Annotated in this window: 47 protein-coding genes and 1 pseudogene (1 of these 48 running past the window's edge); 26 read left to right on the top strand and 22 right to left on the bottom strand. The window is 57.5% G+C overall.

All coding sequences use genetic code 11. From position 1 onward, the window contains the following. A protein-coding gene (locus IPZ49_RS18760; protein WP_046621224.1) for an SDR family oxidoreductase crosses the window boundary here: on the bottom strand, positions 1 to 176 show its beginning. 547 nt of this gene lie to the left of the window's left edge; 176 of the gene's 723 nt are visible here — the first part of the coding sequence; the start codon lies at positions 174 to 176; its stop codon lies off the left edge, out of view. A 98-nt stretch (positions 177 to 274) separates the two neighbouring features. Between IPZ49_RS18760 and IPZ49_RS18755 the strand changes: the two genes are divergently transcribed. From IPZ49_RS18755 to nudI, 6 genes are all read left to right on the top strand, one after another. Further along, the gene (locus IPZ49_RS18755; protein WP_022649106.1) at positions 275 to 1,192 is read left to right on the top strand and encodes a LysR family transcriptional regulator; all 918 of its coding nucleotides are present in this window, start codon (positions 275 to 277) and stop codon (positions 1,190 to 1,192) included. An 894-nt stretch (positions 1,193 to 2,086) separates the two neighbouring features. Beyond that, positions 2,087 to 13,510: a BapA/Bap/LapF family large adhesin gene (locus tag IPZ49_RS18750; RefSeq protein ID WP_063932875.1), complete on the top strand. Its 11,424-nt coding sequence runs from the start codon at positions 2,087 to 2,089 to the stop codon at positions 13,508 to 13,510. An 82-nt stretch (positions 13,511 to 13,592) separates the two neighbouring features. Further along, complete coding sequence (locus IPZ49_RS18745) at positions 13,593 to 14,996, top strand: TolC family outer membrane protein (RefSeq protein ID WP_022649108.1); 1,404 nt, start codon at positions 13,593 to 13,595, stop codon at positions 14,994 to 14,996. Further along, positions 14,993 to 17,185, top strand: coding sequence for a type I secretion system permease/ATPase (locus tag IPZ49_RS18740; protein ID WP_023306789.1), 2,193 nt, complete (start codon positions 14,993 to 14,995; stop codon positions 17,183 to 17,185). The genes IPZ49_RS18745 and IPZ49_RS18740 overlap by 4 nt, the downstream gene beginning before the upstream one ends. Further along, a complete protein-coding gene (locus tag IPZ49_RS18735) occupies positions 17,166 to 18,365 on the top strand; it encodes an HlyD family efflux transporter periplasmic adaptor subunit (protein WP_063146930.1) in 1,200 nt (399 codons plus the stop codon). The genes IPZ49_RS18740 and IPZ49_RS18735 overlap by 20 nt, the downstream gene beginning before the upstream one ends. A 133-nt stretch (positions 18,366 to 18,498) precedes the next feature. Further along, positions 18,499 to 18,924, top strand: a complete 426-nt coding sequence (nudI, locus tag IPZ49_RS18730) for a nucleoside triphosphatase NudI (protein WP_023306790.1) — start codon at positions 18,499 to 18,501, stop codon at positions 18,922 to 18,924. On the opposite strand, the gene IPZ49_RS18725 is transcribed toward nudI, so the two are convergent. After that, positions 18,902 to 19,627, bottom strand: a complete 726-nt coding sequence (locus IPZ49_RS18725; RefSeq protein ID WP_045622887.1) for an AraC family transcriptional regulator — start codon at positions 19,625 to 19,627, stop codon at positions 18,902 to 18,904. The genes nudI and IPZ49_RS18725 overlap by 23 nt on opposite strands. Positions 19,628 to 19,722: 95 nt before the next feature. On the opposite strand from IPZ49_RS18725, the gene IPZ49_RS18720 reads away from it, so the two are divergent. After that, positions 19,723 to 20,142 carry a nuclear transport factor 2 family protein gene (locus tag IPZ49_RS18720; RefSeq protein WP_022649113.1) on the top strand — a complete coding sequence of 140 codons (420 nt, stop codon included), beginning with the start codon at positions 19,723 to 19,725 and terminating at the stop codon, positions 20,140 to 20,142. Between the two features lie 54 nt (positions 20,143 to 20,196). On the opposite strand, the gene IPZ49_RS18715 is transcribed toward IPZ49_RS18720, so the two are convergent. Together IPZ49_RS18715 and IPZ49_RS18710 are read right to left on the bottom strand one after the other, a co-directional pair. After that, entirely contained in the window at positions 20,197 to 21,378 is a 1,182-nt protein-coding gene (locus IPZ49_RS18715) for a PLP-dependent aminotransferase family protein (RefSeq protein WP_022649114.1), read from the bottom strand. A gap of 20 nt (positions 21,379 to 21,398) precedes the next feature. Continuing rightward, on the bottom strand, positions 21,399 to 22,286 hold the full coding sequence (locus IPZ49_RS18710) for a LysR family transcriptional regulator (RefSeq protein ID WP_063146929.1): 888 nt from the start codon (positions 22,284 to 22,286) through the stop codon (positions 21,399 to 21,401). 97 nt (positions 22,287 to 22,383) lie between these two features. Here IPZ49_RS18710 and IPZ49_RS18705 point away from each other — a divergent pair, with 97 nt between their 5' ends. Continuing rightward, complete coding sequence (locus IPZ49_RS18705) at positions 22,384 to 22,986, top strand: short chain dehydrogenase (RefSeq protein ID WP_023298436.1); 603 nt, start codon at positions 22,384 to 22,386, stop codon at positions 22,984 to 22,986. On the opposite strand, the gene IPZ49_RS18700 is transcribed toward IPZ49_RS18705, so the two are convergent. From IPZ49_RS18700 to IPZ49_RS18680, 5 genes are all read right to left on the bottom strand, one after another. Beyond that, positions 22,980 to 23,714 carry a bifunctional 2-polyprenyl-6-hydroxyphenol methylase/3-demethylubiquinol 3-O-methyltransferase UbiG gene (locus IPZ49_RS18700; RefSeq protein WP_063146928.1) on the bottom strand — a complete coding sequence of 245 codons (735 nt, stop codon included), beginning with the start codon at positions 23,712 to 23,714 and terminating at the stop codon, positions 22,980 to 22,982. The two genes, IPZ49_RS18705 and IPZ49_RS18700, sit on opposite strands and share 7 nt — an antisense overlap. A gap of 74 nt (positions 23,715 to 23,788) precedes the next feature. Next, complete coding sequence (locus tag IPZ49_RS18695) at positions 23,789 to 24,787, bottom strand: transketolase family protein (RefSeq protein WP_063146927.1); 999 nt, start codon at positions 24,785 to 24,787, stop codon at positions 23,789 to 23,791. Beyond that, positions 24,787 to 25,632: a transketolase gene (locus IPZ49_RS18690; RefSeq protein ID WP_022651707.1), complete on the bottom strand. Its 846-nt coding sequence runs from the start codon at positions 25,630 to 25,632 to the stop codon at positions 24,787 to 24,789. The genes IPZ49_RS18695 and IPZ49_RS18690 overlap by 1 nt, the downstream gene beginning before the upstream one ends. Before the next feature lie 12 nt (positions 25,633 to 25,644). Next, entirely contained in the window at positions 25,645 to 26,394 is a 750-nt protein-coding gene (locus IPZ49_RS18685) for an SDR family NAD(P)-dependent oxidoreductase (RefSeq protein ID WP_003862216.1), read from the bottom strand. Positions 26,395 to 26,430: 36 nt separating this feature from the next. Then, a complete protein-coding gene (locus IPZ49_RS18680; protein WP_193762862.1) occupies positions 26,431 to 27,762 on the bottom strand; it encodes an MFS transporter in 1,332 nt (443 codons plus the stop codon). Positions 27,763 to 27,977: 215 nt separating this feature from the next. On the opposite strand from IPZ49_RS18680, the gene IPZ49_RS18675 reads away from it, so the two are divergent. Next, positions 27,978 to 28,898 carry a LysR substrate-binding domain-containing protein gene (locus tag IPZ49_RS18675; protein ID WP_023323646.1) on the top strand — a complete coding sequence of 307 codons (921 nt, stop codon included), beginning with the start codon at positions 27,978 to 27,980 and terminating at the stop codon, positions 28,896 to 28,898. Positions 28,899 to 28,916: 18 nt separating this feature from the next. On the opposite strand, the gene IPZ49_RS18670 is transcribed toward IPZ49_RS18675, so the two are convergent. From IPZ49_RS18670 to IPZ49_RS18645, 6 genes are all read right to left on the bottom strand, one after another. Continuing rightward, positions 28,917 to 30,296 carry an amidohydrolase family protein gene (locus IPZ49_RS18670; protein ID WP_063146926.1) on the bottom strand — a complete coding sequence of 460 codons (1,380 nt, stop codon included), beginning with the start codon at positions 30,294 to 30,296 and terminating at the stop codon, positions 28,917 to 28,919. A gap of 1 nt (position 30,297) precedes the next feature. After that, positions 30,298 to 31,254, bottom strand: a complete 957-nt coding sequence (locus IPZ49_RS18665; RefSeq protein ID WP_063146925.1) for a carbamate kinase family protein — start codon at positions 31,252 to 31,254, stop codon at positions 30,298 to 30,300. Then, positions 31,251 to 32,831 carry a hypothetical protein gene (locus IPZ49_RS18660; protein ID WP_023306798.1) on the bottom strand — a complete coding sequence of 527 codons (1,581 nt, stop codon included), beginning with the start codon at positions 32,829 to 32,831 and terminating at the stop codon, positions 31,251 to 31,253. Before IPZ49_RS18660 ends, IPZ49_RS18665 begins: the two co-directional genes overlap by 4 nt. A gap of 11 nt (positions 32,832 to 32,842) precedes the next feature. Continuing rightward, the gene (locus IPZ49_RS18655; protein ID WP_193762861.1) at positions 32,843 to 34,258 is read right to left on the bottom strand and encodes a DUF1116 domain-containing protein; all 1,416 of its coding nucleotides are present in this window, start codon (positions 34,256 to 34,258) and stop codon (positions 32,843 to 32,845) included. Further along, positions 34,258 to 35,799, bottom strand: coding sequence for an acyl-CoA synthetase FdrA (fdrA, locus tag IPZ49_RS18650; RefSeq protein ID WP_063146924.1), 1,542 nt, complete (start codon positions 35,797 to 35,799; stop codon positions 34,258 to 34,260). The genes IPZ49_RS18655 and fdrA overlap by 1 nt, the downstream gene beginning before the upstream one ends. A gap of 108 nt (positions 35,800 to 35,907) precedes the next feature. Then, complete coding sequence (locus IPZ49_RS18645; protein ID WP_032625916.1) at positions 35,908 to 36,513, bottom strand: ankyrin repeat domain-containing protein; 606 nt, start codon at positions 36,511 to 36,513, stop codon at positions 35,908 to 35,910. Between the two features lie 320 nt (positions 36,514 to 36,833). On the opposite strand from IPZ49_RS18645, the gene IPZ49_RS18640 reads away from it, so the two are divergent. Continuing rightward, complete coding sequence (locus IPZ49_RS18640; protein ID WP_032625925.1) at positions 36,834 to 37,763, top strand: LysR substrate-binding domain-containing protein; 930 nt, start codon at positions 36,834 to 36,836, stop codon at positions 37,761 to 37,763. Here IPZ49_RS18640 and IPZ49_RS18635 read toward each other — a convergent pair. Next, a complete protein-coding gene (locus IPZ49_RS18635) occupies positions 37,760 to 37,918 on the bottom strand; it encodes a YqaE/Pmp3 family membrane protein (protein WP_003862203.1) in 159 nt (52 codons plus the stop codon). The two genes, IPZ49_RS18640 and IPZ49_RS18635, sit on opposite strands and share 4 nt — an antisense overlap. A gap of 179 nt (positions 37,919 to 38,097) precedes the next feature. On the opposite strand from IPZ49_RS18635, the gene IPZ49_RS18630 reads away from it, so the two are divergent. Both IPZ49_RS18630 and IPZ49_RS18625 read left to right on the top strand, forming a co-directional pair. Continuing rightward, positions 38,098 to 38,637 carry a rhodanese family protein gene (locus IPZ49_RS18630; RefSeq protein WP_063146923.1) on the top strand — a complete coding sequence of 180 codons (540 nt, stop codon included), beginning with the start codon at positions 38,098 to 38,100 and terminating at the stop codon, positions 38,635 to 38,637. A 60-nt stretch (positions 38,638 to 38,697) separates the two neighbouring features. Beyond that, complete coding sequence (locus tag IPZ49_RS18625) at positions 38,698 to 38,877, top strand: hypothetical protein (RefSeq protein WP_063146922.1); 180 nt, start codon at positions 38,698 to 38,700, stop codon at positions 38,875 to 38,877. Between the two features lie 37 nt (positions 38,878 to 38,914). Here the strand turns inward: IPZ49_RS18625 and stpA are convergent, their stop codons facing one another. Continuing rightward, positions 38,915 to 39,319, bottom strand: a complete 405-nt coding sequence (gene stpA / locus IPZ49_RS18620) for a DNA-binding protein StpA (RefSeq protein ID WP_022649126.1) — start codon at positions 39,317 to 39,319, stop codon at positions 38,915 to 38,917. A 498-nt stretch (positions 39,320 to 39,817) separates the two neighbouring features. Between stpA and alaE the strand changes: the two genes are divergently transcribed. Then, on the top strand, positions 39,818 to 40,267 hold the full coding sequence (alaE, locus tag IPZ49_RS18615) for an L-alanine exporter AlaE (protein WP_063146921.1): 450 nt from the start codon (positions 39,818 to 39,820) through the stop codon (positions 40,265 to 40,267). A 32-nt stretch (positions 40,268 to 40,299) separates the two neighbouring features. Here alaE and IPZ49_RS18610 read toward each other — a convergent pair whose 3' ends face one another. Continuing rightward, positions 40,300 to 40,644, bottom strand: a complete 345-nt coding sequence (locus IPZ49_RS18610; protein ID WP_006811693.1) for a DUF2002 family protein — start codon at positions 40,642 to 40,644, stop codon at positions 40,300 to 40,302. Positions 40,645 to 40,802: 158 nt separating this feature from the next. Between IPZ49_RS18610 and IPZ49_RS18605 the strand changes: the two genes are divergently transcribed. The 13 genes and pseudogenes from IPZ49_RS18605 to IPZ49_RS23225 form a co-directional block, all read left to right on the top strand. Beyond that, positions 40,803 to 41,129, top strand: coding sequence for a DUF883 domain-containing protein (locus IPZ49_RS18605; protein WP_017382769.1), 327 nt, complete (start codon positions 40,803 to 40,805; stop codon positions 41,127 to 41,129). A gap of 243 nt (positions 41,130 to 41,372) precedes the next feature. Further along, complete coding sequence (gene nrdH / locus IPZ49_RS18600; RefSeq protein WP_017382770.1) at positions 41,373 to 41,612, top strand: glutaredoxin-like protein NrdH; 240 nt, start codon at positions 41,373 to 41,375, stop codon at positions 41,610 to 41,612. Then, positions 41,609 to 42,019 carry a class Ib ribonucleoside-diphosphate reductase assembly flavoprotein NrdI gene (gene nrdI / locus IPZ49_RS18595; protein WP_063146920.1) on the top strand — a complete coding sequence of 137 codons (411 nt, stop codon included), beginning with the start codon at positions 41,609 to 41,611 and terminating at the stop codon, positions 42,017 to 42,019. Before nrdH ends, nrdI begins: the two co-directional genes overlap by 4 nt. Continuing rightward, positions 41,992 to 44,136 carry a class 1b ribonucleoside-diphosphate reductase subunit alpha gene (gene nrdE / locus IPZ49_RS18590; protein WP_023306802.1) on the top strand — a complete coding sequence of 715 codons (2,145 nt, stop codon included), beginning with the start codon at positions 41,992 to 41,994 and terminating at the stop codon, positions 44,134 to 44,136. The genes nrdI and nrdE overlap by 28 nt, the downstream gene beginning before the upstream one ends. Positions 44,137 to 44,145: 9 nt before the next feature. Further along, positions 44,146 to 45,105: a class 1b ribonucleoside-diphosphate reductase subunit beta gene (gene nrdF / locus IPZ49_RS18585; protein ID WP_022649130.1), complete on the top strand. Its 960-nt coding sequence runs from the start codon at positions 44,146 to 44,148 to the stop codon at positions 45,103 to 45,105. Between the two features lie 333 nt (positions 45,106 to 45,438). Further along, positions 45,439 to 46,641: a glycine betaine/L-proline ABC transporter ATP-binding protein ProV gene (proV, locus tag IPZ49_RS18580; protein ID WP_022649131.1), complete on the top strand. Its 1,203-nt coding sequence runs from the start codon at positions 45,439 to 45,441 to the stop codon at positions 46,639 to 46,641. After that, positions 46,634 to 47,698: a glycine betaine/L-proline ABC transporter permease ProW gene (gene proW / locus IPZ49_RS18575; RefSeq protein ID WP_063146919.1), complete on the top strand. Its 1,065-nt coding sequence runs from the start codon at positions 46,634 to 46,636 to the stop codon at positions 47,696 to 47,698. Before proV ends, proW begins: the two co-directional genes overlap by 8 nt. Before the next feature lie 9 nt (positions 47,699 to 47,707). After that, positions 47,708 to 48,703, top strand: a complete 996-nt coding sequence (proX, locus tag IPZ49_RS18570) for a glycine betaine/L-proline ABC transporter substrate-binding protein ProX (RefSeq protein ID WP_063146918.1) — start codon at positions 47,708 to 47,710, stop codon at positions 48,701 to 48,703. Positions 48,704 to 48,912: 209 nt separating this feature from the next. Further along, a complete protein-coding gene (locus tag IPZ49_RS18565; RefSeq protein WP_017692795.1) occupies positions 48,913 to 50,097 on the top strand; it encodes an MFS transporter in 1,185 nt (394 codons plus the stop codon). Between the two features lie 314 nt (positions 50,098 to 50,411). After that, entirely contained in the window at positions 50,412 to 50,942 is a 531-nt protein-coding gene (emrR, locus tag IPZ49_RS18560; RefSeq protein ID WP_017694792.1) for a multidrug efflux transporter EmrAB transcriptional repressor EmrR, read from the top strand. Between the two features lie 128 nt (positions 50,943 to 51,070). Further along, entirely contained in the window at positions 51,071 to 52,243 is a 1,173-nt protein-coding gene (gene emrA / locus IPZ49_RS18555; RefSeq protein ID WP_022649133.1) for a multidrug efflux MFS transporter periplasmic adaptor subunit EmrA, read from the top strand. 16 nt (positions 52,244 to 52,259) lie between these two features. Next, complete coding sequence (gene emrB, locus IPZ49_RS18550) at positions 52,260 to 53,807, top strand: multidrug efflux MFS transporter permease subunit EmrB (protein ID WP_022649134.1); 1,548 nt, start codon at positions 52,260 to 52,262, stop codon at positions 53,805 to 53,807. Positions 53,808 to 54,035: 228 nt separating this feature from the next. Next, positions 54,036 to 54,179 (top strand): annotated as a pseudogene (locus tag IPZ49_RS23225) (hypothetical protein); the annotation flags it as partial. 61 nt (positions 54,180 to 54,240) lie between these two features. Here the strand turns inward: IPZ49_RS23225 and luxS are convergent. The 4 genes from luxS to yqaB all read right to left on the bottom strand — a co-directional run bounded on the left by luxS (position 54,241) and on the right by yqaB (position 57,528). Continuing rightward, the gene (gene luxS / locus IPZ49_RS18545; protein WP_017382778.1) at positions 54,241 to 54,756 is read right to left on the bottom strand and encodes an S-ribosylhomocysteine lyase; all 516 of its coding nucleotides are present in this window, start codon (positions 54,754 to 54,756) and stop codon (positions 54,241 to 54,243) included. 152 nt (positions 54,757 to 54,908) lie between these two features. Beyond that, positions 54,909 to 56,453, bottom strand: coding sequence for a glutamate--cysteine ligase (gene gshA / locus IPZ49_RS18540; RefSeq protein ID WP_063146917.1), 1,545 nt, complete (start codon positions 56,451 to 56,453; stop codon positions 54,909 to 54,911). Positions 56,454 to 56,536: 83 nt separating this feature from the next. Then, positions 56,537 to 56,965: a YqaA family protein gene (locus IPZ49_RS18535; protein WP_017692791.1), complete on the bottom strand. Its 429-nt coding sequence runs from the start codon at positions 56,963 to 56,965 to the stop codon at positions 56,537 to 56,539. Then, the gene (gene yqaB / locus IPZ49_RS18530; RefSeq protein WP_022649138.1) at positions 56,962 to 57,528 is read right to left on the bottom strand and encodes a fructose-1-phosphate/6-phosphogluconate phosphatase; all 567 of its coding nucleotides are present in this window, start codon (positions 57,526 to 57,528) and stop codon (positions 56,962 to 56,964) included. The genes IPZ49_RS18535 and yqaB overlap by 4 nt, the downstream gene beginning before the upstream one ends. Positions 57,529 to 57,671 lie beyond the last annotated feature (143 nt).

Below are 57,671 nucleotides of genomic sequence, written 5' to 3'. Positions count from 1 at the left end.
TCTAATACCTGAGCCTCTGCCTCTCCTCCTGCGCTGCGGATTTCATCAGCCAGGGCGTGGATGCGCTCCAGCCTGCGAGCCCCCAAGAAAACTTTTGCGCCTGCCTTTCCCAGCTCTCTGGCAATACCTTCTCCAATACCGCTGGAGGCACCGGTAATTAAGATCACTTTGTTCATGTTTTGCTCCTTCAGTTGAGTTCAAAGCAATCATAGAGTCTCAACATTGTTTCTTGTATCCTGCCTTTACTGGACTCACTGGTTAGCGATGTTAAACAATGAAAATTGATCTTAATTTGTTACCGCTTTTTCTGGCGGTCGCCGAGGAGCGCAGCTTCAGCGCGGCCGCCGGGCGGCTGGGCATCACCCGTTCCGCTGTCAGCCAGGGGATAAGACGTCTCGAAGATGGGTTTCAGACCCTGCTGGTGATGCGCACCACGCGCTCGGTAAGGCTCACCGAAGCGGGTGAACGGTTGCATAAATCGTTGCTGGGGCCCATCGCCAACATTGAGGCGGCCTTTGACGACGTCACCTCGGACAGCATACCGCGCGGACAGCTCAGGATCGCAGTCACCTCAATTGCGGAAGCATTTCTTTCGGGCCCACTGCTCGCCTCGTTTACGGCCGCGCATCCTGCGGTATCGCTTGATGTTTTCGTGTCAGATGAGGAATTCGATATCGTGGCAGCGGGCTATGACGCCGGGGTGAGGCTGGGCGAAGTTATCGAAAAAGACATGATCGCTATTCCCCTTACGGGCCAGCAGCGTGAACGGGTGGTGGCTTCACCTTCCTATCTGGCGACACACTGCGCACCGACGCACCCCCGTGAACTGGTCGCTCATCGGTGTATCGGCTGGCGCCCTTCCCCGGACGTTGCCCCCTATCGCTGGGAGTTTGAGGAAGCAGGCGTCCCTTTCGATGTGGCAATTGAACCACAAATCACCACTAACGATCTGCGTCTTATGCTCAGCCTCGCGCTGGCCGGCGGTGGTATAACCTTTGCCACGGAGGACACCTTCACACCGTACATTGAATCAGGACAGCTGGTTTCCTTACTGGATGCGTTTCTTCCATCTTTTCCTGGTTTTTATCTCTATTTTCCCCAGCGCCACAATATGGCCCCCAAGCTCAGAGCCCTGATCGAGCACATCCGCCAGTGGCGACAGCTCCCCGCCACGCAGCCGACACTGCGTTAAATGGTTCCAACCCTGAATGCAGATTTTCCTCAATCTACTGCATCCCTTTGATGAGCATCAACGACAGCACGTCATTACCATGGAAAATGACAACGGACACGATGGGCAGGACTTCACACAAGGATGGAACCTTAAAAATGTACAGACCAATAGTTGTTATCCTCTTTATTCTTTTGACATTAGCTGCCCTCGTGGAAATCGGCATAATTTCTTTAGGCTAATACCGATAGCCTCTGAAAGGCCACGCTTGCGGCCTTTTATTTATTAAACATGAGAAGAAAATACGTAATTTTTTTGAGTAGCAGAAATTAACCCGCCCGTAAAAATATATTTTATAAATGAGAGAGTTTTAAATATATCATACACCAGATATTTTACCCTAACTTAAACTACAATTAAGCAGCAATTAAACCTAACCAAAATTAGATATTTATCGCATATTATAATTATTAATATCGCCCCACCAGCACCGTTTTAAGGGTTGCACCTTTTACGCCGAAACCCTTTATCCACGCGCCCTCATAGCTAACGAAATATATTCACGCTATCAATTAATCTCCCCTGCAATAGCCGCATTGGGTTTACGAACACTTAATTTGCGTATTCAGACATTTATAGCTATATCATTTTTATAACGAAATAATTTAATACCTGCACAAATAATAAGGCTTATAAATCGCAAACATATAAATAAACAACTATTTCCTGTGTAAATAATTAGCTTTGCCCTGAGGTTGCCACTTTTAATCCTGGCGGGTATCGGTCGCGCTAAACAAAGTAACGGTAAATCCTGTTTATTAAACAGTATTTTCGCCGGGAGCGCGTTCATCCCTTCAGAAACGATGGCTTTGTTTGACACGCCGTAACCAATCACTCTGCTGGAGTAATAACTGTATGAGCCAAATATCTGTTATATCTAAATTAACTGGCGTGGAAACGACCACGGAAGGGACACAGATAACACTCGATCACTCCTCAATCGTTAAGCTTAACGTGGATCGAGCCAACATCGCAGATTACTCCCGCAGCGGAAACGATCTGGTGATTACCCTCAATTCGGGCGAAGTGATTACCCTCAAGAATTTCTACGTTACTGATGCGCAGGGCGTAAGCCAGCTGGTGCTTGAAGAAAGTGACGGAGCGCTGTGGTGGATTGAAGATCCAACCGGTGCCGCGACCTATGAATCCATCGCCTCCACCGATGCATTACTGGCGGCGTCAGGGAGTGATGCCGGCGGCGCCGCTGCGTGGCCCTGGGTGCTGGGTGGCCTGGCCGCCGCAGGTGGGATTGCTATTGCGGCGGGAACCGGCGGTGGAGGTGGCGGAGATGACGATAACAACAACCCGAATCCCGGTAATCCGGGAAATCCTTCCGAACCTGATACTACGCCTCCGAATGCTCCCACTAATCTTCAGGTCTCACCTGACGGCAAAACCGTAACAGGTACGGCTGAACCGGGCAGCACGATTACCCTTAAAGATGCCGATGGCAACACCATTGGAACGGGCAAGGTCGGCAGCGACGGCAAATTTACTATCGATCTCGGTACACCGCTCACCAACGGGGAGCAGATCACCGCCACGGCCACCGACCCGTCCGGCAATACCAGCCAGGGTGGTCAGGTCACAGCACCGGATCTCACCGCGCCGGATGCACCTGCCAATCTGGAGGTTTCGCCTGACGGCAAAACCGTGTCCGGTACGGCTGAGCCGGGCAGCACCGTGACACTGAAAGATGCCGATGGCAACACCATCGGAACGGGCAAGGCTGGCAGCGACGGGAAATTTACTATCGATCTCGGCACGCCGCTCACCAACGGGGAGCAGATCACCGCCACCGCCACCGATCCGTCCGGCAATACCAGCCCGGGCGTTCAGGTCACGGCACCGGATTCAACCGCGCCGGCTGCCCCCGAGATTGTCACCGTCAATGATAACGTGGGCACCGAAGCGGGCCCGCTGAGCAACGGACAACGCACGGACGATGCACGCCCGACGTTCAGCGGCATCAGTGAAGCTGGCACCGTTATTACCTTCTATGACAACGGCAAGCCGATCGGCACCGCCACGGCCGATGCTACCGGGAAATGGAGCTTTACCCCGTCGACCAACCTGTCTGAAGGAAACCACGCCATTACCACCACCGCGACCGATGCGGCAGGCAATACCAGCCCGGCGTCCACGGCGGTGACCTTCGTGGTGGATACGGTCGCACCAGGCGCCCCGGCCATCACCGGCATGACCGACGACGTTGCGCCCAATACCGGCGTGCTCGGAAGCGGAAGCACCACTAACGATCCGCGCCCGCAGCTCACCGGCACGGCGGAAGCGGGCTCTACGGTCACCATCTATGATAACGGCATTGCCATTGGCACAGCGGTTGTAGGCAGCAACGGAAGCTGGAGCTTTACGCCGTCGGTTAACCTGAGCGAAGGCAGCCACCAGCTTACCGTACGCGCCACCGACATCGCCGGTAACACCGGTCCGGCCTCGCCGGCCTTTACCGTAACGGTGGATGTCACCACCCCGCCGGTGCCGACAGGATTTATCGTTAACGATGACACCGGAGGGCTGAAAGGCACGATTACCGCCGGGCAGTTTACCGACGAGTCGCAGCCCCGCCTGACGGGCCGAGGAGAACCAGGCAGCACGATTACGGTTTACGATAACGGCGTTGCGATTGGCAGCACAACGGTTCTGCCGAACGGTACCTGGAGCATCACGCCGACAACGCCGCTGGCAGAGGGTGCACATTCGATTACCCTGCGCGAAACCGATGCGGCAGGCAACCAGAGCGGCCTGTCTCAGCCGATCAACTTTACCGTCGATCTTACGCCGCCAGACATGCCGGAGGCGACGCTCAATTCGACAGGCACGCAAATCACCGGTACTGCCGAGCCGGGCAGTAAAATTGTCATCACCAACAACGCCGGGGTGCAAATCGGGACCGCCACTGCCGACAGCAACGGCAACTACATCGCCAACCTGAACCCTGCACAAGTGAACGGCGAGATCATCTCCGTGGTCGCCTCCGATGCCGCAGGCAACCAGAGTTCCCCGGCGCTGGTTAACGCAGCGGACATCACCGCGCCTGCCGCACCGGGTAACCTGGTGGTGGCGGAAGACGGGGCAAGCGTCAGCGGAACCGCCGAGCCAAACAGCACGATTATTATTAAAGCGCCGGACGGTACGATCATCGGCCAGGCCACCGCCGGTCCGGACGGCACCTTTACCATCCCGATTTCGCCAGCCCAGACCAACGGCGAAGCCCTTGAAGTGACGGCCACCGACGGCAGCGGCAACACCAGTCCGTCCGGCTTTGCCGACGCGCCAGACAGCACGCCACCGCTGGCACCGGAAAACGTGGTTATCTCTGCCGACGGCACCACGGTAACCGGTACAGCCGAGCCGGGCAGCACCGTCACCATTCGTGAAAATGGCGTTAAGGTCGGGGAAGCGGTCGCCGACGATCAGGGTAATTTCAGCGTTGATCTGATCCCGCCGAAAGCCAACGGCGAAGCCCTGACCGCAGATGCCACCGATACCGCCGGAAACACCGGCCCGACCGCGCCGTTTGACGCGCCGGACATCACCGCGGCACAAACCCCGGTCATCACAGGCGTGGAGGATGATGCGCTCGACGTCACCGGTCCTGTCAGCCAGAACGGTCTCACCAACGACAAAACCCCGACCATCAACGGAACGGGCGAGCCCGGCACAACGATCACCCTCTACAGCGGCACCACTGAAATCGGCACCGCAGTGGTTGGGCCTGACGGCCAGTGGTCCATCACGCTGGAAACGGATCTTCCCGACGGCGGGCACGTGCTGACGGCGACGGCGGTTGACGCCAACAATAACCTCAGCGGGACATCGAACACCTGGAGCATCACGGTGGATACCGCCGCGCCGGGCGCTCCAGCCATTACGCAGGTCATTGATGACGTACCGGGCCGCACGGGGCCGCTCGACAACAACCAAATCACCAACGACACGCTCCCGACGCTGAACGGTACCGGCGAGCCGGGCTCCACCGTGACGATCCGCCTGGACGGACAGGATATTGGTACTGCCATTGTGAATAACGGTGGCGCATGGACCTTCACGCCCACTACCGCATTAGGGAACGGGCAGCATACGTTCACCGTCGTCGCGAGCGATGCGGCCGGCAACACCAGCGCATCATCACCCGGCTTTACCTTTACCGTCGATACCACTCCGCCACCGGCGGCCACCCTTGACACCGTCTCCGATAACATCGGCACTGTGCAGGTTCCGCTTAACAGCGGGGATACTACCGATGACACGCTGCCGCAGCTGCAGGGAACCGCACCGGAAGGCACCACCATCACTATCTATGACGGGACCACCCTGCTCGGCACGGCCGTGCTTGACGGCAGCGGCGGCTGGAGCTTTACGCCAACCACGCCGCTGACGGACGGCCCGCATTCGCTGACGGTCCACGCGACGGATGAGGCGGGTAATACCACCATCTCGCCACCGTTTGAGCTGGCGATCGACACGACCGCGCCTGCAACGCCGGATATTCCTGAGATCACCGTGAACCCGGACGGCGCCACACCGGGGACGGCTCTGAATCCTGGGGAGACCACCCGCGATACCACACCAACCCTGAGCGGCTCGGGCACGCCGGGAGATACCGTAAGCATTTACGATGGCGCAACCAAAATAGGTGAAGCCGAGATCGATGGCGACGGTAACTGGAGCTGGACACCGGAAGATCCGCTCCCTGACGGCACCTACGATCTCTCCCTGACGGTGACCAATCAGGACAGCGCCGGGAACGAAAGCGCACCGTCCACGCCAGTGACCATTACCATTGATACCGACGCGCCGGGCCAGCCGGGGATCCCGACGGTGACAGACAGCGTAAGCCAGATCACCGGGCCAGTGGACAACGGCGGAACCACCAACGATCCGCGCCCGGTACTGAGCGGCACCGGTACGCCGAATGACGTCATTACCATCTATGACCAGGTGGGTACAGGCGAGCCGCAGGCCGTGGGCAGCGTCACGGTGGACGGTAGCGGTAACTGGAGCTGGCGTCCTGAGAGCAACATTGGCGAAGGGACGCACCAATACACGGCGACCGCCACCGATGAAGCCGGCAATGAATCTCTGCCATCAACCGGTATCACGATAACGGTCGACACCCTCGCCCCGGATACCCCGCTCATCGGTTCCATTGGCGGCGCTCAGAATGGAGGCTCAACCAACGATAACACACCTGTCATTGGCGGAGGCGGCACGACCGGCGAAACGGTGATTATCTACAACAACGGCGTGGAAGTGGATCGCGTTGAGATCGCCAATGGCGAGTGGTCATACACCCTGCCGACACAAACCGATGGTCCGCTGAATATCACCGTCGCCGCGGTGGACGACGCGGGTAACCTGAGCCCGCTCAGCCCGGTCTTTAGCGTGACGGTCGATACGCAGGCACCGACCGTGCCGCAAATTGACGCCGTCTCTGACAGCCAACTGACTAACAGCGTGCTTTACACCCGCGACGGTACCCCAACCCTCACCGGGATTGGCGAGCCGGGTTCGAGCGTAACCGTTTCTGTTGATGGCACGCCGTCTCCGGTGGTCGTGGTGGTTCAGCCGAACGGGACATGGTCCTGGACAGCCGACCCCGCGCTTGCGGAAGGGCCGCACACCTTCTCGGTTGCCGCAAGTGACGCGGCGGGGAATACCTCCGCCAGCTCCGGCGATCTCAGCGTGACGGTGGATACGCTGCTTCCTGCAACGCCAACCAATATCACCATTGCCGCAGAGGGCACGCCGCTGACCGGTACGGCAGATGACGGAACCACGGTGACGGTGCGTGACGCCGGCGGCAATATCATCGGGACCGGGGTCGCGACGGGAGGCATCTTCTCCATCGCCCTCTCCCCGGCCCAACTGGATCCCGCGACGCTGACGCTGTTCGCCACGGACGCCGCAGGTAATGCAAGCCCGACAACCACCTTTGACGTACCGGACTCCCCGCTTATTCTGCCAGCGGTGCCGGTGATTACGGCAATCAACGATGATGCCGATCCCGTCACTGGCGATGTGAAAGACAAAACCACCAATGACACCACGCCTACCCTTACCGGCACCGCCGATCCGGGTAGCGTCATCACCATTTATCTGGATGGGGCGCTGGTTCCGCTGACCGAAATTGTTGCGGATACAGACGGCAACTGGAGCTATACGCCTCTACTGCCGCTCGCCGAAGGCCCACACACCTTCGCCGTCACCGCCACGAATACCGGCACCGGCGCGACCAGCGGGCAGTCGCCGATCGCGACCGTCACCGTCGACCTCACCGATCCGACCGCACCAGCCATCGGTGCGGTGACCGATGACGTAGGCCCGGTCACCGGCCCAATCGCTGACGGGCAGAGCACCAACGACAACCGTCCTACCCTGACCGGAACAGGCACGGCCGGGGACACCATTACGGTGTACGATGACGGCGACCCGCTGGGCACCGTTGTTGTCGGTCCGACCGGCACCTGGAGCTACACGCCGCCTGCGCTGGACGACGGCAGCCACACCCTGACCGTGACCACCACCGACCCGGCAGGCAATGAGAGCGCCTCGTCGGCCGGGATCACCATTGTGGTCGACACCGTTTCCACCACGCCGGTAATTACCAGCGTGACGGATAACGCAGGGAATGCGGCAACGCCTGTCCCAAGCGGCGATCCAACCAACGACACTACGCCAACCCTGACCGGTAGCGCCGAGCCGAACAGCGTCGTCGCCATTTTTGATGGCGCTACGCAAATTGGTACGGTGGCAGCAGACGGCACCGGTGCCTGGACATTTACTCCTGAAACCGCCCTCGGCGAAGGGACGCATGACTTTACTGTCAGAGCGACGGATCCGCAGGGCAACGTCAGCCAGCCGTCCAACGCCTGGAGCGTCGAAATCGATCTGACTGCGCCACAGGTGCCGACGATCGTTACGGTCAGCGACAATGCCCCGGGAGGCACAACCGGCCCGCTTACCGCCGGGCAGGTGACCAATGATACCACGCCAACCCTCAGCGGCTCCGGCCAGGCGGGTACCATCATTCACGTGCTGAATAACGGCGTGGAGATTGGCACCACCACGGTCGACGGCAGCGGCAACTGGACCTTTACGCCGGATCCGGTACTGACGGACGGGACGTATAACCTGCGCGTTAACACCAGCGATGATGTCGGAAACGTCTCCGCCAACTCGCCAGTGTTCGCCTTTACGGTGGATACCGCCGGGCCTGCGGCCCCGGTGGTTACCACGGTAATAGACGATGTCAGCCCGGGAACGGGAACCCTCGCCAGCGACGGCTCCACGAACGACACCCGTCCAACATTCAACGGTACGGGGGAAGTGGGCGCAACGGTACACGTTATTGTCGATGATGTGGAAATTGGCACGGCGGTCGTCAACGCCCAGGGTAACTGGACCTTCACGCCGACCACTGAACTGGGCGAAGGGCCGCACGTTATTACCTTCAACGCCACCGATGCCGCAGGCAATACCGGGGTCACCTCACCACCGTTCAACCTGACGGTGGATACCTCGGTGCCTGAGGCACCGGTCTTTACCCCGGCCACTGACGATGCTGGTACCGTGCTGGGCCCGGTCGCCTCGGGACAAAGCACAGACGACACCACGCCAACACTGAACGGCACCGCGGCGGCCAACGCGACCATCACCATTTATGAAAGTGGCCGTGAAGTGGGTACCGCCGTGGCGGACGCAAACGGCGTATGGAGCTTTACCACCGGTACGCTGGCAAACGGCAGCCACACCTGGACCGCCACGGCAACCGATGCCGCGGGCAACGTCAGCCCTGCCTCACCAGGCTTTACGCTGGTTGTGGATACGACTGCGCCTGCCGCGCCGGTTATCACCCAGGCGATTGACGACGTTGGCACCATCACCGGGGCAATAGGTTCCGGCCAGACCACCAACGATCCTCTCCCGCGTCTGGTGGGGACCAGCGAGCCGCTGGCCACCGTGAATATTTATGAGGGCACCACGCTGGTGGGTACCGGTACTGCCGATGCCGATGGCAACTGGACCGTCGATATCACCGTGCCGCTGGACAGTGGGTCACACACCTTTACCGCAGAAGCAACGGATCAGGCGGGTAACACCAGCACGTCGTCCGCCGACTTCAGCCTGACCATTGACACCACGCCGCCAGCGCTGCCGGTGCTGACCAGCATCACCGATGATGTCGGTAACGCCGCTGCGCCTGTCGCCAACGGCGGGTTAACCAACGACGCGCGGCCAACGATCACCGGTACGGCAGAAGCCGGCGCAACGGTCACCATCTTTGATAATGGGGTACAGATTGGCACCGCAGTCGCCACCGGCGGCGCGTGGAGCTTTACGCCTTCCACCCCGCTGGCTGACGGGCCGCATAATCTGACCTTCTCCGCCACCGACGCGGTGGGCAACGCCAGCGCGCAGACCGGCGGTTACACCATTAATGTGGATGCCACCGCCCCTGTCGTACCGGCAATCACCTCGATTGAGGATGATGTGGGGACCGTCACCGGACCTGTCTCCGGCACCAACCCAACCAACGACACCCGTCCGACCTTAAACGGTACGGCAGAAGCCAATGCCACCGTACGTATTTACGACGGCACGACGCTGGTGGGGACCGTCACTGCCGATGCCAACGGCAACTGGACGCTGCCGCAAACCAGCACCACGCTGACGGAAGGCGCGCATAACTTCACCGCAACCGCCACCGATGCCGCGGGCAATACCAGCGTGGCTTCACCGATTATCACGATTAACGTTGACCTGACGCCGCCACCAGCCCCAACCGGGCTGGCGGTGATCACCAACGGGACGCAGGTCACCGGTACAGCAGAAGCGGGAAGCACCGTCACCATCACCAGCAGCACCGGAACCGTGCTTGGAACGGCCGTCGCGGACGGTAGCGGAAGCTTCAGCGCCACCATCACCCCTGCACAGACCGCCGGTGAATCCCTGATCGTCTTTGCTACCGATAAGGCCGGTAACGCGGGTATCACCACCTCCGTGATTGCCCCGATCACCACAATCCCGAACGCGCCTGTTATCGCTAATATTGACGATAACGTTGGCACGGTGACGGGCAACCTGACCAACGGGAATACCACCGATGACACCACGCCAACCCTGAGCGGCACGGCACAGCCGAACACGACCATCACCCTCTATAACAACGGGGTGCTGATGGGCACGGTCACCGCGAATGCCAGCGGCAACTGGAGCTTCACCACGCCGGTGCTGAGTGAAGGCCCGCATGCCTTCACCGCCACGGCGAGCAACGGCTCGGGCACCAGCCCGATTTCCACGTCGACCACCGTCATTGTCGATCTCACTGCGCCAACGGCTCCAACCGGGACCTTCAACGCAGACGGCAGCGTATTGACCGGTAGCGCTGAAGCGGGCAGCACCGTCACCATCCGCCTGGCGGATAATTCAACGGTCACCGCCACGGCGGACAGCAACGGTTCCTGGAGCTACACCTTCCTCAATAAACAGACGGAAGGTCAGACGCTGCAAATCACCGCCACCGATGCGGCAGGCAACGTTTCGCTGCCCGGCTCAGCCCTTGCGCCGGTGGTGCCGCTCTCTGCCAGCACCAACGCTGAAGAACTGGCGCTCACGACCACCGCCACGGTGACCAATTCGCAGTACAGCGACTATGGTTTCCTGCTGGTAGGCGCCTTAGGTAACGTGCTGACGCTGCTCGGCAACGACACCGCGCAGGTAGGTTTCACCGTCGGCAACGGCGGCAGTGCGGATATTGCCGTGAACGCCAACGCCACGGGTGCCGTTCTTTCCCTGCTCAATACCCTTGAGCTGGTGGTACAGCGCTTCGACGCCGCCAACAACACCTGGACCACCGTGGTCGATACCGGGCAGCCGCAGTTCGCTGACCTGTTGACCCTCGGCGCGACGGGGGTGTCGCTGAACCTGACCGGGCTGGCGAATGGTCAGTATCGCGTCCTGAGCTACAACACTAACCTGCTGGCAACCGGCTCTTACACCAGCCTCGATGTGGCGGTGAAAGAGACCAGCGCAGGCACCGTGTCCGGCGAGACCAGCGTTGCCGGGAACGTCATCACTGACGTGGATCCAACCGCAGGCAGCGACAACGCCCCGGCGGGCACCACCGTCACTACGGTCACCAACGCCCAGGGCACCACCACCAGCGTTACGGCTGACGGCACGGTGATTCAGGGGCAATACGGCACGCTGACCATCAACCTGGACGGCAGCTATACCTATAACCTGACCAACACCAGCGCCGCCGTCATTGGCCGCACGGAGAACTTTACCTACACCATCACCCATAACGGCACCAGCGCCTCGGCAAATCTGGTTCTGTCGCTGGGCGAAGGCACTACCAGCAGCGGGATCGTGGCCGTGGACGATACCGCCTCGCTGACCTTCGACACCACCGTGGAGGCGATCAACAACGGCACCTCGTCGCAGGGCGGCTTTACCCTGGTGGGGATCAACCTTGGCAATACCCTGGGGCTGAACCTGCTGGACGATCTGGCCAACCCGATCATCTATAACGTGGAAGAAGGCACCACCCGCACCATGACCGTTCAGGCGTCCGTGGGCGGCGTCGCGCTGGCCTCGGTGTTCGACCTCTACATCTATAAGTTCAACAATGCGACGCAGACCTTCGAGCAGATGCGCGTTGAACCCGGCTGGCTGCGCGCGCCGCTGCTGGGCGGCACCTCCCCGCAGCTGACGTTGAACCTGCCCGCTGGCGAGTACCTGTTCCTGCTCAATACGGCGGCGGGGATCACCGCGCTGACGGCCTACACGCTGAACGTCTTGCAGGATCATGTCTACAGCGTGGCAAGCGTGAGCGAGAGCACGACCGGGGATGTGCTGGCGGATGATATTGCGCCAGCAGGTACCGTGGTCTCCGACGTTAACGGCGTGGCGGTGAACAGCAGCGGCCTGACGGAGATCACCGGCGAGTACGGTACGCTGCGGATCAACGCAGCCGGGGAGTACACTTACACCCTGGACAGCGGAGTCGGCGCTGACAGCATCAGCACCCCGGATACCTTCGTCTACACCATCACCGCGCCGAACGGCTCGAAAGACACGGCATCGCTGAACATCACCCCGACCGCGCAGCCAATGGACGCGGTGAACGATGTCAGCACTGCGATGGACGTGAACTCGGTGCACCGCACCGCCGCATACTCGGATACCACCGTCGGGTCGGCGAGCTGGAACGCCGCGCTGCTTGCCTCAACCCAGGGCAGCGGAAGCGGGACCTTCGTGGTGGATCCTAATACTGCACTGCATAACGTGGTTCTGTCGTTTAACGTCGCCTCGCTGCTGACCCTTACCGGGTTAACGGTCGACTGGACACTGACCAACGGCACCACCACCCTCAGATCCGGCTCATTTAACGGCGGGCTGCTGCTGGGCGGCAGGGCGACGATCAACCTGACGGGCCTCGATCTGGAAGCGGGAACCTATACGCTGAACTATACCGGCAGAATGGGACCGCTGGGGGTGGGAAATATCACCGTTACCCCAAGCGTCACCGGGACCAGCTACTCCCTGTCGCAGTTTGACGCCACGGGCACCCACACCGTTGACGGCAATATCTTCGACGGCACCGGCTCCGCGGGCGCGATGGACCAGCTGCACTCGGTCGATACCCGTCTCAGCATTACCGGCTACGACGGCGTAACCACCACGCTGGATCCTTACACCGGCAGCACGCAGGTAAACATCACGGGCCACTACGGCACGCTGGCGATTGCCGCAGACGGCAGTTACACCTACACACTCAACCCGGGGATATCGTTCTCTACCATCACCAGCAAGGAGGTCTTTAACTACACCCTGACCGACGCCAACGGCACCCGGGATACCGCCTCGCTGACCATCAATATGGCACCGAAATTTGTCAGTTCGGAACATAACGATGTGATTAGCGGCACGGCCTACGGCGACACGCTGATTTATCAGGTGTTGAACACTACGGCGGGTAACGCCACCGCAGGTAACAGCACGGGTGACCACTGGACGAACTTCTCCCTGTCGCAGGGAGACAAGATCGACATTGGCGATCTGCTGGTGGGCTGGAACGGTAGCGCGTCGACGCTGGGGAACTATGTCTCTGTTTCACAAAGCGGTAACAATACTGTGATCTCCATCGACCGTGACGGCACGGGAGCCGCCTACACTAAATCTACGCTCGTTACGCTGGACAACGTTCAGACCACCTACGACGAGCTTGTAAACCAGCAACACATCATTACCTGATAGCACCTGCAAGAAATGACCCGGGCGCGCACAGCGCCCGGGCATAAACAAAAAAGCAGTACTTTTTTATTAGGGACAAGACATGGGAAAGAAGATGCCTTACTGGTGGCTCTCGTGCTGCCTGATATCTGTGCCCGCTATCGCGGCAAACCCTGCGGCGATGATTAATACCGGACAATTAAGCGAAACGCAGGAACTCCCCTCTTTAAATGGCCGCGTGGCGCCCGTAGCCAGCAAAGCCGCCCCCGGCACGCTACAGCTGGATGAAGCCGTAAACCGCGCCGTGACCTGGCATCCGGCCATCAGTGAAGCCGTCGGCAAACTTTATCAGCAGAGCGAAAATGTGGACGTCGCCAAATCGAAATATTATCCGCAAATTAACGCCGGCATGGATAACGGCTATAGCCACGACGGCGACGATAATGGCTTTACCCCCTCGCTGGTGCTTTCTCTTTCGCAAATGCTTTACGACTTCGGCAAAGTCGCAAGCCAGGTGCGCGCCGAAAACGCGGGCGTCGCCCAGCAGCAGGCCAACGTGCTGGTGAGCATCGACACTATCGCCCACGATACCGCCATCGCTATGGTGCAGGTGCAGACCTGGCAGCAGATGGTCGAGACCGCTAAAGAACAGCTGGACGCCCTGACCTCCATCGGCACACTGACGAAGCTGCGTAATGACGAAGGCGCCACGTCGCTCTCTGACGTGGTGCAGACCGATGCCCGTATCGAAGGCGCGCGAGCGCAGCTGATGCAGTATCAGGCCAGCCTCGACAGCTCACGCGCCACGCTGATGAGCATGCTGGGCTGGGACGGCCTGAACGCGGTCAGCAATGAATTTCCGCAAAGTCTGGCCCGCAGCTGCGATATTGCCGAGCCGGACGATCGCCTGGTGCCCTCGGTTTTAGCGGCCTGGGCGCAGGCCAACGTCGCGCAGGCCAATCTCGACTATGCCAACGCGCAGATGACCCCTACCGTCTCGCTGGAGCCGGAAGTCCGCCACTATCTTAACGACCGCTACTCAGGCAACGAAACGCGGGACCGCACCCAGTACTCCGCGTGGGTAAAAGTGCAGATGCCGCTCTATCAGGGCGGCGGCCTCACCGCCCGGCGTAACGCCGCCGGACACGCGGTGGAATCGGCCCAGTCCACCATTCAGCGCACCCGTCTTGAGGTGCGGCAAAAACTGCTGGAAGCGCGCAGCCAGGTGATGAGCCTGATGAGCACGCTTCAGATCCAGGGCCGCCAGGAAGCACTCAGCGCCCGTACCCGCGAGCTGTATCAGCAGCAGTATCTCGATCTTGGTTCCCGCCCGCTGCTCGACGTGCTCAACGCCGAGCAGGAGGTGTATCAGGCGCGCTTTACCCAGCAGCAAACCGCCGGACAGCTCCGCCAGCTTCAGCTGAACTGTCTCTACCAAACCGGGCGCATACGTCAGGCGTTCGATCTTGAAAACCGCACCATCCAGACCGTGGAGATCCAGCCATGAAGCAACGCGATATTCCGCAGGGTGAAAACATGACGGATGAGGCGCTGGAGCAGTGGGCGCAGGCGTTTGGCTATGTGGCGACGCGCTATCGCGTTGCCTGCTCGCCAGGCTCGCTGATCGCGGGCGCGCCGTGGCTGAAAGGCAAACCGATGGTGCCCGCGCTGACGCAGCTCGCCCGTGAAGCCGGGCTGACGTTCCAGCTACTGACGGCCGATCAGCACGCCATCAACAGCTGGCGTCTGCCGGTGGTGGTAGAGCTAAACGACGGTAAAATCGGCGTGATCGACAATTTCGACGGCGAGGATACGCTTGAGGTCAGCTTTTTCGACGACAACACGCACACCAACCGCCTGTCGATGAGCGCGATGCTGCCTGCCATCCGCCACGTCATCGCCCTGCGTCCGCTGGCGGCGCTGAAGGACAGCCGCGTGGACGCCTATATCTCAAAATACCGCCCGGACTGGCTCTACCGGCTGGTGATGCGCGACCTTCGCCCTTACAGCTGGGTGATGCTGGCGGCGCTGTTTATCAACGTGCTCTCCCTCTCCGGCATTGTCTTTTCCATGCAGGTGTATGACCGGGTGATCCCCGCCCAGTCCTACCCGACGCTCTACGTACTGACCATTGGGGTACTGATCGCCACGCTGTTTGGTTTTGTGCTGCGCGTGGCGCGCGGGCACATTATGGATCTGCTGGGCAAACGCTCGGATATGCGCGTCTCGGATCGGGTCTTCGGCCACGCGCTGCGGCTTCGCCACAGCGCCATTCCGCGCTCCACCGGCAGCTTTATCTCCCAGTTGCGCGAGCTGGAGCAGATCCGCGAGATGGTCACCTCCTCCACCATTTCCACCATCGTCGATCTGCCGTTCTTTATCCTGTTTGTGATTGTGCTGGCGATCATCGCCCCGCAGCTGGCGTGGATCGCCCCGGTGGCGGCGGTGATCATGGTCCTGCCTGGCCTGCTGCTGCAAAAGAAGCTGGCGGAGCTGGCGAAGCAGTCGGCGCATGAATCTACCCTGCGCAACGCGGTGCTGGTGGAGAGCGTGCAGGGGCTGGAGGACATCAAGCTGATGCAGGCGGAGAACCGCTTTTTGCAGCAGTGGAACAGCTATATCCAGATCACCGCCGAATCCGGCCTGCGCACCCGCGAACTGACGCAGAACCTGATCAGCTGGGGGATGACCATTCAGAGCCTGGTCTATGCCGGGGTGATCGTGGTGGGCGCGCCGATGGTGATCGACGGCACCTTAACCACCGGTTCGGTGGTGGCCGCCTCGATGCTCGCCTCACGGATGATCGCCCCGATGGCGACGCTGTGCGGCGTGCTGGCCCGCTGGCAGCAGGTGAAGGCGGCCAAAGAGGGGCTGGACAGCATTATGCAGCTGCCGACCGAGAACCAGCGCGAAGAGACGCCGATCCGCCAGGACGTGCTGCGCGGCCACTATCTTTTCGAGCAGGCGCAGTTCCGCTATCACCCGGAAGATCCCCGCATGGCGCTGCGCATTAACCGCCTGGAGATCAAAGCGGGCGAAAAAGTGGCGATCCTCGGGCGCAACGGCGCGGGCAAATCAACCCTGTTGCAGGCGATGGCGGGCGGGATGGATCTGGCGGGCGGTGAACTGCGGCTCGACAACCTCAGCCTGCCGCATCTGGACGTGGCTGACGTGCGGAGAAACGTCGGCTTTATGACCCAAAACGCCCGGCTGTTTTACGGCACCCTGCGCGAGAACATCACGCTCGGCATGCCGCGCGCCACCGATGAAGAGATCTTCGAGGTGCTGGAGATGTGCGGCGCGGCCAGCTTTGTGCAGAAGCTGCCAAAGGGGCTGGATTACCCGATTATGGAGAACGGCGTCGGGCTGTCCGGCGGGCAGCGGCAGTCTATTCTGCTGGCGCGGATGCTGCTGCGCGACCCGAATATCGTGCTGATGGATGAACCGACCGCCTCCCTTGATGAACATACCGAGCGGGAATTTATTCAACGTCTCGGGGCGTGGCTCGGCAACCGCACGCTGGTTGTCGCGACCCACCGCGTGCCGGTACTGGAGCTGGTGGAGCGCGTGGTGGTACTCAAAGATGGCATGCTGGTGATGGACGCGCCAAAAGCGCAGGCGCTGAACAACAGCCGTATGCAGCAACAGCAGCAGGCAACCGGACGGGAGTGGAATAATGAAAATCAATCAGCGTGACGTTGCCGCAGTAGAAGATCTGGATAACGCGCTCGACTCCGAGAGCGGTTATACCGGTGCCCGGCGCATCGTTTTCTTCTCCCTGCTGATGTTTGTGGTGCTCGGCGTCTGGGCGTGGCTCGGGGTGCTGGATGAAGTCTCAACCGGCACCGGAAAAGTGATCCCCAGTTCACGCGAGCAGGTATTGCAGTCGCTGGATGGGGGGATCCTCACCGAGCTGAACGTACACGAAGGGGATCAGGTGCAGGCCGGACAGGTGCTGGCGCGGCTGGATCCTACCCGCTCGGAATCTAACGTCGGCGAAAGCGCGGCGCGTTACCGCGCGTCGCTGGCCTCCAGCGTGCGCCTGTACGCCGAGGTGAACGATCTCCCGCTGAAATTCCCGCCTTCCCTGGCGAAATGGACCGACCTGACCGCCGCAGAAACGCGGCTTTACAACTCTCGCCGCGCCCAGCTGGAGGATACGCAGCGTGAACTCCGCTCCGCGTTAGCGCTCGCCAATAAAGAACTGGCGATCACTCAACGGCTGGTGAAAACCGGTGCCGCCAGCCACGTGGAAGTGCTACGCCTGCAACGGCAGAAAAGCGACCTGGAGCTGAAGCTCACCGACGTACGTTCCCAGTATTACGTGCAGGCCCGTGAAGCGCTGTCGAAGGCCAACGCCGAGGTGGATATGGTGTCAGCGATCCTGAAAGGCCGCGAGGATTCCGTTACCCGCCTGACGGTGAAGTCGCCGGTGCGCGGGATCGTGAAAAACATCAAGGTGACCACCATCGGCGGCGTCATACCGCCCAACGGCGAGTTAATGGAAATTGTGCCGGTGGACGATCACCTGCTGATTGAAACTCGCCTCTCGCCCCGGGATATCGCCTTTATCCATCCTAATCAGGAGGCGCTGGTGAAAATCACCGCCTACGATTACGCGATTTACGGCGGGCTGCACGGAGTGGTGGAGACCATTTCGCCGGACACCATTCAGGACGAAGCGAAGCCGGAGGTGTTCTACTACCGTGTATTCATTCGCACCAGCCAGGATTATCTGGTGAACAAGGCGGGCAGGCACTTTTCGATTGTGCCGGGGATGATTGCGACGGTGGATATTAAGACCGGGGAGAAAACGGTGCTGGATTATCTGATTAAGCCGTTTAACCGGGCGAAGGAGGCGCTGAGGGAGCGGTAGTCAAACGCCGGGTGGCGGCTTCGCCTTACCCGGCCTACACCGCTGTTCCGAGTGATGAGGATCCAACACACCTAACATGATCTCCATCACCAATCTGCTATAGTAGCCCAAATTCATTTTTCAGGAAGAAATCATGCGCCAACGAACCATTGTCTGCCCCATCATCCAGAATGACGGAGCCTACCTGCTATGTAAAATGGCCGACGATCGCGGTGTATTCCCCGGTCAGTGGGCACTCTGCGGTGGTGGAATGGAACCAGGCGAAACCATGGAACAGGCGCTGCGCCGTGAAGTCCGTGAGGAGCTGGGCGACGCGCTGGACATTATCGACGTCAAGCCCTGGGCTTTTCGCGATGACATCAGGGTCAAAACTTACGCCGATGGTACCACCGAGGAAATTTATATGATTTATCTGATCTTCGACTGCATCAGCGCCAATCGGGATGTTACGTTTAACGACGAGTTTCAGGAGATCGCCTGGGTTTATCCGGAATCGTTAAGAGAGCTGGATCTCAACGAGGCCACGCGCATTACCTTTACGCAAAAGGGCCTTCTTTAATCGCCCACTGCCCCGGCGTTTTACCGGTCCACGTTCTGAAAACTTCAATAAATGCGCTGACGCTGCTGTATCCGCACGAGAGCGCAATCCACCCCACCGGCTTCCCCGCCGCCAGCCACTCCATCGCCTGCATGACGCGCGCCAGCTGGCGCCAGTTGACGAAGTTCATCCCCGTCTCCGCGCTAAACCGCCGGTTGAATGTACGTACGCTCATCCCGGCACGGCTGGCATGGCTTTCCACCGTCTGATTATCATCGACGGATTGCAGCAGTTTCCTGACCACATTTTTCAGCCGGGGATCGGTCGGTACGGGCAGATAAAAGCGGACCTGAGACGCCAGAGCCAACTCCTCCAGCAGCAGGATGAGCTTTCGGGGATCGTATTCACTCCCGGCAACGCTTAAACGGGAAAACAGTGCATCGGTAAAATCGTCCGACTCGAAAAGCGTGGCCTCTTCCGGAAGCCCTTCACAATGGGCAGGGTCAAGATAGACAGCGCAACCTTCAATCGCACTTTCCGAAAAGGCAGCGTGCTGCTGACCAGGCGGGATCCAGCCGATATGTTTTGCGGGTACCACCGAACGCCCCAGCGGCGTCTCAATCACCAGCAGCCCCGCAGCAATGCGCCAGAGCTGGCCGGCATGATGGCTGTGCCACGGGGTGTGATAGCCGCCGGGATGAACAAGCCTCTCAGTTGTCAGCATGAATTTGACCGAAAATCGTTATTCTTCGACTTATTACAGAAACTACGCCTTATGCTGTCAAGGATAATAGCGGCTCAACATCACGAGGAGCTAAAATGACCATCATTACATCCCTGATAAACCAGCCCGACAACACCGCGCAGCGCGAGCAAATGGCCTGTCTGTTAACCCGCTTATTCAATGGCAATGTAGATCCGGCAGAGGTGTTTACGCCCGATTACCAGCAGGTTACGGACGGTCACATGCTTGATTATCAGGGATTTATGAAACACCTGAACCATGTGCGTGCGCAGATCCGCGAGATTACGTTTACCGTGGAAGCGTTATGTTGCCATAACGAATGTGTGGCAGACCGGCACAGAGTGGCCGTGACATATCCGGATGGTCGCCAGGCAGAATTAGAGGTGTATATGTTTGCCACGCTGCGCGAGGGGAAAATTTGTCGGATCCATGAAGTCACACAGGCGCCAGACGGCGATGCATTTGACCGCACCCTCGCCCACGCCATGCAATAACCTTACCCTACACGGGAACAGCGCATAACGGCATCTGCCATTATGCGCATCCGCTTACAGGGAAATTTTCAGACGTCGAACCGCTTCTTTAAGCTGCTCATCCGTTGGGGTAACGAAAGACATGCGCAGCGTGGTGTGGTCCGGCTCGTTGCAGTAGAAGAACTCACCCGGCACAAACACGACGCCGTTGCTCAACGTTTTTTCCAGCCATTTCGTCGTATTGATGCCGTTATTCATTTTCGCCCACAGGAACATGCCGCCCTTTGGCTTGTGGAACGACATCACATCGCCCAGCTCCGCTTCCAGTTCACTGGCAAAGGTCTGGTATTTCTGGCGATAGGCTTCGCGGATCATTTTAATCTGATTCGCCAGACGACCGGTTTTCAGATATTCGTACGTCATCAGCTGCGACAGCGTGCTGGTGTGCAGATCGGTGGTTTGCTTGAGGTTCACCACCGCACGCTTCAGCCACTCCGGCACCAGCACCCAGCCCACGCGGGTGCCCGGCGCGAGGATTTTAGAGAAGGTGGAGGTGTACACCACGTTATCCTCATTGCCGATATCTTTGGCATGAGCAATCAGCGGGCGGAACGCTTCCTCGGTATAGTTGATTTCGCTGTACGGATCGTCTTCGATAATCACGAAGTCATAGCGCTTCGATAATTCCACCAGCTGTTTACGACGCGCCTCGGAGAGCGTCACGCCGCCCGGGTTACCAAAGGTTGGCACGATATAAACCGCTTTGATGGTTTTGGTTGCCACCAGCGCTTCAAGTTCATCCACTTTCATGCCGTCGCCGTCGGTGCCGACGGATTCAAAATTCGCCTGTGCCAGGCCAAAGACCTGCAACGCGGCGAGGTAGGTCGGACGCTCAACGACGACCGTATCGCCCGGGTTAATTAACGCACGTGCCAGCACGTCAAGCGACTGTTGAGAGCCGGATGTAATGACCACGTCATCGGCTTTACAGGCGATGCCGCGACCTTCACAGATGCGTTGGATCTCTTCGCGCAGCCCCGGGACGCCTTCCGTCAGGCCGTACTGGAACGCTTCGCCAAAATGCTGAGACAGCACGGCATCAGCGGCAATTTTTAAACCTTCATGATCGAACAGATCCGGGTTTGGAATACCGCCCCCCAGCGAAATCACGCCTGCCATTTTGCTATGTTTTAATAATTCACGGATGGCAGAGGATTGCAGGCCCTGCGCGCTGCTGGCGAGTTTGTTTGCAGACATTCTTTACTTACCTTCTTTTTTTATATTGTGCCCAATCTTAGCAGAATATGGGCAATAAATTCCGTTAGCTTAGGCAGCGGACGCAAATCCTGGCGCCACAATAAATGCACCGGCCTCGGCGCGGGCGTAAACGCTTCCAGAACCCGAACCAGCCTGCCGTTTGCCAGCTCTTCAGCCACCAGCACTTCCGGTTGCAGCAATAGTCCTGCCCCGGCTCGCGCCGCCATGCGTAAGCCGTAGCCGTCATTGCATCGTAAGACGGCATCACGCTTCCAGCGCACCTCGCCTTCCACACCGGGCAGCCGCCACTCGTTACGCGCCGTCCATACCGTGTGCGACAGACACAGGTGATCCACCAGATCGGCTGGCGTTTGCGGCGTACCGTGACGCGCCAGATATTCCGGCGCGGCGCAGATCGTCATGTTGTAGGGACACAGGTATTTCGCCACCAGATCCTCATTTCGGATCTCCCCGATGCGAATGGCCAGATCGACCCCTTCCTCCACCAGATCCACCATTCGGTTGGTGAGATCCAGTTCGATGCGCACTTGCGGGTAGCGCTGTAAAAACGTGGCCGTCAGAGGCGCGATAACACAGCCGCCAAACGAGGTGGGTCCCGTCACGCGCAGGGTGCCGGCGGGCGTGGCTCGCAGACGTTCAACTGCGTTTTCAGCAATCGAGACCTGCTCCAGCACGCGCCTGGCCTCTTCGAAATAAACGCGTCCGGCGTCGGTCAGGCTCTGGCGACGGGTGTTGCGTTCCAGTAGCCGCGTGCCGAGCTGCGATTCCAGCAACGCAATATACTTCCCGACCATCACCGCCGACATCTCCAGCCGGGCCGCCGCGCCGGTGAAGCTGCCGCTTTCCACCACCGCGATGAACGTCTCCATCCCGCGAAGCTTATCCATATTCCAAACCTCTGGTTAGTAATCTTCTAACGTTAGCCCAGTTTATCTGAGTTTTTATTTATTAAAGAATGAAGACTCACAACATAAGGAGTCTGCTATGAAAATCGTCATTATTGGTGCCAGCGGTACGGTCGGTCGTGCAGTCACAGAAGAGTTAAGCCAACGCCACGAGACGATCCGCGTGGGTCGCACGCAGGGCGAGCATCAGGTGGATATCACCTCGCAGGCGAGCGTACAGGCGCTGTTCGAAAAGATCGGCCCGGTGGATGCGATTGTCTCCGCTAGCGGTGGGGTACACTTCGGCCCGCTCGCAACCATGACCGACGGCGAGTTCAACCGGGGCTTGCAGGATAAGCTACTGGGGCAGGTTCGTCTGGCGCTGACCGGCCAGCACTTCCTGAACGAAGGCGGCTCGATCACGCTGATAAGCGGGATTGTGGCGCACGAACCGATTGCTCAGGGCGTCAATGCCACCACCGTAAACGCGGCGCTGGAGGGGTTTGTGCGCGCCGCGGCCTGTGAACTGCCGCGCGGGATCCGCATTAACCTGATCAGCCCGACGGTGCTGACGGAATCCGTCGAAGCATATGATGGCTTCTTCCCGGGCTTTGAAAGCGTTCCCGCTGCGACCGTTGCGCAGGCCTACCGCCGCAGCGTGGAAGGGGTGCAGAGCGGGCGGGTATATAAAGTGGGTTACTGAGCCTTACGGGCGGCGATCAGCACCAGCATCGGGCGTTCCGCCTCTTCGGCCAGCGCGGGCCAGGCGTCAACCTGCGCCTGCGTTGGTCCCCACTCATTGACTTCACTTATCGTCAATCCGACCTTGATCAGCGCGTTAAGCGTGGTACCCAGCGTGCGGTGGTATTTGATTACCCCCTCTGCCAGCCAGTTGCTGACGCGCTTGCCTTCGTCCTGATAATGGTTCACGCCCCAGAACCGCTCACCGTTGTCGTCGGTGAGCCAGCCCTGACGGGTGGCGCAGGTATAAATCGGGTGCTCCATCGAGAAAACCAGGCTGCCGCCGGGTTTAAGCGCACGCTGCACCCTGGCGAATAACGCGTCCAGTTCCGGCAGATAGTGCAGCGCCAGCGAGCTGTAGACCAGATCGAGACTGTTTTCGCGAAGCTGAAGAGATTCCAGATCGCTACGCTGATAGTGGATCTGCGTGTCATCCGTCAGTTCTGCCGCGCGGGCGAGCATCTTTTCAGAGATATCGACGCCCGTGACGTCGCAAGCGCCCAGCTCGCGCGCCACGCGGCAGAACCAGCCGTAGCCGCACCCAAGATCGATAACTGATGTGCCGGTTAAATCCGGCAGCATCGCCTTAAGCGCAGGCCACTCCGGCGCGCCGTCCAGCCCCTGCACGGAGCGCGGAAGCTGGGCGTAGCCTTCGAAAAACGCCGGATTGTCGTAGATGTTTTGTGCCATAACGGACTCCTTTATCGCAACAGTGGCGAGGGTAAAGCACCCCTCGCCCGTTGACAACGTATCCGTCTTATAAATCACAGCCTGCGCCGGATTTTCTCCACCATGGCTGTGGTTGAGATCCCGTAGCGGTCATGGAGGGTGGGCAACGCGCCCGCATCAAGGAACGCGTCCGGCAGCGCGACGGTATCGAAATCCACGTTCACGCGGTTGCGCATCAACAGCGACGCGACGGCTTCGCACAACCCGCCTACGTTGCTGTGGTTTTCCGCCACGATGACCAGCCGTCCCGGCTTCGCCGCCTGCGCCAGGATCGTCTCTTCGTCCAGCGGCTTAATGGTGGGCGAGTGCAGCACCGCCACGCTGACGTTATCCTTACGCAGCTGCTTCGCCGCCTCCAGCGCACGCATGGTCATCAGGCCTGAGGCGACGATCAGGACATCGTTCCCCTCTTCCAGCAGCGCAGCTTTGCCAATCTTAAACTGGTAGTTGTACTGGTCCAGCACCACCGGCACCTTGCCGCGCAGCAGGCGCATATAGACAGGGCCATCGTGCGCTGCCATCGCCGGCACCGCCTGTTCGGTGTCGATTGCGTCACAGGGATCGATAATCGTCATGCCCGGAATACCGCGCATAATCGCAATATCTTCCGTCGCCTGGTGGCTCGGCCCGTAACCGGTGGTTAGCCCCGGCAGCGCCGCGCAGATCTTCACGTTCAGGTGCTCTTCAGCAATCACCTGATGGATAAAATCGTAGGCGCGGCGGGTGGCGAAGACGGCATAGGTGGTGGCGAAAGGAATAAAACCCTCTTTCGCCATGCCGCCCGCGGCCCCCATTAACAACTGCTCGGCCATGCCCATCTGAAAGAAGCGTTCCGGGTAGGCCTGAGCGAAAATATGCAGATCGGTGTACTTCGACAGATCCGCAGTCATGCCTACGACCTCCGGTCGCTGTTCCGCCAGCTTCACCAGCGCTTGGCCGAACGGTGCGGCTCGCGTCTCCTGGCCCTCTTCCGCGATAGAGGCAATCATCGCCGACGTGGTTAAACGCGGTTTTTTCTCCGTGGTCTGGCTCATTACAGCACTCCTTCAGGTTTGTTGGCATCCAGCACAGCGAGTGCCTTTTGCCACTCGTCAGCATCCACGCGAATAAAATGGTTCTTGTCACGCTTTTCGAGGAACGGCACGCCCTTGCCCATCAGCGTGTCGCACAAAATGACGCGCGGCTGGTTTTCCGGGTAGCGTTTGGCGTTATCAAACGCCGTTACCAGTGAAGGGACATCGTTGCCGTTGACGCGCTGCACGTACCAGCCGAAGGAGGTCCATTTATCTTCCAGCGGCTCAAAGCCGAGGATCGCGTGCGAGTTGCCATCCGCCTGCTGGCGGTTAATGTCCACCAGCACGATCAGGTTCGACAGGCCGTGATGTGCCGCCGACATCGCAGCTTCCCAGGTTGACCCTTCGTCCAGCTCGCCGTCCGACATGGAGTTAACGACCCATGCCGCGCTCTGCTTGCGCTTCAGCCCCAGCGCCATGCCAACGCCAATGCTTAAGCCCTGCCCCAGCGAACCGCCGGAGATCTCCATGCCCGGCGTGTAGGTTGCCATGCCGGACATCGGCAGGCGGCTGTCGTCCGCGCCGTAGGTCTCCAGCTCCTCTTCAGGAACGATCCCCGCTTCAATCAGGGCGGCGTAACAGGCAATGGCGTAGTGGCCGTGAGAGAGCAAAAAACGGTCACGCCCCTCCCACTCCGGCTCGCCCGGCTTAAGGTTCATCCCGTGGGCAAACGCGGTGGCCAGCACATCGGCATAGCCCAGCGCCTGCCCGATGTAGCCCTGCCCCTGCACTTCGCCCATGCGCAGCGCGTAGCGGCGAATGCGCCAGGCCGCGGCGGCAACCTGTTGAACTGTGGTATCCGTCATCGTCGTATCTCCTTAATGGATCAGCATCCCACCGTTCACGTCGAGCGTGATACCGGTGGAGTAAGAAGAGAGGTCGCTGCCGAGGAACAGCGCGGCGCGGGCAATATCCTGCGCGTCTCCGAGGCGGTTAAGCGGAATGCCCGCCAGAATGGACGTTTTCATCTCATCGCTCAGCTTGCCTGCGGTAATGTCCGTCTGGATAAGACCCGGCGTGATGCAGTTTACGCGCACATTGTCGGGCCCCAGCTCACGCGCCATGGCTTTTGCCAGCCCCAGCACACCCGCTTTTGCAGCGCTGTAGTGTGGGCCGCCAAAGATGCCGCCGCCGCGCTGGGCCGATACCGATGAAATGCAGACGATGCTGCCCGACTTTTGCGCGCGCATAGTGGGAATAACCGCCTGGGACATTAGCAGCGTGCCGCGCAGGCTGACGTCAAGCACCGCATCGTAATTTTCGCGTTTGATATCCATCAGCTTGATCGGCTGAGTTATGCCGGCGTTATTCACCAGAATATCGATGCGCCCGTATTTCCCCAGCACCTGCTCAATGGCGGCATTAACCTGTAATTCATTGCTGACGTTCGCCGCAAGGCCCAGATGTTCGTCGCCCAGGCTCGCGGCGGCAGCCCGGCTGGCTTCAGCGTTTAAATCGATAATCACCACTTTCGCACCCTGTTCAGCATATAATTTCGCCGTAGCGAAACCCAAACCGCGTACGGAAGCCGCGCCGGTAATAACGGCGACTTTATTTTTCAGTAGCATACATTTACTCCATTCGGACAAGAGAGATTTAATGTTTTATTTCGGTTCTTCCAGCAGCATAATCATAATTAAGCCAATGGCTGCGCAAATACCGAAATAAATAAACACGGAATTAAAACTACCTGTTTTATCCAGCAGATAACCTGCCAGCATCGGGGAAACAAATCCGCCGAGATTACCGCCGCTATTGATAATGGACGCGGCAATCGGATAGGTTTTACTGTCCGCAACAGCCATTCCATAAGCCGTAAAAGCGGGCCAGCCGATATTCAGACAGAGGCCGACAAAAAATAACCCGACGCAAACCGCGACGGTGCTTTGCGGAATATTCAGCATAATAACCATCATTAAAACGGTGCTGATGGCGGTAAACATCATGGTCGGTTTACGTCGGCGGCCGAGCAGTTTGTCGGAGACGTAGCCGCCAAAAATCGCACCGATAAATCCACCGATGCACGGCATGCTGGCGACCAGCCCCATGCTCATAAACGTAAAGCCTTTCTCTTTCACCAGATAGAGCGGGATCCACGTCAACAGTCCGTACAGCACGCTGACCATCATAAAATAGGCCAGGCAGTCGCCGAGAATATTCTTCGAGGTAAACAGCCCTTTCACCGTGCTTACCGGGGCTAATTCCCGCACGCGGATCAGCCGATCGAGGCGTGCAAAGCCTGGTGAAATCACGATATTTTCCCGTCTGGCGTCCGGGGTCTCCTGACCGGCGGTAATGGTCTCCAGCTCCGCTTTCGAGACGAATGCGCTCTCGGACGGCCTGGTGCGTACCAGCAGATACCACAGGACGGCAATGACCAGACCGGGGATCGCAAAGGAGAAGAAGACCCAGCGCCAGCCCCAGGTCATGGCGATCCACACTGCCAGCGGCGGCACGAGGATGGGCGCGAACATGGTGGCGGCGATGTAGACGCCCGTGGCAGTGGCCTTCTCCTTTGGCGGAAACCAGTTATTGATGGTGGAGGCCAGCCCGACCGGGCACAGCCCCTCTGTTAACCCCAGCCCCAGGCGGATACACTTCAGGCCCAGAACCGAGGTTGCGGTGCCCATCAGCCAGGTAAAGGCAGAGAAGCCGAATATCGACAGTGCCACCATGCCGCGAATTCCCTTTTTGGCAATAAAAAAGCCCGCAGGAATTTGGCTCAGGGCGTATCCCAAAAAAAACATGCTGGCGATGGCACCGGCTTCGAAATTATTGATATGAAATTCGTCAATGATAAACGGCAGTACTGCACCAATATTTGTTCGGTCAGCATAGTTAATGGCATAAACAATAAAAATTAATGCCAGCACAACGAAACGGTAATTGGTTTTTTTAGTCTTTATGTAGGGGACAGCTTGTTCTATACGAGACATAACTTACCTCATTATTCGAACACCGTGAGTCGTTTTATTATTGCGTTCAACGTCAATATATCGGCTCACCCATGAAACGCCATTCAATAAAGCTCATTTATTGCTGAGATAAATTTGATTCGCGATACAGCTCAAAAAAATAACATCGGGATAAAATTGCCCGCTCGCAGTCTCAATGTTATGTTTTTTATCAATTATCGTGTAAGGAGTAGGCCATGTCCGCGCAGGATCGCCAGACGTTATCGCTGCCCTCGCTCAGAAATTTGCAGGCGTTTATCGCCGTTGCTAACGCCCTGAGCATCCATCAGGCGGCGGAACAGCTCAACGTCACGCCTTCGGCGGTAAGCCACCAAATCGCGTCGCTGGAATCGTGGCTGGGCAAGAAATTATTTATCCGCAGCGGCAAAGGGGTTCAACTCACCCCGACGGGAGAAAAATATCTGCGGGAGGTCTCGGCGGCGATGAGCGCCATCGGGCGCGCCACCGATCAAATCGTGAAAGAAAAAGACAATGCTGTGCTTCGCGTGCACTCTTCCCCCACCTTCGGGCTGTCCTGGCTGTTGCGCCGTCTGGGCAGATTCCGCGCCGAATATCCTGATATCACCATCAATCTCACCTGCTCCTATGAGAACCTACAGTTCGCCAGAGATAATATCGACATTGATATCCGTCACGGTATTCCGGACTGGGACGCCTACCGGGTGATGACCATTAAAAACGACACGCTGGTGGTATTGGCCTCGCCGGACTATGCAGAAGAGCATCCCATCAGCACGCCCGCCGATCTGCTGCAACAATCGCTTATCTCGTCCACCAGCACTCTGGTGAACTGGGAGAAATGGTTCGCCTGGCACAATATCGACAGGCCCTGGCTTAATTTCAGCCTCAGCTTCGACCGCTCCTACATGAGCTTTGAAGCGGCGCGCATGGGGCTTGGGTTTATTCTGGAGAGCAAAATGATGGCTACCGATCACCTGAAGGATGGCTCGCTGGTGCAGGTGCTGCCTGATGAAATGGGTATCGCCATCAACGCGCACCATCTGGTGATGCCGCACATGAACGAACGCGCGTGGAAGATCCAGCAGTTCGTCGAGTGGATTGACCGTGAGTTGCGATTGTCGGGGTATCACCTGTAGCGATACCCCAACGTGGCGTCAGGCGACCGTGCCCCAGACCAGATTCCCCTTGTGGAACGTCGCGGTGCGCGGAGAAATGCGCGCCACCGCCTCGGCGGAACAGGAGGCATCCACCAGCACGAAGCTGGCGTCGTCCTGCGCTTTAGGCCACACGCGCTCACCTTTGTCGTTCAGCGGCAGCACGTCGCCGGTGGCGATGCCCAGCGCCCGCGAAAGCGTCTGTTCGTTCGGGCGAATATAGAGCTGGGCGTAGAGGTTGGCTTTCTCCAGCATGTCCCCCAGACCGTACGGGGACCAGTGGTCAATCACGCTGTCGGTACCGGTCATGACAAACACGCCTTTATCACGCAGCTGCTTCAGCGGCATGTGCAGGGTGCCAATCGGCACGGTCGAGGCGATGGTCACCTGCTGCGCCGCCATGCGGGTGGCGATCTCATCCACCTGCTGTTCGTTAAGCGTCGCCAGCGCGAAGGCGTGGCTGATGGTCAGCTTCCCCTTCAGCTCCGGCGTTTTCTCCACGGTTTCTACCATGTAGTTCACCGCCGCCACGCCCGCCGGGCTGGTTTCGTGCAGATGGATATCCACCCCTTTGTCATAATCCAGCGCAATCTGGAACATGGTGTCGAGGGATTTCTCCATCGCGCCGTCGACACTGGTTGGGTCCAGCCCGCCCACGTAGTGCGCTCCGGCCTGCATCGCCTCGCGCATCAGCTTTTCAGAGTTGGAGAGCAGCAGACCGTGCTGCGGGAAGGCAACGATTTCACAGTCAAAACCTGGCTTACGGCGCGCCAGTACCGCCTGCAAATTTTCCAGGTTTTTCAGGCCGGAAACCGGCTCTATGTTGCAGTGGCTGCGGGCGATGGTGGACCCTTTGGACTGGATCAGGTCGATCAGCTTTTCGGCGCGTTCTTGCGTGTAAGGCTGTAATTCCGGCAGCAGCTTCTGCTCCAGGCGGATCATGTCCTGAATAGTGGTACCCGCCGGACGGTTCAGGGAGCGCCACGGGCCGCCATAGAAGGTTTTGTCCAGATGGATGTGCATGTCGCGCATCGCCGGGAGCATCAGCTTTTTGCCCGCATCGAAGTGCGGCAGGGCCGCATCGGCGTGGCTGTTGTTATCGCGCAGGGCGACGATTTTCCCGTCTTTTATCTCAAGCGTTTTCAGCTCGGTGCGGGTACTTGTCACCACGCTGCCGTCGAAGTTAAACCCGGCTTCCAGCAGCACGTTGTCGAGATAGTAATGTTTTGCGGTGATGTTCATCGGTTTACCCGTCTCGCAGGTTGCCTTAGCAGAATCGGCAGCATACGCGACGGAACCCGTGGCGCCAAAAAGCGCGCAGGCGGTAACCATTTTACCGCTCTGGCTAATAAACTCGCGGCGGCTTTTATTCTCACTCATCTTATCTTCCTTCGTTAACAATGTGGGTACCCGTTTCACCGCGCAGCGCTGCGGGCAGGCAGTCCGGCGAGGTGATGATCACGCGCCTGCCGCCATGGCGTAAAAATTCCAGCGAAGCGACGATTTTTGGCAACATGCTGCCCGCCGGGAAGTGGCCTTCATCCCTGTAGCGCGTCATCTGCGCCACGTTGACGGTATCCAGCGCCTGCTGGTTCGGCTTGCCGAAGTTCACGCACACTTTCTCCACGCCGGTGGTGATCACCAGCACGTCGGCGCCGATCTCGCGCGCCAGCAGCGCGGTGGAGAGATCTTTATCTATCACCGCGTCCACGCTCTGATAATCGCCCTGGTCACTGCGCACCACAGGAATGCCTCCGCCGCCTGCGCCGATCACCACAAATCCTTTCTGCGTCAGCGCCTTGATGGCATCCGCCTCGACAATGCGCCGCGGCTGCGGTGAAGCTACCACGCGGCGATAGCCCCGGCCTGAATCCTCGACAAAATGCCAGTCCAGGTGCGCAAGTTGCAGTTCGTCGCGCTGCGCCTCGCTGAAGAACGCGCCGATGGGTTTCGTCGGGTGCATAAAGCCAGGATCATTTTTATCCACCTCCACCTGCGTGACGACCGTGACCGCTTTTTGTTCCCCGCGCGCCGCCAGGCGGTTGTTGAGCGCCTGCTGGATCAGGTAGCCGATGCCGCCCTGGGTATCCGCCACGCAGTTTGCCAGCGGGGTCAGCGGCAGCCCTTCCCGCTCGTGGGCGATCTCGGCGCGGCGCAGATCCAGCCCCACCTGCGGGCCATTGCCGTGGGTGAGCACGATGTCATAGTCCGAGGCCAGCATTTCGAGCACCGACTCAGCCACCGCTTTGACCGCCTGCGCCTGATGCTCAATCGACTGGCTGGCGTTGTCTTTGATAATGCTGTTGCCGCCGATGGCAACGACCATAAGCTCTTTCATTTTGTTTCCTTTAGAAGGTGCGTTCTGGCACCCTCACCCTGGCCCTCTCCCACTGGGAGAGGGGGATTAACAGAGATATCGAGAACATGCTTCACCACAAACATCCCGCCCATCATCAGGTAGGCCGTGACGAACATCAGGGAACTGCCCTCGGCAAAGCCCACCACCGGCGCGTGGATCACGCCAAACAGCGCCAGCAGCGCGCCACCGGCCGCCGCGACGGCCCCGCGCAGCGGTTTGTTGATGATGGCGAAGATGGCGATACAGCCCCAGAGCATGCTGGCGAGCGGCGCGCCGTTGCCGAGATGCATCAGGCCTTCGTAGTAGATCCCCTTGCTGTGCAGCACGTCGGTGCCAATTTTCGCCGCGCTGGTCCCCGCCGCGCTCATCACGCTGTTCATCATGGTCAGCGCCCAGTTGGCAATCCACGGGAACAGGCAGATGAAGATGACGGGCACCTCCACTTTCGGGGTTTCCCTCACCACCTGGTTGGCGGTGACGACGCCGATAAACACCAGAATCGGCACGATGGCGGTCATCGGTATGATGGCGAGCATAAAGGCCCCCAGTCCGAACAGCGGCACGATGAACATGGTCACGCCGGACGCCAGGGTGTAGCCGATGCTGGCGCCCATCGCTTTCCAGCCAGGATGGCCGACGTAGACCGTGACCGGGAACGGATTGCCCATCAGGCAGCCGAGCATGGAGGCCAGACCGTTCGCCAGCATTACCTTGCGGGTCGGGTATTCATCCCCCGCCGCATGGGCGCTTTCGATGTTCTCCAGGTCAAAGATGTAGTTCGCCAGCCCCAGCGGTACGGCGGACGCCAGATACGGCAGTGCGTGCGGCAGCCCCTGCATAAAGCTGTCCACATGCACTTCCGGCGGGTTAAAGCCGAAGGATGACATGGACGCTTTAATGGCATCCGGGCTTTGCAGGCCGGAGATCCACGCAAGCAGAGTACCGGCAATCAACAGCAGCAGGCCGGTCGGGATGCGGGCGAAAATCGGCTTTTTACCGAACCAGTTAATGAAGATCAGCAGCAGGACGATAAACGACACGGTCGGCGCTTCGAACGCCTGCAACATCGGGTTCATCGCCAGCAGGAGCAGGCCAAGACCGGACAGGCACGACAGCAGCACGGTACGCGGGATCATCTTGCGGATGCTTTCCCCCAGGAAGGAACCGCCCGCGAGGATCATCGCTTCCACAAAGCACCACACCAGGCCAATCTGAATCGCGAAATCCGCATCGCCGGTTTGCTGGTAAACCGGCATTAAGACCAGGAAGGTCACGGTAAAAATCGACGGCGCGCTCGGGCCGGACGGCAGCGCGGTGACGTCCGTTCGTCCGGTGGCGCGCGCCATTTGCAGGCCAAACCACGTATAGCAAAGACTCGCCACCAGCACCGCCAGCCCGAAGGCTGGCGCGATGCGTCCATAAACAATCTCCTTCGGGATGCCGACGACAAAAATGAGCAACCCCATCATGGTCAGCAAATTGGTCAGGTTGTTGGTCATCAACCCGAAATAAGCTGCCCAGTCACCTCTTTTCCACTCCAGTTTCATGTTTTTCATGGATGCATACCTTATAGAACGTAGCGATCGCGGAAGGTTAACAGCGCCTTTTCAAAACAGCTAAACGGCGGGTGAACGATGCCCGCCCCAATCATGCCGATACCGGCGTCCTTATGGGCAATGGCGGTATTAATGACCGGCAGAATGCCACTGCCCGCGACCTTCGTGATGTCGATGGCGGACGGGATGCCCATAAACGACAGCAGCGGAATGGTGACGTTCGGGTTTTCGCCGAGAGTGATTTCGCGCATCTGGCGGGAGAAATCGATGGCTTCCTCCACCGTGCCGCCCACCAGCGCCACGATTGCCGGTGCCGTCGCCATCGCAAAGCCGCCGATGCCGTAGGTTTCGGTAATCGCGCTGTCGCCGATATCCAGCCCGGAGTCTTCCGGCTTATAGCCCGCGAACATCGGGCCGATCACCTGCTGCGCCGGGCCGGTGAACCACTGCCCCGGCAGGCCGGAGACGCGCAGGCCGAACTCGTAGCCGTTGCGCGCCATGGTGGTGACGACGGTGCTGTACTCAATGCCGTGGGCGGCATCCAGCGCGGCCTTACACATTGCCATCCACGTCGGACCGGAGAAGTAGTCGCTGCTGGCGACAAACTCGAACACTTCACGCTGCTGCGCCACCGGATAGCCCGCCTGGATCAGCCCCGGCGTCAGCGCCTGAATAAGCAGCGTGGTGCCCGCGTTGTTGCGGTTGTGGCACTCGTCGCCCATGTGCAGCGCCTGGGCCAGCATCAGTCGCAGGTCGATTTCGCCGATAATCTTCATCGCGTCGCGCAGCATTGGGCCGAGCACGTCGCGCATCCAGTTCAGGCGGTCGATCACGCTCTGATCGTTGGCCCCCATGCGCAGGATCTTCGCCATCTGCTCGCTGAGGTTGGTGAAGGCGCGGTTGCCGTAGGTTTTGTTCTCAACGATGTGCATAAACATCGACGCGGAGGTGACGCCCGCCATAGAGCCCACACAGTCGTGCTCGTGGCACGGCGAGAAGGTGATGTCGCCTGAAGCCGCCAGCCTTACGGCATCCTCCAGATCCGTCGCCAGCCCTTCAAACACCAGCGCGCCGGTAACCGCGCCCTTCATCGCCCCACACATGTTTTCCCAGGTAACAGGCGGACCGGCATGCAGAATGGTGGTGCGGGTCATGCCCGGCACCACGTTGATGGCCTGGTCATAGCCCACCAGCACCGGATGGGACTGAATAATGCGCTCAAGGGCAATGTTGTTCGCGGCGGCAATTTTCTCCGCCAGCGGTTTTTCCGCCAGCCGGTCCAGCGCGTCCACCACCTGCATATTGCCCTGCCCCGGCGGCGTCCAGTCGAGCTGGGTCACGGGAACGTGCTGTTTTTTGAGGTCGTCGCTGAACATCGCAATCCCGACGTTAATCACGTTCAGCGGCTGGTTGAATAAGGTCGTCATTATGCTCTCTCCCCTTTGCAGACAAATTCGCGTGCCAGTAATCCGGTATTGGTGCTGCTGCTGGCCCAGATGACGCCTGCGTCGGTCAGCAGCTGGCACTGCTGGGCCAGCGACTGCGGATCCTGATCGGTGCCGAGCACGTAGCCGAGAATTTCCAGCGGACGGTTGTCGGCTTTCGCGATTGCCTGTGCCTCTTTGATCGCCTCGATCATCATCCCCACCGGATCCTCGTGTGCGCCAAAGCCCAGCACGAAGTCCATCACGATGACGCCCACCTGCGGATCGCGCGCCTCCTGTAGCAGGCGGCTGATGCGGTTGGTCGGGTCGATCATCGGGTGTGGTTTGCCGTTGGTGAAATCGTCGTCACCGAAATCAAGGAAGGTGTGGGCCTGGCTGACGCTGATGTCCTTCAGACGCCTGGCCGGATCCGGCTGGATGTTGCTGTAAACATCGTCAAACTTCTCCAGCGCGGCAAACATCGCTTCGTCGCACAGGGTGCCGCCGCAGAACAGGCCGCGAATGTACTTCTGCCGCGGCGTCAGGCGGGCGCGCACCTCTTCGATCAGCGGCCAGTTGAGCGGATGTAAATCCAGGGAGTCTTTTTTAATGCCGGTAAGCAGCACCGCTTTCAGGGCCGCCTCTTTGGTGCCACGAGCAAACTGCAATCCGTCTTCATCGGCTGGTGATTCTTTGCGGCCCAGGAAGCACACAACCACAGGTTTGCGGCAGGCGCGTGCCCGGGCCAGCACTTTCTCTGCCACCGCGGGTGCAGGCGGTTTGGAGATGAGCGCTATCACCCGGGTCGCGTCGTCCGCCTCCAGCATGTCGATGGCGTCGAGCATCATCAGGCCGCCAATCTTCTCGCTGAGATCGCGCCCGCCGGTGCCGATCAGCTGCGACACGCCGCCGCCGAACTCGTGAATGCGCACGCTCAACTCCTGGCTACCGGTGCCGGAGGCGCCAACGATGCCAATCGGCCCGCGACGTACCGCGTTGGCAAAGCACAGCCCCGCGCCGTTGATAATGGCGGTGCCGCAGTCCGGCCCCATCATTAGCAATCCTTTGTCATGCGCCAGCTGCTTCAGCGCCAGCTCGTCGTCGAGCGACACATTATCGGAAAACAGCATCACGTTGAGATCGTTTTCCAGCGCCTGGCGCGCTTCGCGGGCGGCGAAGGTGCCGTTGACGGATATCACCGCAAGGTTGCTGTCCGGACGATGGGTTTTGGCGCTGGCAATCGTCGCGTAGCGTGCTTCATGGGAGCCAGCGCTCTCTTTACGCGTAAATAACGCTTCAATGGCGGCAAGGGTTTCCTCATTCGCCGCGTCGCCTTTAATAACGATCATCAGGTCGCCGTTTTTCGCGTCCGCTAATTCCGGCGTTAATAGCCCGAGGTTTTTTAATACCCCTTTGTTCATTTCCGTCGCCATCGCCACAAACGCCTGCTCGATGCCCGGCAATTTATTGGCTTTGGTGGAAACCGACATTAAGGAAACCGAATCGAAATACGTATTCTTTTTTATGACGATTTTGGTTGGCATTATTTTCACCTGTTTAAGATAAAAGGGGGCCGCCGTCGTGTTAAATGCACGTCGGTAACAATGCGTTTTTTGATTCACGGCCAGCCAGGGGAAGGCTGACCGAATGCGCTATGCGCCTGCTGCCAGCAGCAGGTCTGCGATCGCGTTGAAGCCTTTTTCCCGCGCCAGTTCGAGCGGGGTTTTGCCGTATTTATCAGTCATGTGCGGATTCGCGCCGTGATCCAGCAGCAGCTTCACAATTTCCTGCTGCTTTGCGCCGCCGTCGTTTAACACGATGGCCTCAAGCAGCGGCGTCCAGCCGACAAAATTGGTGTGGTTGACGTTAATGTCGGTTTTTTCCAGCAGCTCGCGCACGATTTCAACGTGCCCTTTTTCACTGGCAGGGGTAATGCCCACGCCGCCAAAGCGCGTCAGACGGTCGAGATCCGGATCCGCCGGAAGGACAATGCGCAGCAGGGTTAAATCATTGGTCAGGCAGCCGATCAGGAAGGGGTTAAAACAGGTCTGGTCCTGTTTATCAATATCCGCCCCGGCGGAAATTAAAAATTCCACACAGGCGTAATGCTTTTTCAGGCTGGCAATAATAATGGCGGTTCTTTTCTGTCGGTTGGTCGCGTTAATATCCACGCCTTTTTCCAGGCAGGCTTTTAGCGCGTCGATATTACCCTCTTCTGCCGCCAGCAAAAATTCTGTAACCAGTGCAGTTGCAGACATATTCAGACTCCCTATGTTTCACTTCTGATGACCTGAGAATAGCAACAGCCTGGTCATAAAAGAATCCGCTTAAAAATGATTCATCGACACGCAATTCATTGTTGAGTTAAATTCAACAGTCCGGCAAAAACGTGCGTCTGTGCAACCTTTTTCTTATGGTTTACCGCTTTTACGCGCCTCGGGCTGCATTATCCTTATGAATGAAAAAGCCTTACACAGCGCGGCCCTACGTAAAAATCCAGAACTGTGACCGACATCAACTATGATGTAACGCCGGTGTTAAAATATGTTCAAAACTGATGGTAACCAGGAGCCATAATATGAATTCCATCTTTACCGAAGAGAATTTGCTGGCCTTCACCACCGCGGCACGCTTTGGCAGTTTTAGCAAAGCGGCTGCCGAGCTGGGCGTGACCACTTCCGCCATCAGTTACACCATCAAACGTATGGAGACCGGGCTGGACGTGGTGCTGTTTGTACGCAACACGCGCAGCATTGAGCTGACCGAATCCGGTTTTTATTTTTATCGTAAAGCGACCGACCTGCTGAATGACTTTCATGCCATCAAGCGCGGGATTGATACCATTTCGCAGGGCATTGAGACGCGGGTGCGCATCTGCATTAATCAGCTTTTGTATACGCCACGCCATACCGCGCGTTTGCTCCAGGTGCTAAAAAAACAGTTTCCTACCTGCCAAATCACGGTGACGACCGAGGTGTATAACGGCGTCTGGGATTCCATCATCAATAATCAGGCCAACATCGCCATTGGCGCGCCGGATACGCTGCTGGATGGCGGAGGCATCGATTACACCGAGATAGGCGCGATCCGCTGGGTATTTGCCATCGCGCCCACGCATCCGCTGGCGTTCGCCCCGGAGCCCATTTCCGAAAGTCAGCTGCGTCTGTATCCCAATATCATGGTCGAGGACACCGCGCATACCATCAACAAGAAGGTCGGCTGGCTGCTTCACGGTCAGGAGGCGATTCTGGTACCGGACTTTAACACCAAGTGTCAGTGTCAGATCCTGGGGGAGGGTATTGGATTTTTACCGGAGTATATGACGCGTGAGGCGGTGGAGGACGGGCTGCTGGTAAAGCGGCGAATCAATAATCCGCGCCAGGACTCGCGCATGCTGCTCGCCACGCAGCATGCGGCGACCGGTCAGGTCACGCGCTGGATCAAACAGCAGTTTGGCCCCGAGGGCGCGCTGACCCGGATCTACAGTGATCTATTGTGGCGTACCTAGCTTTTCGTCTGAACCCAAAACGCGTGGATAAGACCCGGGAAGTAACCCAGGATGGTCAGAAGGATGTTCAGGATAAACGCCCAGCCCAGTCCCTTGCCAAGCAGCACGCCCAGCGGCGGGAGAATAATCGTAAAAACAACGCGCCAAAAACCCATAAATAACTCCGTGCAAGCTAACCAATTGAAAATTATAAAAGACACTTCTCTAAGCGTAGCCAGTTTACGGGTAACTGCCATTCGTCTCTCGCGCTTTTACCTGCCTTTACCCTCTTTACACTGGCTGAAACCCTGCCTTAAATGCTCTACTGTTCTGAAATTGACCGTAAGGAAACACAATGTCTCTTCCTCTTATTTCGCCGCAGCAGGCAAACGCGCTTATTGCTGAAGGCGCCAAACTTATCGATATTCGCGACCCCGACGAGTATGCCCGCGAGCATATTCCAGTGGCGCACTCCATTCCGCTGGATTCGTTACCCGGCGGGCTTAACGCAGCGCCGGGAGAAACGGTGATTTTCCACTGTCAGTCTGGCGCAAGAACCGCAAACAATGATGCTCGTCTTGCCCGGGCAGCGTCCCCTGCGAACGCCTTTGTGGTTGAGGGAGGCATTCAGGGCTGGAAGCAGGCCGGGCTGCTGACCGTTGAAGATAAATCGCAGCCGCTTCCGCTGATGCGTCAGGTACAGATCGCCGCCGGGCTGCTGATTCTCTGCGGCGTGGTGCTGGGTTACAGCGTCTCCAGCGGCTTTTTCCTGCTAAGCGGTTTTGTGGGCGCCGGGCTGCTGTTCGCCGGAGTGACAGGTTTTTGCGGTATGGCGCGACTGCTGAAAGTGATGCCGTGGAACCGCGTACCTGATAAGGGGTATCTGAAAGATTAGGCTGTACCCCGCCCCGGACGTGGGCTATGGTGAAGATCGTGACAATGATGAGGAGGTGCTATGTTTTCTGTCGGTGATTATGTCCAACCGCGTCAGGGCGGTCCGAAACTGAAAGTGCTCGAAGCAAATGGTGAAAACATTGTGGCCGTGCAGGCCAGCAATGAGCAGGGCGAGAAATATCACCTGAAAGTGGCGGACGTAGTTCTGTACTCCGAAGAAGGTGACTTTGGCGTCTGCTAAGTCAATAATCGGGCGGAATACACCGCCCGAATAATCATCAGATCAGGAAATCGTCCAGCGATTTACCGTTTGCCAGTGCGTTCGCAATTGGCTTTGGCGTACGTCCCTGACCGGTCCACGTTTTCTCTTCACCGTTCGCGTCGATGAAACGATATTTCGCCGCACGCGCTTTACGTTTTTTAGCCGGCTGGCCCGCATGAGCCAGTTCTCCGCCTAACAGATCGCTCGGGGAAATACCGTCTGCCTTCATCAGTTCCAGCAGAGCATTAATTTTATCCTGCTGTTCAGCGCGCTGGCGCTCTAATTCAGCCTGCTCGCTGCGTTTTTCTTCTGTGACAATCCGAACTTTTTCCAGCACTTCTTCCAGAACATCCATGGATAATTCACGCGCCAGCGCCCGGAGGGTACGGATATTATTAAGATTCTGTAACGTTAAAGCCATAATAATGAGAAACCTTTCTTCGTGTGTATAACATAAATCAGGCAACAGAATAATTGATTTTTGTTCTGATATCTACCCACTCTGTCGTTTTGACATTATTGTAAATGTTTTAGAATATCCCGTTAATATAACCCCGAATTACCTGTCAGTTTTAATGCGTAATATTCCGTCCTGCACCTGGTCAAAAATCCCTGTTTAATACCGTTCAAAAAACCGCCCGGCATCCTCCGAATAACAAACGTTATACGCTTGCTCAGATAAGCTAATAGTTTGATTTCGTTTAATAAAACGGTGAATGGGAAAGAAAATAACGACTCGCACAAAAAAACAGCCAACTTTAGAGAATTTTATGGACAAAGCGCCCATAAATAAAAATTAATCACTACTTGTTAGTTAAAAGCCAGAGGGATACGCTATACACTCAAAACAAACCAACCTAAAGCACTAAACGCCGCAGGTAAAAACGCCACTTTTTTGTCCTGTTCGAGGAGTTCAGACATGTTCTCACCGCAGTCTCGCCTGCGCCATGCGGTAGCGGATACGTTCGCGATGGTCGTTTACTGTTCCGTCGTAAACATGCTGATTGAAATTTTCCTGTCCGGAATGACCTTTGAGCAGTCCCTCTCATCGCGCCTGGTGGCCATTCCGGTGAATATCATGATTGCCTGGCCGTACGGCATGTATCGCGATGCGGTGATGCGTTTCGCCCGGCGTTTTAGCCCGGCAGGTTGGGTAAAAAACCTGGCGGACGTGCTGGCTTACGTGACGTTCCAGTCCCCGGTGTATGTGGTTATTTTGCTGACGGTGGGCGCAGACTGGCATCAAATCGCCGCCGCGGTAAGTTCAAATATCGTGGTATCTATGCTGATGGGTGCGGTGTACGGTTACTTCCTTGACTACTGCCGCCGCCTGTTTAAAGTCAGCCCTTACAGCCAGGCAAAAGCGTAAGATAAGGCGACTGGCTCATGCCAGTCGCTGATTTATTGTACGTCGCCAAACAGCCCTTTCAGGAAACGCTCCAGCGCCATACGCGAGCTGAAACCGTGCGGAATACCATAATGTTCATGCGTCTCGCCGCCTAAATAGAGCGGAAATTGCTGATAATGATCGCAGGTTTTAATATCCGAGGCGGGCTCAGCAAATGACAGGCTTCTGTCTTTGAGTGTCGGGTGAATAATGAGAGCAGTACGCCCCATTCTTGCTTCACGATTGACGTAAACATAATTCTCACCACGGCGATATCCGTACGCTTTTGATGTTACCTCATCCATGGTGAACCCTTCTTTTTCAAGAACGCGCGCCACCTCATCGGGTCGTAAATACATATCTTTTCCTCATTATCATACCTGCCGGGCAACCTTACAGTATTCAGCATTAGCAGGGCTTTCAGAATATTCCATAAACTGCCCGATAAGCCGTGACTCGCTTCAGACATTACATTTCTGGACTAAACTAAACGGGAACACAAATTATGGAGGATCGTATGTTTAACAGACCGAACCGAAACGATATTAACGACGACACCCAGGATATTCGTAACGATGTCAGCCAATTAGCGGACACGCTGGAAGCCGTATTGAAATCCTGGGGCTCTGACGCGAAGGACGAAGCAGATGCCGCGAAACGTAAGGCTCAGTCTCTGCTGCGTGAAACGCGAGCAAGGATGAATGGCCGCTCACGTACCACTCAGGCGGCCTGCGATATGGCAAGCTGCGCCACCACCTTCGTACGAGAGAAACCGCTGTGTACGTTGGGAACGGTCGCGGCAGTCGGGATTTTTGTCGGCGCCCTGCTTAGCCTGCGTAAGTAAGCACGCGTTTTCAGCCCCGGTAGCCTCAGGCGCCGGGGCTTTTCTTTGCCTGAAAGCCTGAAAAACCCGCGCAGTTCGCCCTGCCCCGCCAGGCTCATCATTGGGGCCTTATCAATCTGAATTTCCCATATCTTGTGTGGTTGAAAGTTATCTCAACTACATCTAGTATTCCCTTTAGCAAGACAGACACAACATGACGCGTTTACTCGCGCCGTTCTCTCATTCTAAATGGAAATACGAATCATGAGCATTATTATTTACACTCGTAACGATTGTGTTCAGTGCCACGCCACGAAACGGGCGATGGAGAGTCGCGGCGTGGCATTTGAGATGGTCAATATAGATCAGGTGCCTGACGCGGCAGACACCCTGCGGGCGCAAGGTTTCCGTCAGCTTCCGGTTGTGGTTGCCGGCGACACCAGCTGGTCTGGCTTTCGTCCGGACATGATCAACCGCCTTGCCGCTCAGGGCGTCAGTGCATGAGCAGGCTGGTCTACTTTTCCAGCAGCTCGGAAAACACGCTTCGGTTTATGGAGCGTCTCGGGCTGCCCGCGATTCGCATTCCGCTGAACGAGCGGGAGCGTATTCAGGTAGACGAACCCTACATTCTGGTAGTGCCCAGCTATGGCGGTGGCGGCACCGCGGGGGCTGTGCCTCGTCAGGTGATCCGCTTTCTGAACGACCCCCATAACCGGCAGCTGATTCGCGGCGTGATCGCGGCAGGCAATCGCAACTTCGGCGAGGCCTTTGCCCGCGCCGGGGATGTCATCTCTCAAGAATGCGGCGTGCCGTATCTCTATCGTTTTGAACTGATGGGGACACAGCAGGACGTAGAGAACGTGCGTAAAGGAGTGAACGAATTTTGGCAACGACAACCGCAGAGCGCGTGATTCAGGCGACGCCGGATTACCATGCATTAAACGCCATGCTAAACCTCTATGACCGGGAGGGGCGCATTCAGTTTGGCAAAGATCGTGAGGCGGTGGACGCCTTTTTTGCCGCTCATGTACGCCCGAACAGCGTCGTCTTTGGCAGCCAGCAGGAACGTCTCGACTGGCTGGTAAAAGAGGGTTATTACGAAGAGCGCGTCCTGACCCGCTACGACCGCGCCTTCGCGGTGGCATTGTTTGAACGGGCGCACGCCAGCGGTTTTCGCTTCCAGACGTTTCTCGGCGCGTGGAAGTATTACACCAGCTACACCCTGAAAACCTTCGACGGCAAACGCTATTTAGAAAGCTTTGAAGATCGGGTGGTGATGGTAGCCCTGACGCTGGCGCAGGGCGATGAAGCCCTGGCCGAAAGACTGACGGAGGAGATCCTCTCCGGTCGCTTCCAGCCCGCCACGCCAACGTTCCTTAACTGCGGCAAAGCCCAGCGCGGCGAGCTGGTCTCCTGCTTCCTGCTGCGTATTGAAGACAATATGGAGTCGATTGGCCGTGCGGTAAATTCGGCGCTACAGCTTTCGAAACGCGGCGGCGGCGTGGCATTTCTGCTTTCGAACCTGCGGGAAGCGGGCGCGCCGATCAAGCGCATCGAAAACCAGTCCTCCGGCGTCATCCCGGTGATGAAGATGCTGGAAGATGCCTTCTCATACGCCAACCAGCTTGGCGCACGTCAGGGCGCGGGTGCGGTTTATCTGCACGCGCATCATCCGGACATTCTGCGTTTTCTGGATACCAAACGTGAAAACGCCGACGAAAAGATCCGCATTAAAACCCTGTCGCTCGGCGTGGTGATCCCGGATATCACGTTTAAGCTGGCCAAAGAAAATGCCGACATGGCGCTTTTCTCACCGTATGACGTTGAGCGTATCTACGGCAAAGCCTTTGGCGATGTGGCCATCAGCGAACTGTATGACGAACTGGTGGCGGACGAGCGCATTCGTAAGAAATACATTAACGCCCGCGACTTTTTCCAGACGCTGGCCGAAATTCAGTTTGAGTCCGGGTACCCGTACATCATGTACGAGGATACGGTGAACCGCGCCAACCCGATTGCCGGGCGCATCAACATGAGCAATCTGTGCTCGGAGATTTTGCAGGTCAACAGCGCGTCCAGTTACGACGAGAACCTCGACTACGCGGATATCGGCAAAGATATCTCCTGCAATCTCGGTTCGCTGAATATTGCCCACACCATGGATTCCCCCGATTTTGGCCGCACGGTAGAGACCGCCATTCGCGGGCTGACGGCGGTATCGGACATGAGCCACATCCGCAGCGTACCGTCCATTGAGGCGGGCAACGCCGCGTCGCATGCCATCGGCCTTGGGCAGATGAACCTGCACGGCTATCTGGCGCGGGAGGGTATCGCCTACGGCAGCCCGGAAGGGCTGGATTTCACCAACCTTTATTTCTATACCATCACCTGGCATGCGCTGCATACCTCGATGCTGCTGGCGCGCGAACGCAACCAGCGGTTCGCAGGCTTTGAGCAGTCCCGCTACGCCAGCGGAGAGTATTTCAGCCAGTATCTGGAAGGCGACTGGCAGCCGAAAACCGAAAAAGTACGCGCGCTTTTCGACCGCGCCGGCATCACCCTGCCGACGCGTGAGATGTGGCAACAGCTGCGTGAGGATGTGATGCACTACGGCATCTATAACCAGAACCTTCAGGCGGTTCCGCCAACCGGCTCCATTTCCTATATAAATCATGCCACCTCGAGCATCCATCCGATCGTGTCGAAGATTGAAATCCGCAAGGAAGGCAAAACCGGCCGCGTCTACTACCCTGCCCCGTTTATGACTAACGAGAATCTGGCTCTGTACCAGGACGCCTATGAGATCGGCCCGGAAAAGATCATTGATACCTACGCCGAGGCGACCAGACATGTGGACCAGGGGCTGTCGCTGACGCTCTTCTTCCCGGACACCGCCACCACGCGGGATATCAATAAAGCGCAGATCTACGCCTGGAAGAGAGGCATCAAAACGCTGTACTACATTCGCCTGCGCCAGCTCGCGCTGGAAGGTACCGAAATTGAAGGCTGCGTGTCCTGCGCGCTGTAAGGAGAAAGGATGAAACTGTCACGCGTAAGCGCCGTTAACTGGAACAAAATTCAGGATGATAAAGACCTGGAGGTCTGGAACCGCCTGACCAGCAACTTCTGGCTGCCGGAAAAGGTGCCGCTCTCCAACGATATTCCGGCCTGGCAAACCCTGAGCCATGCCGAGCAGCAGCTGACAATCCGCGTCTTTACCGGCCTGACGCTGCTGGACACCATTCAGAATACCGTGGGTGCGCCCGCGCTGATGAGTGATGCGCTGACCCCGCACGAAGAGGCGGTAATGTCGAATATCAGCTTTATGGAGGCGGTCCATGCCCGCTCTTACAGCTCGATTTTCTCCACCCTGTGCCAGACCAGAGACGTGGACGCGGCCTACGCCTGGAGCGAAGAGAGCGCGTCATTGCAGCGCAAGGCAGATCTGGTGCTGGAATATTACCGGGCCGACGAGCCGCTGAAGAAGAAGATCGCCAGCGTGTTCCTGGAATCTTTTCTCTTCTATTCCGGCTTCTGGCTGCCCATGTACTGGTCGAGCCGGGGCAAGCTCACTAATACCGCCGATTTGATTCGCCTCATCATCCGCGATGAAGCGGTACACGGGTATTACATCGGCTATAAGTACCAGAAAGGACTGGAGAAAGTCACCCCGGAAAAACGCGAGGAACTCAAAGGTTTTGCCCTCGATTTACTGATGGATCTGTATGACAACGAGCTGAGCTATACCGAGGAGCTGTACGCCGGAACGGGCTGGGAAGAGGACGTAAAAGCCTTCCTCTGCTACAACGCCAACAAGGCGCTGATGAACCTGGGCTACGAAGCGTTATTCCCACCGGAAATGGCGGAAGTGAACCCGGCGATCCTCGCGGCGCTGTCGCCCAACGCCGATGAAAACCACGACTTCTTTTCCGGGTCCGGCTCGTCGTACGTGATGGGTAAAGCGGTGGAGACGCAAGACGAGGACTGGGATTTTTAATGAATGAATTAACGTTCATTAATTAACTCTACATTTCATTATTTTCAGCCGAATATTCCACTACGTACTACACTGTAATTTCTCCTTCATATTCGCCTGAATCACATCGATTCAGGCGAAATTCTCCCATGCAGTAGCAAAAAATTGAGAAAAATTCAAAGCGCCCTCAGCCCTTTATTCATGGGAAATTCAGCCGTTTCGCTTGCTGTAAAATTCCGACCTCAGGCAGGCCCAGGGTTGTCTCAGATTCTGAGTATGTTAGGGTAATGCCAGTTAACTATTTACCATGGTAATCATATCGACATAAACAAATAACAGGACACTCTCTATTGCATGGCAATTAAATTAGAAGTGAAAAATCTTTATAAAGTATTTGGCGAGCACCCACAGCGTGCTTTCAAATATATTGAGAAAGGCCTTTCGAAAGAGCAAATTCTGGAAAAAACCGGGCTATCGCTTGGCGTTAAAGACGCCAGTCTGGCCATTGAAGAAGGCGAGATTTTTGTCATCATGGGATTATCCGGTTCGGGTAAATCCACTATGGTTCGCCTTCTCAATCGCCTGATTGAACCCACCCGCGGACAGGTGCTGATTGACGGCGTTGATATCGCCAGAATATCAGACGCGGAACTCCGCGAGGTGCGCAGAAAGAAAATTGCGATGGTGTTTCAGTCATTTGCACTGATGCCGCACATGACGGTACTCGATAATACCGCCTTTGGCATGGAGTTAGCCGGCACGCCCGCTCAGGAACGTCAGGAAAAAGCCCTTGATGCACTGCGTCAGGTCGGGCTGGAAAATTATGCTCATGCGTATCCGGATGAGCTCTCCGGCGGTATGCGTCAGCGCGTAGGATTAGCGCGCGCATTAGCGATTAATCCGGATATTTTATTAATGGACGAAGCCTTCTCGGCGCTCGATCCCTTAATTCGCACCGAGATGCAGGATGAGCTGGTAAAATTACAGGCCAAACATCAGCGCACCATTGTTTTTATTTCTCACGATCTGGATGAAGCCATGCGTATTGGCGACCGTATCGCCATTATGCAAAATGGTGAAGTGGTGCAGGTCGGCACACCGGATGAAATTCTCAATAATCCGGCGAATGATTATGTGCGCACCTTCTTCCGCGGCGTGGATATTAGCCACGTATTCAGTGCGAAAGATATTGCCCGCCGAACACCAAACGGCATTATTCGAAAAACGCCAGGTTTTGGTCCGCGCTCCGCGCTGAAGCTGTTGCAGGACGAAGACCGTGAATACGGTTATCTGGTTGAACGCGGCAATAAATTTGTCGGCGTTGTCTCCATCGACTCCCTGAAAACCGCCCTGAGCGAAAATCAGGGAATCGATGCGGCGTTGATTGACGCTCCGCTTGCCGTGGACGCCGAAACGCCGCTCAGCGAGTTGCTCTCTCACGTGGGTCAGGCGCCGTGCGCCGTGCCGGTTGTCGGTGAAGAACAACAGTACGTTGGCATCATCTCAAAACGGATGCTGCTACAGGCTTTAGATCGCGAGGGGACAAACAATGGCTGATCAATCAAACCCATGGGGCACCACTGAAGCAGCGGACAGCGCGGCGCAATCTGCCGATGCGTGGGGGTCGACGCCTGCGCCTGCCAATGGCGGCGGCGCGGCAGACTGGCTCAACAGCGCACCGGCGCCTGCCCCAGAGCATTTCAATATTATGGATCCGTTCCACAAGACGCTGATCCCGCTGGATAGCTGGGTAACGGAGGGGATCGACTGGGTCGTTACCCACTTCCGTCCGGTGTTCCAGGGGATCCGCATCCCGGTGGATTACATCCTGAACGGCTTCCAGCAGCTGATGCTGGGCATGCCCGCGCCGGTGGCGATTATCCTGTTCTCGCTGATCGCATGGCAGTTCGGCAGCGCGGGTATGGGGATCGCCACGCTGATCTCCCTGGTTGCCATCGGCGCGATTGGCGCGTGGTCTCAGGCGATGATCACCCTGGCGCTGGTGCTGACCGCCCTGCTGTTCTGCGTGGCGATCGGCCTGCCGATGGGGATCTGGCTGGCGCGCAGCCCGCGGGCCGCAAAAATTATCCGCCCGCTGCTGGATGCAATGCAGACCACGCCAGCGTTCGTTTACCTGGTGCCTATCGTGATGCTGTTCGGCATCGGTAACGTACCGGGGGTGGTCGTGACCATTATCTTTGCCCTGCCGCCGATTATTCGCCTGACCATTCTGGGCATTAACCAGGTGCCTGCGGATCTGATAGAGGCATCACGCTCGTTTGGCGCCAGCCCGCGTCAGATGCTGTTTAAGGTTCAGCTTCCGCTGGCGATGCCGACCATTATGGCAGGTGTTAACCAGACGCTGATGCTGGCGCTGTCGATGGTGGTGATCGCCTCAATGATTGCCGTTGGCGGGTTAGGTCAGATGGTACTGCGCGGCATTGGCCGTCTCGATATGGGGCTGGCGACCGTCGGTGGCGTCGGGATTGTGATCCTCGCCATCATTCTTGACCGCCTGACCCAGGCTGTCGGTCGTGATTCACGCAGTCGCGGCAACCGTCGCTGGTATACCACCGGCCCTGTCGGGTTACTCACCCGCCCATTCACAAAATAAGGAACAACGATGCGACATAACGTACTTTTTGCCACAGCGTTTGCGACCCTTGTCTCCACCAGCGCAGTTGCCGCTGACCTGCCGGGCAAAGGCATTACCGTGCAGCCGGTGCAGAGCACCATTTCGGAAGAGTCCTTCCAGACCCAGATTGTCAGCCGTGCGCTGGAGAAACTGGGCTATACGGTGAATACCGCCAGTGAAGTGGATTACAACGTGGGCTATACCTCTATTGCCTCCGGCGATGCCACCTTTACCGCCGTGAACTGGCAGCCGCTGCACGACGATATGTATGCCGCCGCAGGCGGTGACAAGAAATTCTACCGCGAAGGCGCCTTTGTGACCGGCGCTGCGCAGGGATATTTGATCGACAAGAAAACCGCCGATAAGTATCACATCACCAATATTGAACAGTTGAAAGATCCGAAGATCGCCAAACTCTTTGATACCAACGGTGACGGCAAAGCCGACATGATGGGCTGCTCGCCGGGCTGGGGCTGTGAAGCGGTGATTAACCACCAGAACAAAGCCTTCGATCTGGCGAAGACCGTCGACGTGAGCCACGGCAATTACTCTGCGATGATGGCCGATACCATCGCCCGCTTTAAAGAAGGCAAGCCGGTGATCTACTACACCTGGACGCCGTACTGGGTGAGCGACGTGCTGAAGCCGGGCAAAGACGTGGTGTGGTTGCAGGTGCCCTTCTCCTCCCTGCCGGGCGAGCAGAAAGATATCGACACCAAACTGCCAAACGGCATGAACTATGGCTTCCCGGTGAATACCATGCATATCGTGGCGAACAAAGCCTGGGCCGAGAAAAACCCGGCGGCGGCGAAGCTGTTCTCGGTAATGAAACTGCCGCTGGCAGACATAAACGCCCAGAACGCCATGATGCATGCGGGTAAATCATCCGAAGCTGATATCAAAGGCCACGTGGATGGCTGGATCAAAGCCCACCAGCAGCTGTTTGACGGCTGGGTGAAAGAGGCGCTTGCGGCGCAGAAGTAAAAATACTACCCCTCACCCTGCCCTCTCCCCAAAGGGGAGAGGGTGTATAAAATCCCCTCTCCCCTTTGGGGAGAGGGATAGGGTGAGGGGATCAAACCGCACCCAACCTAAACCGCACAATCCACCACGTAACAATCCCCCAACATTCACAATCATTGGTTATTATGTTTTCGGAAAAATAATCACTTAACTTACGATTCCTGAAACAAATGACAAAAACAACTCAAGGGCTTAGCCCCGCACTCATCCTTTTAATGTCCGTGGCAACGGGACTGGCCGTCGCCAGCAACTATTACGCGCAACCTCTGCTTGATACTATCGCGCGTGCTTTCGATCTTTCAGCCAGCTCCGCCGGCTTTATCGTCACCGCTGCGCAGCTCGGCTATGCGGCCGGGCTGCTGTTCCTGGTGCCATTAGGCGATATGTTTGAGCGCCGGATGCTTATCGTCTCCATGACGCTGCTGGCCGCAGGCGGGATGTTGATCACCGCCAGCAGCCAGTCGTTAACGATGATGATTATCGGTACCGCGCTGACGGGGCTGTTCTCGGTGGTGGCACAAATTCTGGTTCCCCTCGCGGCGACGTTGGCTTCCCCGGAAAAACGCGGCAAAGTGGTTGGCACTATTATGAGCGGCCTGCTGCTGGGCATCCTGCTGGCGCGAACCGTTGCCGGGCTGCTGGCGAGCCTCGGCGGCTGGCGCACCGTTTACTGGGTGGCAAGCGTGCTGATGGTTATCATGGCGCTGGCCCTGTGGCGCGGCCTGCCAAAGGTGAAGCAGGAAAATCACCTGAACTATCCGCAGCTCCTCGCCTCCGTTTTCAGCCTCTTCACCCGGGATAAACTCCTGCGCACACGCGCCGTTCTGGGGTGTCTTACCTTCGCCAACTTCAGCATCTTATGGACGTCGATGGCGTTTCTGCTCGCCGCGCCGCCGTTTAACTACTCAGAAGGCGTGATTGGCCTGTTCGGGCTGGCAGGCGCGGCTGGCGCACTGGGCGCGCGCCCGGCGGGTGGCCTGGCCGACAAAGGTAAATCTCATATGACCACCTCCGCAGGGCTGGTTTTACTCCTGCTCTCATGGGCGGCTATCTGGTACGGACACGTCTCAGTGCTGGCGCTAATTGTCGGTATTCTGGTACTCGACCTCACCGTGCAGGGCGTACATATCACCAACCAGACCGTGATTTACCGCGTGAAACCAGACGCCCGTAACCGTCTGACGGCCGGGTACATGACCAGCTACTTTATCGGCGGCGCGGCGGGCTCGCTAATCTCAGCCTCCGCCTGGCAGCATGCGGGCTGGACGGGCGTGTGCGCAATCGGCGCCATCGTGGCGGCGATAAATCTGCTGGTATGGTGGCGCGGCTATCACCGCCAGGAAGCAATTCACTAAGTTTTACATTGCTTTGGGCCCCCTGGGGTGTAAAGGGGGCCTGCATCTGTTAAGGTAACGGTAATCATTTATCCCAGAAATTTTACTGTGGGTGACATATTTACTACCGGCATGAATAGTTCAGACCCCTGTCCTCACATCCCCTCTTTCGCGGGTACACACCCCACACTTTCTGTGCTCACCGGGTCACGGATTTACCCGGCGCTTTCTGATGGTGACATACGTTTGGCGGATATAACCGCACAAATAATTCATTTACATTATTTGTCACTATCGTTACTATATCGGCTGTAATTAATGAGGTTATGCCCAAAATGGATAGTTCGTTTACGCCCATTGAACAAATGCTTAAGTTCCGCGCCAGTCGTCATGAGGACTTCCCGTATCAGGAGATCCTGCTGACCCGCCTGTGCATGCACATGCAGGGTAAGCTGCTGGAAAATCGTAACAAGATGCTGAAAGCGCAAGGGATTAACGAGACGTTGTTTATGGCGTTGATTACGCTTGAGTCTCAGGAAAACCACAGCATTCAGCCGTCTGAACTGAGCTGCGCGCTGGGTTCATCCCGTACCAATGCAACCCGTATTGCTGATGAGCTGGAGAAGCGCGGCTGGATAGAGCGCCGTGAGAGCGATAACGATCGCCGCTGCCTGCATCTGCAACTGACCGAGAAAGGTCACGAATTCCTGCGCGAAGTGCTGCCACCGCAGCATAACTGTCTGCACCAGCTTTGGTCTGCCCTCAGCACCGCCGAGCGCGACCAGCTTGAGCATATTACTCGCAAGCTGCTCACCCGTCTGGACCAGATGGATGAAGATGGCGTCATTCTTGAGGCGCTGCGCTAACGCGACGATCCGCTCAACATTCCAGATTGCAAAAGAAAAACTGACAGGCCAGCACGTGAAACTGCTGGCCTTTCTGACAACAGGTCGGCTCAGCCGATGTGAAAATAAAAAGATCGTGGAGAACAACAATGAGCGCAAATGCGGAGAACACCCCCCCGCAGCAACCGGTCAACAAGAAGGGCAAACGTAAGAGCGCCCTTATTCTGCTGACCTTGCTCTTTATTATTATTGCCGTGGCATATGGGATCTATTGGTTTTTAGTCTTGCGTCATGTTGAAGAGACAGACGATGCATACGTGGCAGGGAATCAGGTTCAAATCATGGCGCAGGTGTCAGGCAGCGTGACGAAAGTCTGGGCTGACAACACCGACTTTGTGAAAAAAGGGGATGTGCTGGTCACGCTCGACCCGACCGACGCCCAACAGGCGTTTGAAAAAGCACAGACGGCGCTGGCCTCCAGCGTTCGCCAGACCCGCCAGCTGATGATCAACAGCAAACAGCTTCAGGCCAATATCGACGTGCAGAAAACGGCCCTGGCCCAGGCGCAGAGCGACCTCAAGCGTCGTGTTCCTCTCGGCACCGCCAACCTGATTGGCCGTGAAGAGTTGCAGCACGCCCGCGATGCGGTGGCGAGCGCACAGGCGCAGCTGGACGTGGCGATCCAACAGTACAACGCCAACCAGGCGATGGTGCTGGGCACCTCTCTGGAAAACCAGCCGGCGGTGAAACAGGCGGCGACCGAAGTGCGTAACGCATGGCTTGCCCTGCAACGTACCAAAATCGTCAGCCCGATGACCGGTTACGTTTCCCGTCGTTCCGTGCAGCCGGGTGCGCAAATTAGCACCACCACGCCGCTGATGGCGGTCGTTCCGGCGAACAACCTGTGGGTGGACGCGAACTTCAAAGAGACCCAGCTGGCGCATATGCGTATCGGCCAGACCGCAACCGTGGTCAGCGATATCTACGGCGATGACGTGAAGTACACCGGTAAAGTAGTCGGTCTGGACATGGGGACCGGCAGCGCGTTCAGCCTGCTGCCTGCACAGAACGCCACCGGCAACTGGATCAAAGTGGTACAGCGCCTGCCTGTACGTATCGAGCTGGATCCTAAGCAGCTGGCAGACCATCCGCTGCGAATTGGCCTTTCCACGCTGGTGACGGTCGATACCGCCAACCGCGACGGTCAGATCCTCGCAAGCCAGGTGCGCAGCACGCCAGCTTATGAAAGTAACGCCCGTGAAATTAGCCTCGATCCGGTCAATAAGCTGATAGATGACATCGTGAAGGCAAACGCCGGTTAAGCCGAAGGTGAGCGTTATGCAACAGCAAAAGCCGCAAAAACCGCTTGAGGGGGCGCAGCTGGTCATTATGACCATTGCGCTGTCGCTGGCGACATTCATGCAGGTGCTGGACTCCACCATCGCAAACGTGGCGATCCCTACGATCGCCGGGAACCTTGGCTCATCGCTGAGCCAGGGGACCTGGGTCATTACCTCATTCGGGGTGGCGAACGCCATCTCTATTCCCATCACCGGCTGGCTGGCGAAGCGCGTCGGTGAAGTGAAGCTGTTCCTCTGGTCGACGATCCTGTTCGTGCTGGCCTCCTGGGCTTGCGGCATGTCCAGCAGCCTGACGATGCTGATTTTCTTCCGCGTCATCCAGGGGATTGTCGCCGGGCCGTTGATTCCGCTATCGCAGAGTTTGCTGCTGAACAACTATCCGCCCGCCAAGCGCTCCATCGCGCTCGCGCTGTGGTCGATGACGGTGATTGTCGCCCCAATTTGCGGGCCAATCCTCGGCGGCTATATCAGCGATAACTATCACTGGGGCTGGATCTTCTTCATCAACGTACCCATCGGTGCGCTGGTGGTGCTGATGACGCTACAGTCTCTGCGTGGTCGCGAAACGCGGACCGAACAGCGGCGGATCGACGGCATCGGGCTGGCACTGCTGGTTGTCGGCATCGGCAGCCTGCAAATCATGCTCGACCGCGGCAAAGAGCTGGACTGGTTCGCCTCTACGGAAATCATCGTGCTGACGGTGGTCGCCGTGGTTGCCATTAGCTTCCTGATTGTCTGGGAGCTGACGGACGAAAATCCGATAGTCGACCTCTCGCTGTTTAAATCGCGAAACTTCACCATCGGCTGCCTCTGTATCAGCCTCGCCTATATGCTCTACTTCGGCGCGATTGTTCTGCTGCCGCAGCTGTTGCAGGAGGTGTACGGCTATACCGCAACCTGGGCGGGGCTGGCCTCCGCGCCGGTGGGGTTAATTCCGGTTCTGCTGTCGCCGATTATTGGCCGTTTCGCCCATAAGCTCGACATGCGCAGGCTGGTGACGTTCAGCTTCATCATGTACGCCGTGTGCTTCTACTGGCGCGCGTATACGTTTGAACCGGGAATGGACTTTGGCGCCTCCGCGTGGCCGCAGTTTATTCAGGGCTTTGCTGTGGCGTGCTTCTTTATGCCACTGACCACCATTACGCTTTCCGGCTTGCCGCCTGAGCGGATGGCGGCGGCATCGAGCCTGTCGAACTTCACCCGTACGCTGGCGGGCTCCATCGGGACATCGATCACCACCACGCTGTGGACCAACCGGGAAGCGATGCACCATGCCCAGCTGACCGAAGCGGTGAACCCGTTCAACCCTAACGCTCAGCAGATGTATAGCCAGCTTGAGGGGATGGGGATGACGGAGCAGCAGGCGTCCGGCTGGCTTGCCCAGCAGATCACCAACCAGGGGCTGATTATCTCGGCAAACGAGATTTTCTGGATATCGGCGGGGATCTTCATCGTCCTGCTGGGGCTGGTGTGGTTTGCCAAACCACCGTTTGGTGCCGGTAGCGGGGGCGGTGGAGCGCACTAGCCCTGTGCACGGTTTGCCCGGTGGCGCTACGCTTACCGGGCCTACGAACGTAGGCCGGATAAGGCGTAGCCGCCATCCGGCAAAACACCGCACCGTGTCCAAACGCGACAGCGATTGTCAGTTCCGATAAAGCAGCGCGCCTGAAATTGATTCACGAGAGTGAAAAGACAACAGGAGCGTACCATGCTGAACACACCCGCGCCACGCGCTGGCTCTCGACAGACTTACGTCGAAGTGAGCACGCCGAACGTCTATCTCGACCAGATCGAATATTTCTGCCACTACTTCAGCCGCCGCAGCGACGTCTGTAACAGCGTGCATCCGCAAAACGATCGCGATACCGGCGTCGCCAGCGCGGAGCTGGCCGTGGTTGTCGTCATCAGTATTGTAGGCCCGGTCAGCGAAGCGCCACCGGGCATCCACAGGCACGATACTAAATGTGCAGTTCCTGAAGTTTTTCTTTTGGCAGGGCCAGCTCGTCGTTGCTGTTTACACGAACATCACGTTCGATGATATGGCGGGCAATCTCCTGAGCTTCTTCCAGAGAGTGCATCTGGTAAGTACCGCACTGGTAAACGTTCAGCTCTGGGATCTGGTTCTGCTCTTTCACCTTCAGCACGTCTTCCATCGCCGCTTTCCACGCATCCGCGACGCGTTTCTCATCAGGCTGACCAATCAGGCTCATGTAGAAACCGGTGCGGCAGCCCATCGGAGAGATATCGATGATCTCCACGCCGTTGCCGTTCAGGTGGTCGCGCATGAATCCGGCGAAAAGGTGTTCCAGCGTGTGAATGCCTTTCTCTGGCATCACTTCTTTATTCGGCACGCAGAAGCGCAGGTCGAAAACGGTGATCGTGTCGCCGTGCGGCGTGTTCATGGTCTTCGCCACGCGGACTGCTGGTGCTTCCATACGGGTATGGTCGACAGTAAAGCTATCTAATAACGGCATACGTCACCTCCGATAGTGATTTTTTTTAAAATAAACTGAACTCTTCTACAGAATGCGCGTCTGAGTATATGAAAGACGCGCATTTGTTATCATCATCCCTGAATTCAGAGATGTATATTTTGGCCACAGCGATGTGGCCTTTTTCTTTTGGTTCAGGCCTGCTTCGCCAGAAACGCCTCAAACGACTCCGTATCCGCCGCTTCGACCTCTTTCTGACGCACAACGGACGCATCGCGCTCTGCCACAAAATCCGCTTCGCTCAGGATCTCTAACGGCTCCTGCATCAGCATCTCACGGTACTCCGCTGAGAGTGAACGCCCTGTGCCACCAATTCCCTGTTCAATCATAGAACGCAGAATACGTGCTGAGAATGTCAGTTCCGGGTTATCAAAGCTTTCAATCAGTTCGTCGCAGACCTTCTGGTAAGCTTCGCCGCCGTACACGCTATCCAGCGTCTGGGCTACGCGCTTCAGGTCATGGAACAGATCCTTCCCTACCTTAGACAGTGGGAACTGGGCCGTTTCACAGCCAATACCTAACGTCAGACCCGGCTTGCGCCCTTCCAGAATCACGCGATTCCAGTTGGCACGAGTACACAGCAGTTCGTCGGAACTCATTTCCGGCGCATCCGCCAGTACGCACCAGACCATAAACAGGTCAAGGAAGCGAACCTGCTGCTCGTCAACGCCAATCGGTGAGAACGGGTTGATATCCAGCGAGCGCACTTCAATGTATTCGATCCCGCCGCGCTGTAGCGCATCCGACGGCGTTTCACCGCTGCGCGTCACGCGCTTCGGACGAATCGGCGCATACAGTTCATTTTCAATCTGCAATACGTTGGTGTTAATTTGCAGGCGCTTGCCGTCTTTTTCGAGGCCGATTTTTTCGTACTCTTCCGACGGGGTTTTTATCGCCCGCTTCAGGCCTGCCACATATTCGTGCAGATCGTTAAACGTAATTCCGAGATTGCTTTGCGATTTATTGGTGTAGCCAAGGTCGCTCAGGCGCAGCGAGGTCGCGTACGGCAGATAGTACATGCCACACTCGGTCTTCTCGAACGGCAGCGTGGTCGGTTTCCCTTGCAGGAACGATGAACAAATGGCCGGGGACGCGCCGAACAGATACGGAATAACCCAGCCAAAACGGTAGTAGTTGCGGATCAGGCGGAAGTAGCCCGCGGAGATCGCTTCTTTATCCGTTTCACCGCACTTCGCCTGCCAGAACGCCATCGGCAGAGAGAAATTGTAGTGCACGCCAGAGATCGTCTGCATCAGTGCGCCGTAGCGATTTTTCAGTCCTTCGCGATACAGCGTTTTCAGCCGTCCAATATTCGAGGTGCCGTACTGAGCCAGCTCGATATCCTGCCCCTGCTCGATATAGCACGGCATGCTGAGCGGCCACATACGCTCGTCGCCGAGGTTGCGGGCGGTGAAGCGATGCACGTCGCGCATGATCGTCAGCATATGATCAATATCACCGTCTACTGGCGTAATGAACTCCAGCAGCGCTTCGGCGAAATCGGTTGTGATCCATTTATGTGTCAGCGCCGAGCCTAACGCCTTCGGGTGTCTCGTAGTCGCTAAGCTACCATCCGCATTTACGCGCAGCGTTTCGCGCTCAAGCCCACGCTGAATCCCCTTCAGTGCCTGAGGGTGATTTTCCAGCCAGGCCAGCGCCTGTGATACGTCCGGGATCAATTTGACCTCCCGCCTGTCAAAAAATTGTCACTCAGCATAATTGTAATGGTTGACGATTGAAGGTCGCGAATTCATTCCACCAATTAGTGCCACCACGTCATACCCTGTAGTGTTACCCATGCCAGTAAAACATAGCGTAACGCCTTGCCAAGGCACAAAAAAAAGAGCACCGGTCCCCAGGAGATGCGCATCCATCCCGCCAGCAGACACAGTAAATCGCCTATTACAGGCATCCAGCTTAATAACAGCGTGGCAGCGCCATAGCGTTTTAGCCAGCCCACTGCCTTTTCCTGCCAGCGAGATTTTTCGCGTAGCGGAAAGAAACGTCCAAGAATAACGTTAGTCAGCCCTCCAAGGCTATTACCCATTGTTGCTATTAAGACCAGCAACCAGGGCTGACTCACGCCGGACAACAGCATCGCCACCAGCACCACTTCCGAATTCCCCGGTAAGAGGGTGGAGCTTAAAAAACTGCTGGCGAATAATGAAGCGAGTGACAGCGCGTCACTCACAGTAAGCGAACATCCACCGCCGCCATTCCGGCATCACGCGCGGCCTGAATGCCAAAATCAGCATCTTCAAACACCACGCATTTTGCAGGTGGTACACCCATTAATTCTGCACAGCGCAGGAAGGTATCCGGTGCGGGTTTGTGATGTTTAACATGATCGGCGGCAACGACGGCAGAAAAATAGTGGCGCAGGCCAAGGTGTTTGAGTAGCGCTTCAGCAATCGCGCTCTCGCTGCCCGTACCGACAGACATAGGACGACGGCCGTGCCACTCCTTGACGACGTCAATGAGTGGTAAAGGCTGCACGGTGTCTAACAGTATGGCTTTTACCGCGTCGGTTTTTTCACGCGCGAGCTGGTGCGGGTCGAGATCGGCCTGATTCAGCTCAATCACGGCCTGTGCGATACGCCAGGTGGGCGATCCGTTGAGGGCAATCATCGCCTGTAAATCGAAGCGCATACCGTAACGGCCCAGGACTTCGGTCCAGGCCTGACGATGCGTGGGTTCGGTATCCAGGAGGGTGCCGTCCATGTCGAAGATCAAACCGTCATACTGTGCGTACATCGTGCTCTCGCTAAACGATTAACAAAGCATTACTTTATCGTAAAAGGGGATTTTTGTCGCTGATTGCGAAGTGATAACAATGAGAGTGATTAAGAACTAAACATCGAAGGGGATCACAAGAAGAGATGGTGCATCCGGGAGGA

This window comes from Enterobacter cloacae complex sp. S2, from assembly GCF_015159675.1.
In the GTDB taxonomy this organism is placed as follows: Bacteria; Pseudomonadota; Gammaproteobacteria; order Enterobacterales; family Enterobacteriaceae; genus Enterobacter; species Enterobacter intestinihominis.
The sequence above is the reverse complement of the archived record's forward strand: the minus strand, read 5'-3'. Positions and strand labels throughout refer to the sequence as shown.

What these genes read in the sequence shown, in the direction of transcription:
- IPZ49_RS18755 (WP_022649106.1), top strand. Translation starts at nt 275, where the DNA reads ATGAAAATTGATCTTAATTTGTTACCGCTTTTTCTGGCGGTCGCCGAG.
- IPZ49_RS18750 (WP_063932875.1), top strand. Translation starts at nt 2,087, where the DNA reads ATGAGCCAAATATCTGTTATATCTAAATTAACTGGCGTGGAAACGACC.
- IPZ49_RS18745 (WP_022649108.1), top strand. Translation starts at nt 13,593, where the DNA reads ATGGGAAAGAAGATGCCTTACTGGTGGCTCTCGTGCTGCCTGATATCT.
- IPZ49_RS18740 (WP_023306789.1), top strand. Translation starts at nt 14,993, where the DNA reads ATGAAGCAACGCGATATTCCGCAGGGTGAAAACATGACGGATGAGGCG.
- IPZ49_RS18735 (WP_063146930.1), top strand. Translation starts at nt 17,166, where the DNA reads ATGAAAATCAATCAGCGTGACGTTGCCGCAGTAGAAGATCTGGATAAC.
- nudI (WP_023306790.1), top strand. Translation starts at nt 18,499, where the DNA reads ATGCGCCAACGAACCATTGTCTGCCCCATCATCCAGAATGACGGAGCC.
- IPZ49_RS18725 (WP_045622887.1), bottom strand. Translation starts at nt 19,627, where the DNA reads ATGCTGACAACTGAGAGGCTTGTTCATCCCGGCGGCTATCACACCCCG.
- IPZ49_RS18720 (WP_022649113.1), top strand. Translation starts at nt 19,723, where the DNA reads ATGACCATCATTACATCCCTGATAAACCAGCCCGACAACACCGCGCAG.
- IPZ49_RS18715 (WP_022649114.1), bottom strand. Translation starts at nt 21,378, where the DNA reads ATGTCTGCAAACAAACTCGCCAGCAGCGCGCAGGGCCTGCAATCCTCT.
- IPZ49_RS18710 (WP_063146929.1), bottom strand. Translation starts at nt 22,286, where the DNA reads ATGGATAAGCTTCGCGGGATGGAGACGTTCATCGCGGTGGTGGAAAGC.
- IPZ49_RS18705 (WP_023298436.1), top strand. Translation starts at nt 22,384, where the DNA reads ATGAAAATCGTCATTATTGGTGCCAGCGGTACGGTCGGTCGTGCAGTC.
- IPZ49_RS18700 (WP_063146928.1), bottom strand. Translation starts at nt 23,714, where the DNA reads ATGGCACAAAACATCTACGACAATCCGGCGTTTTTCGAAGGCTACGCC.
- IPZ49_RS18695 (WP_063146927.1), bottom strand. Translation starts at nt 24,787, where the DNA reads ATGAGCCAGACCACGGAGAAAAAACCGCGTTTAACCACGTCGGCGATG.
- IPZ49_RS18690 (WP_022651707.1), bottom strand. Translation starts at nt 25,632, where the DNA reads ATGACGGATACCACAGTTCAACAGGTTGCCGCCGCGGCCTGGCGCATT.
- IPZ49_RS18685 (WP_003862216.1), bottom strand. Translation starts at nt 26,394, where the DNA reads ATGCTACTGAAAAATAAAGTCGCCGTTATTACCGGCGCGGCTTCCGTA.
- IPZ49_RS18680 (WP_193762862.1), bottom strand. Translation starts at nt 27,762, where the DNA reads ATGTCTCGTATAGAACAAGCTGTCCCCTACATAAAGACTAAAAAAACC.
- IPZ49_RS18675 (WP_023323646.1), top strand. Translation starts at nt 27,978, where the DNA reads ATGTCCGCGCAGGATCGCCAGACGTTATCGCTGCCCTCGCTCAGAAAT.
- IPZ49_RS18670 (WP_063146926.1), bottom strand. Translation starts at nt 30,296, where the DNA reads ATGAGTGAGAATAAAAGCCGCCGCGAGTTTATTAGCCAGAGCGGTAAA.
- IPZ49_RS18665 (WP_063146925.1), bottom strand. Translation starts at nt 31,254, where the DNA reads ATGAAAGAGCTTATGGTCGTTGCCATCGGCGGCAACAGCATTATCAAA.
- IPZ49_RS18660 (WP_023306798.1), bottom strand. Translation starts at nt 32,831, where the DNA reads ATGAAAAACATGAAACTGGAGTGGAAAAGAGGTGACTGGGCAGCTTAT.
- IPZ49_RS18655 (WP_193762861.1), bottom strand. Translation starts at nt 34,258, where the DNA reads ATGACGACCTTATTCAACCAGCCGCTGAACGTGATTAACGTCGGGATT.
- fdrA (WP_063146924.1), bottom strand. Translation starts at nt 35,799, where the DNA reads ATGCCAACCAAAATCGTCATAAAAAAGAATACGTATTTCGATTCGGTT.
- IPZ49_RS18645 (WP_032625916.1), bottom strand. Translation starts at nt 36,513, where the DNA reads ATGTCTGCAACTGCACTGGTTACAGAATTTTTGCTGGCGGCAGAAGAG.
- IPZ49_RS18640 (WP_032625925.1), top strand. Translation starts at nt 36,834, where the DNA reads ATGAATTCCATCTTTACCGAAGAGAATTTGCTGGCCTTCACCACCGCG.
- IPZ49_RS18635 (WP_003862203.1), bottom strand. Translation starts at nt 37,918, where the DNA reads ATGGGTTTTTGGCGCGTTGTTTTTACGATTATTCTCCCGCCGCTGGGC.
- IPZ49_RS18630 (WP_063146923.1), top strand. Translation starts at nt 38,098, where the DNA reads ATGTCTCTTCCTCTTATTTCGCCGCAGCAGGCAAACGCGCTTATTGCT.
- IPZ49_RS18625 (WP_063146922.1), top strand. Translation starts at nt 38,698, where the DNA reads ATGTTTTCTGTCGGTGATTATGTCCAACCGCGTCAGGGCGGTCCGAAA.
- stpA (WP_022649126.1), bottom strand. Translation starts at nt 39,319, where the DNA reads ATGGCTTTAACGTTACAGAATCTTAATAATATCCGTACCCTCCGGGCG.
- alaE (WP_063146921.1), top strand. Translation starts at nt 39,818, where the DNA reads ATGTTCTCACCGCAGTCTCGCCTGCGCCATGCGGTAGCGGATACGTTC.
- IPZ49_RS18610 (WP_006811693.1), bottom strand. Translation starts at nt 40,644, where the DNA reads ATGTATTTACGACCCGATGAGGTGGCGCGCGTTCTTGAAAAAGAAGGG.
- IPZ49_RS18605 (WP_017382769.1), top strand. Translation starts at nt 40,803, where the DNA reads ATGTTTAACAGACCGAACCGAAACGATATTAACGACGACACCCAGGAT.
- nrdH (WP_017382770.1), top strand. Translation starts at nt 41,373, where the DNA reads ATGAGCATTATTATTTACACTCGTAACGATTGTGTTCAGTGCCACGCC.
- nrdI (WP_063146920.1), top strand. Translation starts at nt 41,609, where the DNA reads ATGAGCAGGCTGGTCTACTTTTCCAGCAGCTCGGAAAACACGCTTCGG.
- nrdF (WP_022649130.1), top strand. Translation starts at nt 44,146, where the DNA reads ATGAAACTGTCACGCGTAAGCGCCGTTAACTGGAACAAAATTCAGGAT.
- proV (WP_022649131.1), top strand. Translation starts at nt 45,439, where the DNA reads ATGGCAATTAAATTAGAAGTGAAAAATCTTTATAAAGTATTTGGCGAG.
- proW (WP_063146919.1), top strand. Translation starts at nt 46,634, where the DNA reads ATGGCTGATCAATCAAACCCATGGGGCACCACTGAAGCAGCGGACAGC.
- proX (WP_063146918.1), top strand. Translation starts at nt 47,708, where the DNA reads ATGCGACATAACGTACTTTTTGCCACAGCGTTTGCGACCCTTGTCTCC.
- IPZ49_RS18565 (WP_017692795.1), top strand. Translation starts at nt 48,913, where the DNA reads ATGACAAAAACAACTCAAGGGCTTAGCCCCGCACTCATCCTTTTAATG.
- emrR (WP_017694792.1), top strand. Translation starts at nt 50,412, where the DNA reads ATGGATAGTTCGTTTACGCCCATTGAACAAATGCTTAAGTTCCGCGCC.
- emrA (WP_022649133.1), top strand. Translation starts at nt 51,071, where the DNA reads ATGAGCGCAAATGCGGAGAACACCCCCCCGCAGCAACCGGTCAACAAG.
- emrB (WP_022649134.1), top strand. Translation starts at nt 52,260, where the DNA reads ATGCAACAGCAAAAGCCGCAAAAACCGCTTGAGGGGGCGCAGCTGGTC.
- luxS (WP_017382778.1), bottom strand. Translation starts at nt 54,756, where the DNA reads ATGCCGTTATTAGATAGCTTTACTGTCGACCATACCCGTATGGAAGCA.
- yqaB (WP_022649138.1), bottom strand. Translation starts at nt 57,528, where the DNA reads ATGTACGCACAGTATGACGGTTTGATCTTCGACATGGACGGCACCCTC.